This window comes from Candidatus Laterigemmans baculatus (genome assembly GCF_010367455.1).
Classification (GTDB): domain Bacteria; phylum Planctomycetota; class Planctomycetia; order Pirellulales; family Pirellulaceae; genus Laterigemmans; species Laterigemmans baculatus.
The window spans coordinates 1-46,116 of sequence record NZ_WRPR01000083.1; the positions used below are offsets into that span (position 1 = coordinate 1).

Sequence of the window (46,116 nt, forward strand, 5' to 3'; positions counted from 1 at the left end):
TTAAAAAGCAGTCGCCTTCGGCTTGCCGTTAAACGATTTTTCCGCGAGCCGTCCTGCTCCGAACCAATCCAAAGTGGCGCTGTCCAGTTAGGCTGAGGTGCCGGAGGTGGAACAGGCGAGAATCCACAGCTGGCGTTCGAGCCGCTCGAGATTCGCCTGCAAGGGCTCGTAGGCGGCGTCGGCTCGGGCGAAGTTCTGCTCGCGGGCGTGCGACTCGAGGACCGCGATGGCGGCGGCGAGCCGCTGGGCTCCGAGCATTCCCACGGCCCCTTTGAGGGTATGGCTGGCGCGCTGCAGTTTCGTCGCATCGTGGGCTTCGATCGCATCGTGGATCTGGCGCATCAGCCGCGGATATTCTTCGGAAAAAGCTTCGCTCAGCTCCTGGGCGAGCTGATGATTTCCCTCGAACCGCATGACCAGCGACTCGAGGCTCGGCGCTGCGATGCTCGTCCCCTGCTCGGCTGCCTCCTCCGCCGGTTCGCTCTCGCTCTCCGCGGTCATGCGATCGATCATCGCCAGCACCTCTTCGGCCTGCAGCGGTTTGGCGATGTAGTCGTCCATCCCGGCCTCCAAGCAGCGTTCGCGGTCCCCTTTGAGGGCATGGGCGGTCATGGCGATGATGGGCGTGTGCTCTCGGTGCTGTTCCGCCGCGTCCTGGCGGATTTTTGCGGTGGCTTCGAAGCCATCCATCTCGGGCATCTGGACATCCATCAGCACCACGTCGAACCGCTGGCGGTTGCAGGCTTCGACCGCCTCGAGCCCATTCTCGGCGACCTCGACTCGGTGCCCGGCTTTCCTCAGGAAGTAGCCGGCCATCTTCTGGTTGATGTGGTTGTCTTCGACCAGCAGCACGTGGACGCCCCGTTCGCGGACGGCCCCTTCACCACCGACCCGCTCGCTGCCGACCCGCTCGCTGCCGACCCGCTCGCGTTCGCCTTCCGCAGCTTCGCCTTCCGCTGTTTCGCCTTCGGCTGTTTCGCCTTCGGCTGTTTCGCCTCGGGAAGGTCCGACTGCGAGGGGCTCCTCTGGCGTAGGGCGGCGGGCTGGCGGCGTCGGCTCGGGCGTTCCGAGCGCCTCGAGGACGGCTTTGATCAGTTCCTTGCGGCGAACCGGTTTGGTCAGATAAGCCGAGATGCCGAGCTCGCGGCACCGCTTCACGTCTTCGCAGCGTCCGGCCGAGGAGAGCATCATCAAGGTCGCTTGGGCCAACTCGGGATGGCGGTTGAGGTACTCGGTCAGGTGGAAGCCGTCCATGCCCGGCATCATGTTGTCGAGGATCACCAAGCTGAACGGCTCCCCTTCCTTGCTCGCCTCATCGAGCGCCACGATCGCTCGCCCACCGCTGCTGACGGTCGTCGCGCTCAGCCCCCACTGGGTCAGCTGGCCTTGGAGGACGCGGCGATTGGTGGCGTTGTCATCGACCACCAACACCCGCTGCCCATGCAGCGAAGCCAGTTCGGCGGGGATGCGTCGCGGCATCGGTTCGGTCGACAGCCCCAGGCGGGCGGTGAAGTGAAACGTGCTCCCCTCCCCCTCCTCGCTTTCCACCCAGATTTCACCCCCGAGCAACCGCACCAATTGAGCGGAAATGGCCAGCCCCAGCCCGGTCCCGCCGTAGCGGCGGGTGGTCGACGCGTCGAGTTGGACGAAGGCTTGGAACAAGCGGCTGCGAGCTTCCGGCGGAATTCCGATCCCCGTGTCGCGGACCGCAAAGTGGAGGTAAGCGTCGGACATGCTCTGCGACTCGCGATCGACCTTGAGCACGACTTCGCCCTCGGAGGTGAACTTGATCGCGTTGCTGAGCAGGTTCATCAAGATCTGCCGTAGCCGAGCCGGATCGCCGATCAGCGCGTCGGGAACGTCGCAGAGGACTTCCTGCGTCAGCTCCAGGCCTTTGGCGTGAGCCCGCACGGCCAGCCCGGTGAGGGTTTCGTCGAGCAGATCGCGGAGGCTGAACGGAATCTGGTCGACCTCCATCCGCCCCGCTTCGATTTTGGAAAAGTCGAGAATGTCGTTGATGATCACCAGCAAGTAATCCGCGGAGATCTTGACCATCTCCAAAAATTCTCGCTGCTCCTCGTCCAGATCGGTATCGAGCGCCAGTTCGGTCATCCCGATCACGCCGTTCATCGGCGTGCGAATTTCGTGGCTCATGTTCGCCAGGAAGTTGCTCTTGGCGAGGTTCGCCGCTTCGGCGTTCTCCTTGGCTTGCTGCAGTTCGGCGTCGGCCCGGTTCAGCGGTGCCGCGTGCCACAAGATCAGCATGCTGAAGAGCACGATGTTGGCGGTGACCAGCAGCGACAGTCCCATCACGACGTCGATCAAGCCGCGGTCGTGAGCGATCCAGCTGAGGCCGCCGAGCAACGCGGGCAGGAAAATTGCTGCGGGCAACAAGCGGCGAGCCATCATCCCTCCGGTGCCGCGCGTGCAGAGGATCGACATCAGCCCGCGGGTCGGCCGCGAGGCGAGGATCCCGGCCGAGAGGACACCAAAGCCGACCGCCGTGTTGAGGGCCATCGGGATGTACGATTCGAAACCGGTCAGCGACCAGGCGCGGTAGCTGTAACCGAGGATCACCAACAGCGACGTGAGCATCGCCGCGATCCCGCAGAACTCCGCGGGCCACCCGACCCGCGGCACGCGGAGATCGAGGAACCGCAGCGCCAGGCCGACCAGGAGGAAATCGAGCGCCGTGTTCGGAGCCATCCGGTTGGGAATCGGATAGTCCTCGATCTGATTCCAGAACAGCCAGCGGTCGGGACCGAAGTCCCACCCGAAGGCATACCCCAACAACCGCGTCACGGCGATCAGAATCAGTCCGGTGGCGCACCAGTTGGCAATCCGCAGCCGCTGCCGGGGGATGTGCACCCCGTGCTGCATCCAGAGCGCGACGCCGGCCAGCACGAATCCGACCGCCGTTCCTCCCGGGTTCATCGCCACCATCCCGGGGATCACCGCTTTGATCAGCTCGAAGTCGAGCAGCCAGCCGATCAAGACGACCACCCCGAGCAACCCGGCGGCAATCGCCGCGCCCCGGGCAACTCGCCGAAAGCGAGCAATCAGAATGGGATCATACAGAGCATCCATCCGGCACCTCTCGGTCAGCCACCGCCGAACCGAACTCAGACCCTTCACGCCGGACTGAGAACATCAACGTTTATTATACCCAATCTGCGTCGCCCGCGTCGCAATGCCGCTCCCCGATCCGACCGGCTGCGGTTATCGTGAGGCGATGCAAATCCCATCCGAACTCGCCGACCAAATCGTCCGCCTGGTGCACTCGCCGGACTACCGTCCCTCCAAGCCGAAGCAAATTGCGGCACAGCTGAAGGTCCCGCCGGAGGATTACCGGGAAGTTCGGCGGACCGTCAAATGGCTGGTCCACCAAGGGCAATTGGTCTATGGCGGCAACCACCTGGTGATGAGCCCCGCCACGGCCGAGGGTGAATCGCCGGTCGTCCATGGCAATTTCCGCCGAGCCGTGGGCGGATTCGGGTTTGTCCGCCCGAACACCGGCGGGACCGATGCGGAAGCTCCCGAGGACATCTACATTCCGGCTGGCCAAACCCACGGGGCGCTGAACGACGACCTCGTCGAGATCCGGCTGCGGCCCCGCAGCGATGCGCGTCGCAGCGGCGTCGAGGGGACGGTGCAGAAAATTTTGCAGCGGGCTCGCCACAAGTTCACCGGGACCTTCCAAGCCCGCGGCGGCGGGAGCGGCGTCGCCTACCTCGACGGCACCCCGTACGAAAAGCCGGTCAGCCTCGGCGACGTCCGCGGGTTGCCGCTGGAGAACGACGACAAGATCGTGGTCGAGCTGGTCGAGTTTCCCGACGACTCGGGCGAAGGGGGCCACGGCGTCATTCTGGAAGTGCTCGGCAGCAGCAAGAATCCGGCGATCGACACGCTGACGATCATGCGGCAGTTCGGCTTGCCCGAGCATTTTTCCGAAGAGGTGATCGCCTCGGCCCGCGAGCAGGCGGAGAAGTTTGACGCCACGATCACGCCCGACCGCCGCGATCTGACCGACTTGCTGACCGTCTCGATCGACCCGCACGACGCCCGCGACTTCGACGATGCGATCTCGCTCGAGCACCGCCAGGGACGCTGGACGCTGTGGGTCCACATCGCCGACGTCACCCATTTCGTCCCCGCGGGCAGCCCGCTCGACGAAGAGGCCCGCGAGCGGGCCACCAGCGTCTACCTGCCGGACCGCGTGATCCCGATGCTCCCGGAGATCATCAGCAACCACCTGGCGAGCCTGCAGCCCGAGCAGGTGCGGTTCGCCAAGACGGTCGAGATCGAGATGCTCGACGACGGGACCGTCACCTCGACCGAGATCTACAACAGCGCCATCCGCTCCGACAAGCGACTCAACTACACCCAGGTCGATCGCTTCCTGGCCGATCGCGAAGGGCATATCGAGAAATGGGGGCTGGAGATCTGCGGGCTGCTCGGCCGGATGCACCAGTTGGCGATGACGCTGCGGAATCGCCGGATCGAACGTGGCTCGATCACGATGGAGATGCCCGAGGTTAAAGTCGAGCTCGACAAGGCGGGCAAGATCAAAGGGGCGTACCTGGTGATCAACACCGAGAGCCACCAGGTGATCGAAGAGTGCATGCTGGCGGCCAACCAGGCGGTGGCGACCTGGCTGACCGATCTCCAGCTGCGGTTCCTCCGCCGCGTCCACGCCCCGCCGGAACGCCGCAAGCTCCGCCAGCTGAGCCGCTTTGTTCGCGATCTGGGGATTTCGAGCGACGACATCGAAAGCCGCTTTGAGATCCAAGCCGTGCTCGATTCGGTCGCCGGGCAGCCGCTGGAGAACGCCGTCAACTTCGCGGTCCTCAAAGCGATGAACAAGGCGATCTACGCGCCGCACGACGAAGGCCACTACGCCCTGGACATGGTGAACTACTGCCACTTCACCAGCCCGATCCGGCGGTACCCCGACCTAACCGTGCATCGGCTCGTCCAAAAGATCCTCGAGGGAGCCAAGACGCCCGACGACCCGTTCCCGATGCTGATCCGGATGGGGCATCACTGCAGCGACAAAGAGCGGAACGCCGAGCAGGCCGAGCGGGAGCTGATCCTGCTCAAGCTGCTGCACCATCTCAAGAAGCACGTCGGCGAGACGATGGAAGCGGTGATCAGCCGCGTCTACCCCGACGGGCTGCACGCCCGCTGCATCAAGCTGCCCGTTGACGGATTCATCCCGATCGCGAAATTACCGAACGACACGTATCGCTTTGAACGTCGCGGGCAGATGATCATCGGCTTCAAAGCCGGCAATCAGTACCGCCTCGGCGACCACCTCACGGTCCGCGTCGCCAAGGTCGATCTGCAGGAGCGGCAGCTCTTTTTGGAGGTCGTCAAAAACCACTCCTCGCGGAGTCTGGCCGACGTCAAAAAGGCTTCCTCGTTCCGCAAAGAACGCAAGGGTTCGAGTAAGAGACAGAAGAAAAAGAATCGCCGCAAGAAACGGTGAGTGGCGAGCGGCTGGCCACCGTCGTTTAACGGCAAGCCGCAGGCGACTGCTTTTCAAAACACCGTCGCCTGCGGCTTGCCGTTAAACAATTGAACCCCTCGCGCCCCGTTCGCGTCCCTATCCCACTTCACCCTTCCCTCCTCACGCTTCGCCCCGCTGGATCTATGTTAAATCGCACGAGCTGTCATATCACCCAACCGAAAAGCCAAGGCGCCTCGCAAGCCATGCTCTATGGCACGGGGATGAAACCCGAGGACATGGACAAAGCCCAAGTGGGCATCGCCAGCGTTTGGTATGAGGGAAACACCTGCAACATGCACCTGCTGAACCTCGCCAAAGAGGTCAAACGCGGGGTGCATGAGGCCGACTTGGTGGGGATGCGGTTCAACACCATCGGCGTCTCCGACGGGATCTCGATGGGCACCGAGGGAATGAGCTTTTCCCTCCAGAGCCGGGACCTGATCGCCGATTCGATCGAGACGGTGATGGGAGGACAGTGGTACGACGCGCTGGTGGCGATCCCCGGCTGCGACAAAAACATGCCGGGCTGCTTGATCGCGATGGGACGGCTCAATCGCCCGGCGCTGATGGTCTACGGCGGCACGATTCGCGCCGGACACCTCGGTGACAAGAAGCTCGACATCGTCAGCGCCTTTCAGTGCTACGGTCAGTACCTCGCCGGTCAGATCACCGAAGAGGAACGCGAACAGATCGTCCGCCACAGCATCCCCGGCGCGGGAGCCTGCGGCGGGATGTACACGGCCAACACGATGGCCTCGGCGATCGAGGCGCTCGGGATGTCGCTCCCCTACTCGGCCAGCATTCCGGCCGAGTCGCCCGAGAAGATCGACGAGTGCCGGCGAGCCGGGGCGGTCGTCCGCAACTTGCTGGAGCAAAACATTTTGCCCCGCGACATCATGACTCGCGAGGCCTTCGAAAACGCGATGGTCGTCGTGATGGCGCTCGGCGGCAGCACCAACGCGGTGCTGCACCTGCTCGCGATGGCTCGGAGCGTCGACGTGCCGCTCACGATCGATGACTTCCAAGCCGTCTCGGACCGCGTCCCGCTGCTGGCCGACCTCAAGCCGAGCGGACAATTCGTGCAAGAAGACCTGCACTCGATCGGCGGCACTCCGGGGGTGATGAAATACCTCCTGGCCGAAGGCTTCCTGACCGGCGACTGCATGACGGTCACCGGCAAGACGCTGGCCGAAAATCTGGCCGACCTGCCGGGGCTCAAAGAAGGGCAATCGGTCGTCCACTCGGTTGGGAACCCGATCAAAGCGACCGGCCACATCCGGATCCTCCGCGGCACGCTGGCCCCCGAGGGAGCGGTCGCCAAGATCACTGGCAAGGAAGGGCTGCAGTTCAGCGGCCCCGCCAAAGCTTTTGATAGCGAGGAGGAGATGCTGGCCGCGCTCGAGCAGAACCGGATCGCCAAGGGAGACGTGGTGGTGATCCGCTACGAAGGTCCCAAGGGTGGGCCGGGAATGCCCGAGATGCTGACCCCGACCAGCGCGATCATGGGCGCCGGGCTCGGGGCCGACGTGGCCCTCTTGACCGATGGCCGATTCTCCGGCGGCTCGCACGGCTTCATCGTCGGCCACATCACCCCGGAAGCTCAGGAAGGAGGCCCGCTGGCCCTGGTCCGCGACGGCGACACGATCACGATCAACGCCGAAACCAACCGGCTCGATCTGGAAGTCGACGCCGAGGAACTCGAGCGCCGCCGCGCCGCCTGGACCGCGCCGCCGCTCAAGGCGACGCGAGGAACGCTCTACAAGTACATCAAGAACGTCAAAAGCGCCACCGAAGGCTGCGTCACCGACGAGTGACGCCCTCGCTCCTACTCAGCGCAGCGGTACTCGTACTCAGCGCAGCGGTACTCGTACTCGTACTCGATCGCTGGCGTCGGGCTGACGCGGCGCGCGGGTGTGCTGTTTACGCACGAGTACGAGTACGAACTCGGGCAGGCCGCGCCGGCCGCAAGTGTCCGGTGGCGCTTCCTGCCCGCGGCAAATGGGCCGCCAACGGCCGAATCGCTACGGATTCGCCGCCTCTTTTCGGCCTGCCGGAACCGCTCCCAGGGCTCGCCTTAACCGGCCGAGCCCTACAATTCACCGCGCCATTCTCTGCGCCCGCCACGACCGCTCTCGCGGCTCGGATCCCCTCTCCAACCCTGCCTCGCAGTCACGACGACATTCACCGCTATGAATCATCTCGCGACCGACGACCGACCGACGACCCTCAAGGAACTTCGCGAGAGTGGTTGGAAGTCCAAAACCGTCAAACACGAGATCCGCGATAACTTTCTGCGGATGCTGGCCGCTGGCGACGAGCTGTTTCCAGGGATTGTCGGCTACGACGATACGGTCATTCCGGAGATCAATCTGGCTTTGCTGGCCGGCCACGACATGCTGTTCCTGGGGGAAAAGGGGCAAGCGAAAAGCCGGATCATGCGGATGCTGACCCGCTTCCTCGATCCCTGGCTGCCGTACATCGATCATCCCGAGCTGGCGGTGCACGAAGACCCGGAGCGGCCGATCACCTCGCTCGGCCGGCGATTGGTCGCTCACCACGACCCCGAAGACCTCCGCATCGCCTGGTGGCACCGCAACGATCGCTACACCGAGCGGCTCAGCCCGGGGACGAAGTTTGCCGACATCATCGGCGAGATCGATCCGGCGAAGCTGACGGGCGGCGTCAGCATGAGTGCCGAGGAAGCGCTCTCGCTGGGGCTGATCCCGCGGATGCACCGAGGGATTTTTGCGATGAACGAGCTCCCCGAGCTGGACGACTTGGTCCAGGTCGGGTTGTTCAACATCCTCGAGGAACGCGACGTCCAGATCCGCGGCTATCCGATCCGCTTCGATGTCGACGTGATGATCCTGTTCTCAGCCAACCCCAGCACCTACAACCGCTCGGGCAAGGTCATTCCGCAGCTCAAAGACCGGATCGGCTCGATCATCCAGACGCACTATCCGACCGAGCGAGATGCGGGCATCGAGATCCTGCAGCAGGAAACCGCCGAGCATCTCGATGGCCCCTACCCGGTGACGGTCCCGTACTTCATGTACGAGATCATCGAAGAGATCACGATCCAGGCCCGCCGCAGCCGGTACGTCGACCAAGCCTCGGGCGTCTCCGCGCGGTTCTCGCTGGCGAACTTCCGCACGATGGTCGCCGCGGCCCGGCAGCGGGCGGTGGTCCAGGACGAGAAGCCGGCGGTGCCGCGGATCAGCGACCTCGGCCACCTCTACAGCAGCTCGCTCGGCAAACTCGAGCTGGACATGATGGGCACCCATCAGATGTCCGAACGGCAAGTGCTCGACGCGGTGATCGCCGATGCGATCAAGACAGTCTTCGGCAAATACGTCGAAGAACACGGGCTGGGCGAAATCGCCGAGATCTTCCGCCGCGGGGTCCGCGTCGAAGTCGGCGATATGCTCCCCAGCCGGGCTTACGCCGAACGCCTGCAGAACGTCCCGCCGGTGTGGGACAAGGCTTTCGAAGTCAACGCCAGCGAGAACGAAGCGGTCCGCGCCTCGTGCGTTGAATTCGTCCTCGCTGGACTCTACAGCATGGACAAGATCAGCCGCGCCACTCAGCACGGCAAGATCCATTACGAAGTCTGAGAAGAGTACCGAGTATGCCCTATCGCCCCGGCGGGATCATCCACTCGTACCAGAAGTACGATCCGACCCAATTTCCGAGCCCCACCGAGCCGCCGCCGGACATGGTTGGCCCCGCCTTCGAGCATGCGATGATGTACGGCTCGTACCGCGAGCTGACCGAGGAGGAGCTGGCCCGAGCAATCCGGCTCGACCCGAGCCAAATCGCCGGGCTGGGCCCGAGTCTGGACATGCTGCGGGCGATGCTCGAAGAGCGGAAACGCAAAATCCTCGAGACCTACGAAACGCAGACGGTCCAAAAGAAAGCCCGCAAGGCGTTTCACAAGACGGCCAAAAACACCTCGGTCCCGCGAGACTACGAAAAGCAGTTTCGCCACGCGGTCAATTCCGAGCAGCCGTACGAGCTGGAGCGGTTGTGGTATCGGATCGGCGATGACAATAGCTCCACCGCCCGCGGGCTGCTGGCGATGATGGAGCGAATGGCCGAGAAGCACCAGATCGAGGAGCTGGCCAGCAAGTATGCTTTCACCGGCAATCAGTCGATGACGGTCCCCGAAGCGCTCGAGATCCGCGCCGAACTGGAGAAGATCGACGAGCTGCTGAAACAACTCGAAGAAGCTGCCAAGTCAGCCCAGATCGGGTTGATCGACATGGAGATGCTCAGCGAGTTTGCCGAACCGGGCGACATGGAACAACTCGAAGAGCTGCGGCGAGCGGTCGAGAATTACGTTCGCGAACAGGCCGAGCGACAGGGACTCGAGCGGGACCCGAACGATCCGCGAGGCGGTTTTCGGCTGACTCCCAAGGCTTATAAAATTTTCCAGGGCAAGCTGCTCGAGAGAATCTTTAGCAGCCTGCAACCCTCGCGAACCGGACGCCACCAGGGAGACGTGGTCGGCGAAGGGGCAGTCGAATTGCAACAGACCAAGCCGTACGAGTTCGGCGACTCGGTGGCCAATCTCGACCTGCCGCAGACGGTGATCAACGCCCTGCTCCGCCAGGGAGGCGAGGCGACCGGTGCGGCGGGACCCTTGCGGCTGCGGACCGACGATATTGTCGTCCACAAAACGCGGAACCATCCTAAGTGCGCCACTGCGGTGCTGATGGATATGAGTGGTTCGATGCGCTATGACGGCCAGTACATTAACGTCAAACGCATGGCGCTGGCGTTGCAGGGATTGATCCAGTCGGAATACCCAGGTGACTTTCTGCGGTTCTTTGAGATGGCGACGTTTGCTCGCCCGAAAGCACCCGGCGAAATTGTCGAGATGATGCCCAAGCCGGTGACGCTCCACGATCCTTGGGTGCGACTCAAAGCCGATCTCTCCGATAGCCAGATCAGCGAACACCAGATTCCGCCGCACTTCACCAATATCCAGCACGCCCTCCAGTTGGCGCGACAAAATCTGGCGCTGACCGATACGCCGAACCGCCAAATCATCCTCATTACCGACGGACTGCCGACGGCGCACCTGGAGGATTCGTGGCTGTATATGCTCTACCCGCCCGATCCGAGAACCGAGGAAGCCACGCTCCGCGAGGGGCTGCGGTGTGCTCGTGAAGGGATCACGATCAATATTTTCTTGATTCCCAGTTGGTCGCAAAGCGAGGAGGATATTCGCTTCGCCTACCGCTTGGCCGAGAGCACCAAGGGACGCGTCTTCTTCACCAGCGGCAAAGATTTAGATCGGTTCGTGGTCTGGGATTATTACCAGAACCGGCGGGATATTATTGGGTAACTTTTCCTCTCTCCACCACACCCTCCCGCTTGCGGGAGGGTCGGGCTCTCAGGCCCGGGGAGGGTCTTCCTGCGGCGCATTCCCGCTGAATCAACGCTTCTTGACTCCGCAGCACAATGCCCTCCCCGCTCGTTCCTCGCGACCCTCCCGGGAGGAGGGTGACGCCTCTAATAGGGACGTGACGTTTACATCCTTCCGCTGGTGCCTTGCGTCAGCGCCATGAAGGCCGACTCGAGATCCAATTGCTCTTCGCGGAATTGCTTCAGCCGCACACCTTGCTCTAGGAGCATCGCGGGCAGATCGGTGTAATCCTGGACTTCGGGCCGCAGCAGGACTTTGAGAGCCGCGTCCCCTCGCTCGACATCGGTTACCAGGGGCGACGCTTTGAGCAGGGCGATCGCTTGGTCGGTCTGTTGGATGTCGGCGAGCTGGACGATCAGCACCGTGTGCTCGCGGACTTGCCGCATGACTTCACTGATCGTCGCGTTGACTTTCAAAACGCCTCGGCTGATGATCCCGATCTTATTACAGATATCGGACAGCTCGGGCAGAATGTGGCTGCTGACGATGATCGTCTTACCCATCTGCCCCAGCCGCCGCAACAGGTTCCGCATCTCGATTCGAGCCCGCGGATCGAGACCGCTGAGCGGCTCGTCGAGCAGTAAGACTTGGGGATCGTGGAGCAGCGTGCGAGCCAGCCCCAACCGCTGCGTCTGACCTCGAGAGAGTGTGTTGGCGTAGGCGTCGCGTTTGAAGTCGAGGTCGACGATCTCCAGCATCTCTTCGCAGCGACGGCGACGCGCCGGACCATTGATGCGATAAGCCGCGGCAAAAAACTCCAGATACTCCATGACGGTCATGTCGTCATAGACACCGAAGAAGTCGGGCATGTAGCCGACCAAGCGGCGGATTTCTTTGGGCTTGGTGTAGATCGAATTTCCACACACGTAGGCTTCGCCCCAGCTCGGTTCGAGCAGCGTGGCGATGATCCGCATGGTGGTGGTTTTGCCCGCACCGTTGGGACCGATAAAGCCAAACAAGTCCCCTTCGGCCAAATCCAATTCGATCCCATGGATGGCGAACATGTCGCCATATTTTTTCGTCAGGTTCGTCGTCTTGATCATGCTCGAGATTGCATCAGGGATTGGATTTGAGCGGGCATGTTAGATTGAGTGGGCATTATTGATCGGGTTGCGAGGTTTCGACCTGCAGCACCACGCGGACGTAGGTCTCGGCCTCGACCTGCTCGGATTCGAGCGGTTGGCCATCGACCCACACCGTGGCTTGAGGAGCGGCGACACGGCCCATCAGGACCGCACGATCGCTGGTCAGCAGATGGCTCAGGTCGAGGTCCGCGAGCGTCCGGTTGCTCAGTTCGGTGTACTGCTCGCCGCCGGCGGTCTGATAGAACAGGACGATCTCCATCAAGCGCGCCAAATCGCGGTCGTCCGCTCGGTTCCAGGGCTCGCTCTGCGTGGAGTTCTCCGCGGCCTGGCGACGGTTCAGCCGCCAGCGAAAGTTCTTCGCCTGCACCGCTTCGATCGCTGCGATGCGTCCTCCCGAGGGAATCCGCGTCGGCAGTAGAAAGATCGTGTTGCGGTAGATCAGCACGCCTTCGAGCAAATCCTCCGGCAGCGGATTGACGAACGAACCGGTCAGCAGGTCGCTGCCTGGCTGTCGTCGCAAATCGACGGCCGCCTCGCGGGTGAAGGGGAAACGCCACCGCGCGGCGATCCCTTTGCTCGAGAGCGGCGCCAGCGGGACCTGTTCGAGCCGCGCACCGCTCGCCGCTGCGCGGTCGGTCTCCGCTCCGGAAGCCTCATTGCCACGACGCATGTCGATCGCGTAGGCCGGAAGCCGCACGTCCTCACCGGCCACTTGGATCCCGCCAAAGATTTCGCCGGCATATCCCCAGGGGCTGGTCAGAGTGGCTGCCACGCTGCGCCCCTGAGCCGTGCCCGCGCCCTCAGTCACGCCCTCTGTCACAACTGCACCGTTGGCCACGATCTCCAAGTCGACGCGGTCGGCTTGGCCGCTGTAGACCTGGGCCCAGGAAAACCCGCGTCCCAATCCGCTGGCCGGCTCCACATCGATCACCGAAATTTGGCGGACGCGGTGATCGACCGCGGTTCCTCGCCACAGCAGAATTGCCGCCGAGACCAGGACGATCGTCAGCGGAAACGAGATCCATCCGAACCACGGGCGGCCCAGCCAGCGATTGACCAGAAAGTAGTCCAAGGGGCCGATCACACCGATGACGATCAGCAGCAGCGCGGCGACCAAGGAGAAGCGGGCGCGGTCGGCTCCGGCGAAGCGATCGAGCGTCGACCGCAATTGACCTGCCAGTTCGCTGTACCGCACATCGGCTCCGCTCCGCTGCTCGTTCCGGGGGCTGCGTCCGGGAACGAACCCCGGCAGGATCCGCTCGACGAAGTCGTCCCGCTGCTTCCAGTCGACGAACGGCGGCGCATCGAGATCAGCGGCCACGATCGTGACCACACCCAGACCCACGCTGCGGCGGACCACCAGAGGCAACGATCGCCGATCATTGCTCCGGCCGGCCAGCAGCACCGTTCCGAGATCGGCCGGCAAACGCGTCGTATTGAACGACCGGATCGCGTCGCGGGCGACGACAAAACTCTCGATCGCCGCCGGGTCCGCCGGCACCACCGGCGGGCGCTCCTCGATCCCCGTCAGCTCAGCGAGCCAGCCCGCGGCGGCCAATGTTTCGGGTCCCGATTCGCCGAGCGTGAGGAGCAGGTTTCCGCCGCCGCGAACCCAGTCGACCACGGCCCTCCCCTGCGCGTCGCTCATCGCCGCTAGAACTGGCTGGCCCGACCGACTGACCACGACCAGATCGACGCCATCGTAGCCATACCAGGCATCGGGCAGCGCGGCCGCTTCGCCAACTTTGGAAACCTCGATGCTGCCCGCTGTCCCGAGCAACTCATTCCTGCCAATCGCGTCCAAACCCAATGGGTTGCCGACGGCCACGGTCCAGGGACGGCTGATCGGAACTCCGCCACGGATCAGCCGTGTCCGCCACGAGGCCACCGCAGCGTCGCTCGCCGAACTCGGAGTGGACACCGAGTCAGGGGCGAACAGGCGGACCTCCAGCGGTGCCCCGAGCGGCCCGGCCGGGAGATAGCGGGTGATGGCTTGCGAGTCCGCTCCCGCGGCGACTTCGCTCGATTGCACCAGCCGCACACCGTCGCCATCGAGCGTCTCGATCTCGAGCCTTGCCCCAGCGGCCTCGATGTCCGCGGCTCCTGCTGACTCCGCCGTCGGCCGAAGGTGGATTGGCATCCACCGACCGATGCGGTAGCGGCCGTCGATCCCGTAGCGGACCTCCAGATCCCCGTGGCGGACTTTTAGGTCATCGCTGGGCCGGCCCGCGGTGGGCGAATACTCGGCGAGCGCCCCGGCGGAAAATCCTCCCCAGGCGAGGCTCAGGACCAACAGGAGGCGAATCAGTGGCGCGGTCACGGCTTCTCTTCGTTGGGACACGTGCAGATCAAGCGACCGCACCCGGGGCAGCCGCCGCCGTATTTTGCCGCGACCGCTGCCGAGAGATCGATGCCCGCAACGTTGGCAATCGTCGCCAACCAGGCCAGCACGTCGGCGAACTCTTCGGCTAAATTCTCGCGATCATTGCCGCGGAGCGCCGAGGCTAACTCGCCGATCTCCTCCATCAGCCACATAAACGTCCCGTCGACGCCTCGCGCCACGTCTTTGTCAAAGTACATCACACGGATCTTTTCCTGCAGATCGGTAAGCGAGACGTCAGCGTTCGGTTCAGGCATAATCAACGACGAGCAGGCGGAAAGGGAAGATAGTCGCCTTTCGCTCCGCGAAAGTAGCGTTATTGCTCGCAACTTTCGCGGAGCGAAAGGCGACGAATCGGTAGCGTTTTTGCGCGCAACTTTCGCGGAGCGAAAGGCGACTATTGGGTAGCGTTTCTGGACGCAACTTTCGCGGAGCGAAAGGCGATTATTGTAGGTGCGAGCCGGTTTCCTTTCACGGCCCCACGATTAATTCGCCGTGAGGACCGGGTCGATCCAAACCGCTCGGTCCCCTGCCCCTTTCGACTCCACCCGATCCACCGCCAAGACGACCGCCGCGGTCGGTGGAACGAGGACGAAGACTTCGATCAAGCCGTCGCCCCCACGGACCGGCTCCGATTTCCAGATCTCGCGGAGCTGCCCCTCGCGACCGACGACCAGCACGCGAAAACGGGCGGTGCCGGCCGCCGCATCGGGAACTTGCGAGTCCGCGATCGCTACCTCAGCGCGAAAAATGCCCCCGTCGGCCAGCCCGCGATAGACCGCTTGGGAGGCCGAGGGCATTGCGATCGTGTTCCCATACCAGTGACCAGCGACAGTCGACCGGGATTCTCCCCCAGGGGCCGCCTCCGAAGGTGGTGCGTCGTAGGCCGGACCGAACAGCGGCTGCACGCGAAGCCTCAGCGGCGGCTCGTCGCTTAGCCGCCGGAAGAGCTGGGTTTGCTCGCCTCCGCCAATTTCGCTCGGACTGAGGTACGTGATCGCCGCGGCCGCCTCCGCTGGTGGCGGCAACACGAGCTCGGCTCCACAGACCAAGGTGACGGTCGTTGCCGATTCACCCTCGCCATAGCGGCGGACCTGCAACCGGCTGCCGCCGGCCAAGCCCACGACCATTTTGGGTGAATCGGCCGGGACTCGCGGAGTGAGCAAAGGACTGAAAACGACCGCCCGGATGCCGCTGACCGCGATCCGGAGCGGACGGGCGTCGCTCCGCAGCCTCAGCTCGTCCTCACCGCGCTGCCAAATCACGTCCGACTCTTCCGCTGCTTGCAATGCACCGCTCCGGCGATCGCCGTCGACGCCAATCACGATGTCGTCACTCCCCTCAGCGGCGAATGCCTCGCGGATGATCTCCTCCTGCAGACCATCGATTGCCGGAGCGGAGAACAGCGCGGCGCGGACCAAGGGCCGCGGGATCGAGGTGTTGAAGTAGCGTCCCACGACCCGACACGCATCCTCGCCGATCTCGGTCACGCGACCGGCCAACCACGACCCGTCGACCAGCAGCAACCCTTCGCCGCGGCGATCGTACGCGCCTCGCCCATAGCGCACGATCTCCGTCAACTGCCGGCGAAACGGTTCCCCTTCGCGGCCGCGAAAGCTCAACCCGCCCCCCGATTCCCACCGCTCCAAACGAACATTCGCATGCCGCTCGGTCGGCTCGACCAGGGGCATCCCCGCCGTTGGCTCGGCTGCAGTGCTCGCTCCCGGCCCATGGAGCACGGCGAACGCGGCCCACGTCGCGGAGCCGAGGACTAGCCACCATCGGCGGGGACTCGGGGGTCGCGGCCGGGACAGCGGAGCTTGAGAGGGAGTTTGAGTCATCGTTGAAAAATCGGCAGCAGACTGCGAGGAGCCGAGAGCACCAGGCACGCCATCGCGGTTCCATAGTGCCGGCCGACGATATCCGCCCAACTCCCATCATCGGACTGCATTTCTAACAACACGTCGCGAATGCTCTGATAGTATTTGGCAAACGCCGCTCCGCCCCGCTGCCACATCGCCTGCACGGCGTAGTAGTGCGCGTAATAAAAATAGTTGTGGGTGACGGGTGAAAGGTTTTGAGGCAACCGTCGCATCAAAAATTGATAAGCCAACTCCAACTCTTCGCCCTCATAACGTCCCGCGTTCTGCAAGGCGACGATGGCACCGCCGGTTAAGGGGAAGCGACTTTCGCCTCCTTCGAGCTGATACATGAATCCGCCGTCGGTGTTCTGCGACCGCCGAACGTAATCGACTGCCGCTCGAATCACCTCCGCCGGGACATAGATTCCGGCGTTGCGAGCAGCCCTGAGCGCCATCATCTGACAGATCGTGACCGACAGATCCGCATCGAGCGGTTCGGGCGTGTACCGCCACCCTCCCTGATAGTTCTGCGCTCGAAGGATGAGCCCGACGGCCGAGCGAACCTTTTCTCCTAAATCTTCGCGCGGCGACATTCCCAGAACTTCAGCCAAGAACAGCGTCGCGAAACCCTGCCCATACATCGGACCTCGCTGGATCGCATCGGAGTTGGCGATGAAGCCATTTTCGCCGCAAGCCCTTGCGACCAGATCGACCGCGCGGCTCACCGCCTCTCCATACGGTCCGCGTCCTGGCAAGCTCCCCGCGGCGATCCAGGACAAGCCGGCGAGGCTGACCACCGCCACATTGCCTCCCATCTGGCCGGCGAACTGGCCATTGGGCGCTTGATTGCGGGCCAAGTAGGCATGGCCGCGCGCCAATGCCTCGGCAGCTTCGGGCGTCAGCAGGCCCGCCACCACATCCTCCTGAGCGAGCACTCGCGGCGACCGGGTGGTCACTCCCGCGAGACAACTCGCCCCAGCCAGGGCGGCCGAGATCCACCGACGACGGGAGCGGATCGCATCATTCATCCGGCTGCATCTCCGCGAGTCGACGGAAGTATTCGCTGATCTCGGTGGCGTAGGCGGGCAGGTATTCGGTGGGCATTTCCGAACGCAACATCCCGCGCGTCCGCTCGGGGAGGTGTCCCCAAACGGCTGACTCGGCGCGGGGAGAACCCAGTTCCGGGCGAACTCCCGCGCCGGCCGCGGCGACTGCCTGTGGTCCGCTGGGCTGGCCGGGACCTCCCGCGGCACTCCCCGGCTCTCCCGCTTCGTCCCCTTCGGATTCTTCTCCACTTTCACCGCCAGCAGCCTGTTCCGCGTTGCTCCCCTGCCCCGCTTCCCCCGGCACTTGCTGCGGCGATTGCGGCGTTTGTTGTGGTGACGTTTCGGGGGGAGCCCCCGAACCGCTCGACTGCGACTGCTGCTCGGCGGCTTCGATCATTTGGTCGAGCAACTCGACCGCGCGTCGCTGGGCGGTGCGGGTCGCTTGGCCCGTCTCGCCGCGAGCCAGCAACGCGTTGGCCGCTTGCATCGAGCGGTAGGCCTCGAGCAGCGGTGCGGCGGCCGACGCCGGATCCTCCCCGGCGGCCGGCTCAGGCGGCGACGGGGAGGGAGTGGTTGGGGCGGGAGTAGCGGGCTCGGGGGTCGCTGGTTGGGGCGGGCGAGGCCCCGCGGGTGGCTCGGCAGGTGTCTGCAGATCGAGCCCTTCGAGCAGTCCGCCGAGCCCGTCGCCGAGTGAGTCTTGATCTCGGGTCGCGTCTTGAGCCTTGGCAGGCACACTCGCAGCGGCTCCCCAGAGCAAGCAAGCCGCCACCAGAGCGCCCACGGCGCGGAAGCGCGATTCGTGGGCGAGACGCTCAGTTTTCAGCGGGTGCATCCGATTCCTCCGTCTCATTCGTTTCGGCTTGGGTGGCGGCCATCGCCTGAGCATAGCGTTCGATCCGCTCGATCAGTCGCTGTTGTTCTTCGGCCAAAGCACGTTTGGCCGCTGCGAACCGCGCCCGCCGGAGCGCTTCGGCGGCGGGCTCGCGGACCGCGGGTTCGTCTGCGGCCTGTTCGTCTGCGGCCTGTTCGGTTGCGGCTTGTTCTGCGGCGGCCAGTTGTTCGGTGCGGGCGCGGAGGAATTCCTGGGTCGCGCGGACCAGCCGGAGCGTTGAGAGCGGTACCGGCGGGTTCTGCTCCTCCCGCGATTCTGCGTCAGTCTGCTCGGCCGCCTCGCTTGCTGGCGATGCGTCGCTCGGGGGAGTGGGCGAGCCGCGGAGGCTCTCGGCGATGAACTCGAGGCGAGTCAAAGCCGATTCCGCTCGCTCGACCGCCGCCGCTTCGGAGCCGCGGCGACGAAGCAGCGCGGCGGCGACTCGCATTTCGCTGGCGACATCGGTCACCGCTTCGGGATAGCCGGGAGGCGCCGCTGGCGTCGCGGCCAGCGTTTCGCTCTCGTCAGCCAACGCATCCTGAGCCGCAGCGAGCGTCGGGTCGAGTTCTTCCCGCAAGGCGGCAACGAGCGAGGCCTGTTCGCTCCGAAGCGTTTCCAAGCCCGCAGCGAAGTTCTGCAGCGGATCCTCGCTTTCGGTCTCGGCCGACTGCGGGCTCCCGCTCTCGCCCCGCAGTTCCCGCTCGGCGGCGGCGAGCTGGTCAGCGATCTGTTGCTGCAATTGGCTGGCCCGCCCTTCCCGGCCCCGCTCCAGTTCCGCGGCGGCGGCTCGCATTGCGTCGGCGACCGAGGAGGATGGCGGTTGCTGATCGCCCGCTTCCGGCTGGAGTCTTTCGGCCGCCTGTTCGGCCGCTGCTGCGGCTTGCGGATTTTGTTCGCCCAGCTCTTCGGCTAACTGCTGCAGTCGCTCTCGCATCGCTTCGGCTTCGCGGGCTAATCGCCGTTGCTGCTGGGCCAACCGCGACGCTTCGCGACGAGCATCGACGGCATCGGCGACTTGCTGCGACGCTTCCCGCAACCGCTCCTGGTCTGCCTGCAGCTCTGCGAGCGTCTCGCTCGCCGCGCGGCGCGCGTCGTCGCGGCGCATCGTGGCGACGACCTCGTCGAGCGTTTCGGCTGCTTGCCGCTGGTTCGCAATCGCGTCCTCCATCGACTGGGCCGCCGCTTGATCTTCCTCCGCAGCCAATTGCTCGCGAGCGGTCTCCAGCTGCGCTCCGGCCGGTTGCATGCGGTCTTCCGCGGCGGACTCGAGCGCAGAGAGAAGCTCGCGGAGTCCTGCGGCCTCGATGTCGTTGTCCTCCGCCTTGCGGACCGCCTCCCGCAGCCGCTCGAGTGCCGATTCGGGACCTGCAGCGACCCGCCGCTCGGCCGCCGCTTGGGCCGCCTCCGCCGCTCGCAGACGGTCCTCGGCCGCCGCACGCTGATCGTCGTCGCCGAGCAAACGCCCGCGGGCCGCCTCGGTCTGCTCGGCCGCGACTTTCTGTTCGCGAGCCGCTTCCCGCAACGGTTCCAGCGCCGCTCGCTGGTCCGCGGCAAGTGATTGCCGCAGCGTCTCGGTGCTGACGATCCGCAACCTCCGCGTCGTCGACTCGCCCCGCTGACCGGCCGTGTCGAGGGCGACCCCCGTCAGCTCGATCGTCTGCCCCACCTCGAGCCCCGCCGCGGGGGCTTCGGTTGGCTCGAGCAGCGCGGCGACGTGAACGCGGGTCCGCCGGGTGTGCTCCCGAGGAGTCCCCTCAAGCCGCTCGGGCTGAAAGCGGAGGGACGTCCCGCCGGTTTGCACCTGGAACCACGACTCCGCCAATCCCAAGTCATCCTCAGCGAGCATTTCCAGCTCGATCGAGCCCTCGGCGGTGAGCTCCCGGTCCTCGGCCGGCTGAACCAGGGCGACGCGGGGAACGGCGTCTTCCTCGACTTCGATTCGCCACCGTTTGCGGCTCTCGCCGCTCAAGCCTTCGCGGTCGGTCCAGCGGAACACGAATTGGCCTCCGCGGTCGAGCACGATCGGGCCCACGGCGAGTCGGTTGCCAGCTTCACCGAGCTCGGCTGTCCAGACACCAGGTTCCTCGGAGGCCGCGCCGGCGGTCGTCCCCCTTTCGCTGGGCGCCCCGTCGGCCGGCGCTCGACTTCCGCCGACCCTTTCGAACCGCGCTTCGACCACCGGGGGCTCGACCTCCGCCTCGATCGAGAGCCGAGTTCCCGCCAGGATGCGAAACCGTTCGCCGACCAGCGTCCGCGGCGGGCGCCCCGAATACTCTGGCGGCACCAAGCGGAGTTCGTAGCTCGTGATTTGCGGCGCGGCGACCACGCGGACCGACCGCCATGGCATGGTGTCGTCGTCGCCGCCGGTGGCGCGGATCGCAAAATCTTCGCCGAGGCCATCGATTTTTGCCGCCCCCGCGGTTCCCGACATTCGCAGCGGAGGGGACAGTCGTTCGCCGCTGGAGGTGCGAACGGTGATCGCGGTGTCGGCTGGGAGAGAGCCGCCGCGGTCTTGGACAAACACTTCGAATTCCGCGCCGGCATGCACCCGCTCCGGAACGTTTGCCAGCTCCAGGTAATTGCGTCGTGGCCAGGCGGCAGCACTGGCCGGAGCGAACAACCGCCGGGCGGCGAGCTCCGCCAGCTCGGGACGCCAGAGCGCGGCGGCGACTGCGGTGCCCACGAGCAGGCCGGCCAGGATCGCCATCCGCACCGCCGGGGCAGCATCGATCGTCTGCTCCGGCCTCGCCACGCTCAGTTCTTCCGCGGCTTGCCGCACCACTTGGCCGCGAAGTTCACTTTCGCGCGCGTCGGACGAGTCGAGCATCGCCACTGCGCTGCTCAGGCGATCGCCGAGCGCCGGCAGCCGCCGCTCGAGCTGTCGGGCGACGAGCGTCGTGCTGATCCGTCGCTGCGGGATCCCGCGGAGGAACCATCCGGCTACCGCCACGAGCCAACCGCTCAGCACCACGGTGGTCGTCCAGCGGCCGAGCGGAGCGGAGGGACGCAACCACCAATCGAGCCCGACCGCCACAGCCGCACCAAGCACCACCAGAGCGAGCAGCACGGCGACCGCGCGAATCCACAACAGACGCACCACGCGAGCCCGCAAGGCGGCCATCCGCGCTAGCAACGACTCTCGCCAAGGGCTGGCCAGTGGGAAACCGCCGCTTTGAGGCTCGTCCGTATCGGGGGGAGAAATCACGCTCATGCCGATTTTAGTATACCGCCGCGTGGAGTTGGCCGGAGCGTCCCGCTTGGGCCTCGCCGTCGGGGCGAGTTGCTTTAAAATGCTCCGCTTTGTTCCCTTTACCGCCCGGCAGCCCTTCATGATTGAACCGACACCTCGGCGGCACGGACCGTGGACAATTCGGGAAACCCGCCAGGTTTATCGGGATCCCTGGGTCGCGGTGCATCGCGACGAGGTGACCCGCCCCGACGGTCTTCCCGGCAGTTACTGCGTGGTCAATTTGAAGCATGGTGTGTGCGTCGTGGCGGTCGACGAGCAGCGGCGGATTCATTTGACCGAGGAGTTCCACTACGGCGTCGGTCGGGTGACGCTCGAAGCGGTCAGCGGGGGAATCGAGGAGGGAGACGATTCCGACGCGACCGCCCGCCGCGAGTTGGCCGAGGAATTGGGAATCACTGCCGCGACCTGGACCTCGCTCGGCAACGTCGACCCGTTCACTTCGAACGTCGTCTCGCCGACCCGCTTGTATCTGGCGACTGGGCTGAGCTTTGGTGAAGCATCGACCGAGGGGACCGAAGTGATCCGCCACGTCGTGATGCCGCTCGCGGAAGCGGTCGAAGCGGTCTTGGAGAGCCGCATCACCCACGCGCCCACCTGCGTCGCAATCCTCAAAGCCGAACGCCTGCTATAGTCGCCTTTCGCTCCGCGAAAGTATCGCATCCCGAAAATAGTCGCCTTTCGCTCCGCGAAAGTTGCGCAGGATCGCTACTTTCGCGGAGCGAAAGGCGACTATGGCCCGCTACGCCCGGGGGTGAAACGTCTGGTGGACTTTCTTCAGCCGGGAGTGTTCGACGTGGGTGTAGATCTGCGTCGTTTGGATGCTGGCGTGACCGAGCATCTCTTGGACGAGCCGGAGGTCCGCGCCGCCGGCGAGCAGGTGCGTGGCGAAGCTGTGCCGCAGCGTGTGGGGGCTGATGTTCGGGTCGATCCCCGCGCGGAGCGCACAGCGCTTGACCAGTCGCCACAGGTGAACCCGCTCGAGGCAGCGGCCAGTGCGGCTTAGAAAGAGGGCTTCGGGCGAGGGGTTGTGGGAGCTGATCATCGTCGGGCGAAGTTCTTCCAAGTAGCGTTGGATGGCTTCGATCGCGCGACGGCCAAGCGGAACGATCCGCTGCTTGCCTCCCTTTCCTTCGGCGCGGATCTGCCGCTCGGCAAAGTTCACGTCGCGGACCCGCAGGTTGCAGACTTCCGAAGCCCGGCAACCGGTCGCGTACAGGACTTCCAGCATCGCTCGGTCGCGGAGCCAGTAGCGATCGCTTCGCCGGGGAGCCAGCAGGAAGGCTTCGACGTGCCGGGCCGAGAGCACCTTGGGGACTCGTTGCCACATCTTTTGCGTGGCGAGCAGCTCGGCCTGGTTGTCCTCGAGGACCCCTTCGAGCTGTAGGTATTTGAAGAACGTCCGCAGAGCGACGATATTCCTCGCGATGCTAGCCGGAGCGAGCTCCTGACGGCTGAGCCAACCGACATACTCCGAGAGTTCGGCGATCTTCAGGTCCGCAAATCGCCGCCCGCCGGACCACTCCATGAACCGTCGCAGATCGTTCCCATAGGCGGCGATCGTATTCTCCGCCAAGTGGCACTCTCCTCGCAGGTAGTTGAGGAAATCCTCGCAGTACGACCGCGTCCGCTCGGGCGACGCCGGAGGAGCTTCCTGACCGCGTAGCTTTTGCAGTTTCGTCAGTCGCACGCTTAACATTCCTGGCGGGTGAGCTAGGCTTGGGAACCCTCGACGATCAGCCGCCACGCGGCAGCGTCCGGTTCTTTCCGCTGTTGAGCCGACGGCCCTAGCCGCGGGTTTTTACCGCTGCTGAGCCGACGGCGCTAGCCGCGGGTTCCGCCGCGCAGCCGAACGGACCGGCCTCGTGGCGAAACGTCGCCGCAGCGCGACGTTTTTTCGCGCTGCGAACCGTTTTGGGCCCGAGGCTAGCGCCTACGGCTCAGCGAATAGGTAAAAGTAGACGGCATTGGCCAGCAGTGCCGGGCGGCTGACGGAGTTTTGGAGAGTATCGTCCTCGCGTGCCTCGCGCGATCGCTCGGCGGTCGGTCGCACCGGTGGTTTCAGTTGTTGGGTTTCTGTGGACGCTTGGCATGAACATTTTGGTTGTCGGTGGTGCCGGTTACGTCGGTTCGCATGCGGTCCGGCTGCTCGCTGCCGCGGGACATGAAGTCTGGGTTTACGACAATCTTTCGCGAGGCCATCGAGCCGCGGTGCCCAGCGGACGACTGATCGAAGGGGATGTGCTCGATGGAGCGCGAACCCGGCAAGTGCTCCGCGAGAAGCGGATCGACGCGGTCATGCACTTCGCCGCCTTTGCCTTGGTCGGCGAGTCGGTGGCCGAGCCGGCGATGTATTACCGCAACAACGTCGTCGCCGCGCTCGAACTGCTCGATGCAATGCGCGATGCCGACGTCCGCCGGCTGGTATTCAGCAGCACCACGGCGACCTACGGCGAGCCCGATGCGATCCCGATCGCCGAGTCGACGCGGCAGGATCCGATCAATCCCTACGGGTTCACCAAGCTGGTGATCGAGCGGGCGATGGCCGACTACGCCCACGCCTATGGACTCGGTTACGCCGCGCTCCGCTACTTCAACGCCGCCGGGGCGTCGCCCTCGGGCGAGATCGGCGAGGATCACGATCCGGAGAGCCACATCATTCCGATCGTGCTGCAGGTCGCTCTCGGGCAACGCGAGCGGATCACGATCTTTGGTGACGATTACCCCACCCCCGACGGAACCTGCATCCGCGACTATATCCACGTCGACGACCTCGGGGCGGCGCACCTCAAGGCGCTCGACCGCTTGGAAGAAGGCCGCGGAATCTGCGTCAATCTGGGGACCGGCCAGGGCACCAGCGTGCGGCAGATCATCGACGCCTGCCGCAGCGTGACTGGCCACGCGATTCCCGAAGCGATCGGCGAGCGACGGCCGGGCGACCCGCCGGAGCTGGTTGCCGATGCTTCGCTGGCCCGCCAGATCCTCGACTGGGAACCGCGGTACACCGACATCCACGAAATCGTCGCCACCGCCTGGAAGTGGCATCAAAGCCATCCGCAAGGGTACGGGACGAAGTAAGAAGAAAAAGTACTCAGTACCTTCACCGGCGCTGGTTGGCGGCGTACCAGTTGAACCAGGCGGCGACAAATTCTTTGGGCGGGGCACCGAAGGCTTGGGTGAAGGCTTCGGGGAACGGACTCCCTTGGTCGAGGTTGCGGAGCAGACCGTCGAATTGCCGCCGCGCCCCGCGGTCGATCATCATTTTGCCGATCCCGTAGCCGACCAGATCGGTCTGTTCCGGCGGTAGGTTGCCGTCGAGCAATTGGTCGGGAGATTTGACCGCTGCGACCGCTTCGGGCAGCGCCGCGTCCCATGCTTTCGGGGCGTCGAAATCGCGAGCGGCAAACCGCGTCGCGGCGGCCCGGCCGACCCCTTCGGTGAGCCACCGTGGCAGATCGCCTCGCGAGGCCAGTGCGAGGCTGGTCAGCGGCGCGATCAGTCGCGCCTGCAGCGTCTTGGGATCGTCCGCATCGGCGACCAGCGAGATGTAAGCGTCGACGCCATCGTACTGCCAGTGGGCGCTCCACTCGCTGGGCACTTCACGCTGCTCGACCATCTTGGAGAATTCGCTGTAGTCGTAGCGACGCGGAAACACGAACAGCGTGACGCGGCCTTTGAACGTCCCTTTCGCTCCGGCTCCCGAAGACGCTCCGGCTCCCGAAGAGTTGGAGGGCGGGACCAGCGTGCGGACTTTCTTAAGCGCCGCGGTGGCCGCTGTCGCGACTCGCTCGGCCGTCTCCTGCGGCACGTTTCCGAGCACGAGGACCTCGTCGTTCTCCACTTCCACCGCCGAGCTGCGGGCCTCTTCGGGAGCGGCCAGTTGCCAATTCTTGTGGGCCAGCTCGCGCCTTCGCGCGACGAGTTCCTCGTGGGTTGCATTTTTCGCCCACGCCTCGGTCATCATCACCCGCAGGGGCTGGTCCGCGGAGGCTGCGTCGAGTTTGGCTCCTTCGTCGATCCAGGTGCGGATCAAGGCGATCTCGTCTTCGGCTAGCGGCGGACGACCGCCGGCGGGCATCCGGTCTCCCTCCATCCCGCGGAGCTTGCGGACCAGCAAACTCGATTCGCCACTGCCCGGCTCAAACAGCGGTCCGCTGGTGCCGCCGCGGAGCAATTGCGCGAACGAGTCCATCCGCAATCCGCCCCGGGTCTGCATCGCATCGATGTGGCACCCGTTGCAGTTGCCGACCAGCAAGGGTGCGATCTGCCGCGAGAAGCTGACCGTCTCCGAGCCGTCGGCAGCCGTGGCCATGGGAGTCGTGGGCGAGGGAGTCGCGGCGGGCGCGTTGGTCGGCGAGTTCATCGGGGCCAGCGAGCGAGCGGCGTAAGCCACCAGCGGCGCGGCCGGAGCGGGACCATCGAAGGCGGCTCCCGCGGCCACCCATTTCTTCAGCAGTTCGAGTTCCGCTTGTGGCACCGTGCCTCCGCCGCGGGGCATGTCTCCAGTCTCGATCGTCTCGATCAAGCGGCTGCCGACCGGGTCGCCCGGGAATACCACCACGCCTTCGGCCGGGCCTTTCATCAAGGCCGCGAACGACTCGACCGTGAACCCGCCTTTCCGCTGTTCGATGTGGCAGCCGCCGCAGCGGGAGATCAGGATCGGGGCGACTTGCCGGGTGAAGCTGACGCGGCTCGGATCCTCGGGCTGCATTTCCGGCTCGCTCGACTTCGGCGGGCCGCTCGGTTTGCCGCGACGATCTGGACGATTGGCGGGCTCGGGAGTGCTTGCCGCCATGGGCTCGGAAGCCGCAGCCGGTTCGGCGAGCGCCGCGGCAATCTCGGCCGGGTCGAGGTAGCTCGGCCGCTGGACCCCGAGCTCGGGCCGCTCGAACGGCGGCAGGACGATGCCCTCGAGCTGCAGCATCGCGTGGGCGCGCTCGATGCGAACGATCAGGGGCTGGGCCGTCTTGAAGGTTTCCGCGTCGGCGTCGCGGAGCGCCGCTTCGAGCCGCAGCATGGCGCGGACGAGCGATTGTCCGGCGGCGGGGAATTTGCCGGCTTGAAAAGCCTCGCCCGTCTCCCGAATCAGCTCATACGTCTCTTGCAGCTGCGTCCGTTGTTCGGCGGTCAGTTCGGCTCGGGCTTGCGGGGCGGCCGCGGCGCCGAGCAGGCCGGTGAGTGCCAAGACGCCGAGGAAGCGAATCGCGTGCATCATGGGTCGAGTGCTTGCCGGAGGTGAGCCAATTGCAGAGAAGGAGCCGAAGACTGAACGGCCGGAGGCGGCAATTGTCACCGCGCAAACCGCCGAGGAAGAGGTCAGACGTGATTCTAATCGATCGAAGCGGGGGGAGCGTCGTCGAACTCGTACTCGTACTCAGCGAAGCGGTACTCGTACTCGTACTCGAATCCGGCAAACCGCCACCGCATGCGTCGGAACCCACCGCGTGATTCGAGTACGAGTACCGCTTCGCTGAGTACGAGTCCCCCCGCTTCACAAATCGCTGCGGCGGCTCTTGCAATCGGCCTTGGAGGGGAAATACACTTAGGGGCATGAGCCGCAACCTGTCGTTCCGTTATTGGTTTACCAACCCCCGGATTTCCGTGGGTCGGTGACGAACGGCTGCAGCTCAAGAGTCACACGATACAAAACCCCGGAGATCCTTGTGGTCTCCGGGGTTTTTTTGTTTTTTCCCGGGAGAGAATGCCGTGATTGTGGTGATGGAAAGTGGTGCGACGGCCGAGCAAATCGAGCACATGGCCGAGGCGGTGCGGCGGTTGGGATTGCGCGCCAGCGTGATCGAGGGGACCGAGCGGACGGTGATCGCCGCGATCGGCGAGAAGCGGGCCGACATGATGGAATCGCTTGCCAGCGGACCGGGCGTCGCGGCGGTGATGCCGATCGCCGCGCCGTACAAGCTGGCCAGCCGCGAGGTGCGTCCCGACCCGAGCTGCGTCCGCGTCGGCGAGTTCGCCGCGGGGGCCGGGGCCGTCGGCGTGATCGCTGGGCCGTGCAGCGTCGAGAGCGAAGAGCAGATCATGTCGGCGGCCCGAGCGGTCAAAGCGGCTGGGGCGACGGCCCTCCGCGGCGGCGCTTTCAAGCCGCGGACCAGCCCCTACAGCTTCCAGGGGATGAAGGAAGAGGGGCTCAAGTTGATGGCGGCCGCCCGCGAGGAAACGGGGCTGGCGGTGGTCACCGAAGTCATGGGGACCGACGACGTGGAGCTGGTCGCGCGGTACGCCGACGTGCTGCAGGTCGGAGCCCGCAACATGCAGAACTACCGCTTGCTCGAGGCGGTGGGTGGGGCCGGGCGGCCGGTCCTGCTCAAGCGGGGGCCGAGCGCGACGATGGACGAATTCCTGCTGGCGGCCGAGTACATCTTGAACGAAGGCAACGATCAGCTGATGTTGTGCGAGCGGGGGATCCGGACCTTCGAGGGACACACCCGCTTCACGCTGCCGCTCGCTTCGATCAGCTACCTGCACCGCAAAACGCACCTCCCGGTCGTCATCGACCCGAGCCATGGCACCGGGCATACTTACATGGTGCCCGACTTGGCTTACGCAGCGATCGCTGCCGGAGCGGACGGTTTGATGGTCGAAGTCCATCCGAGCCCCGAGACGGCGCTGAGCGACGGCTACCAGTCGCTCGACTTCGCTGGCTTCGAAGCGATGATGGCCCGTTGCCGCCGCGTCGCCGAAGCGGTCGATCAGGAATTGGTCGGTTCGACCGTGCCGGCCAGCTGACCTTCGTGAGCCGTAGGCGCTAGCCTCGGGCCTCGCGGCTTTCATTGGAACGTACTGGACTAGGACATGAGTGCCCAGGATTTGACGCTCGATCGCTACCACGCCTTGATGCAGACCAACGCCGAAGCGCAGTTGGTCCGCCAGGCGCGGGAGATCGGCGTGTTTGACGCTTTGCAGCAGGGACAGCTGACGCAGGAAGCGATCGTCGAGCGGCTCGGAACCGACCCGCGGCTGACCGGTTTGCTGCTCGATTCGCTCGTCGCCCTGCACGTGCTCGAGCGGTACGGCGACGACTATGCGCTTTCGGCGGTGATGCGGCTGCTGTGCCTGCACGACCGGACGCTCGGCGACGAGGCCTGGGGCTCGCTCGGCTCGCGGCTGCGGGGCGAGGAGACGTTGGAGACCGAGGCGTTCCTCGATGCTGCGACGGCGACCCAGTGGGTCCACACCGGGGCAGCCAAGCAGGCCGCCGAGATCCTCGACATCACCGGCGAACGGGCCGGGCGGCGGATTCTCGACCTCGGTTGCGGATCGGCTGTGTGGAGCTGCGCGATGGCGTTTGCCGACCCAACGGCGACGGTCACGGCGGTCGATACCCCGCCCCGCTTGGCCGCGGCTCGGCGGACGATCAGCTCGATCGGTCTCGACGACCGCTATGAAGTGCTCGAGGGAGATCCGCTCGAAATCCCGCTCGAAGAGGAAGCCTACGACTTGGTCGTGATGGCCGGGCGGTTGTCGGCCGAGTCGCCGGAGCGGGATCCGGAGATCTTTCGCCGCGTCGAAGGTGTCCTGCGGGGAGGCGGCGAGCTGGCGGTGATCGATCTTTTCCGCGGCCCCACTGGCCCTAATCTGACCGAAGCGGTCGAGGCCTTGCGGTTGGCGGTGAGCACGCCGCAGGGTCACATTCGCGACGCCGAGGCGATGCGGAAATCGCTTCTGGAGCTCGGCTTCGGGGCCTGCCAATTCGCGTTCCTGGCCGCCAGCCGCCAGGGTTACGGGCTGCTGCTCGCGGCGAAAAAGGATTGAGCGGACGCGTTGACAGGAATTCCACTCCTTTCCTACCATACCGGGCTTGGCCAAAGGCGCTCCCTTTGCGCCGTGCCCAGACAGTTAAGACACTCGAGCTCGCTTCGAACCGGATACTAGATCGATGGCCGTCCCCAAACGCAAACATTCCAACAGCCGCTCTGGCAAACGCCGCTCGCATGACCACGTCAAGCCGCGGCAGCTCGGCTACTGCCCGCAGTGCAGCTCCTCGGTGCCGACGCACACGATCTGCCCGAAATGCGGTTACTACCAAGGCCGCACCCTGATCGAGACCGAAGCCCAGTAGGGTCCGCCGGGAATTCAGTAGCATCCAATGGAATCGCAGTTGCTTGCGGAATCGCAGCGGGTCGGCGTTCTCTTTCCTGGTCAGGGAGCCCAAGTCGTGGGCATGGGCCAGGCTTTGTATTCGCAGCATGCGCTAGTCCGCGAGCGATTCGCCGAGGCTAGCGATCTGCTGGGTTACGATTTGGGGAAGATCTGCTTTGAAGGTCCCGCGGAAAAACTGAACGCGACCGAGTTCAGCCAGCCCGCACTGTTCGTCACCAGCATCGTCGCCAGCGAGGTGTTGCGGGCGGAGCAGCCCGAATTGTTCGAGCGGGTGGTCGCGACGGCCGGTTTGAGTCTGGGTGAGTACACCGCGGTCTGTTTCGCCGGAGGGCTCGAGTTCGCCGATGCGCTGCGGCTCGTCCAGCGTCGCGGCAAGGCGATGCAGGCGGCAGCCGACGAGGTCGAGAGCGGGATGTGCAGCCTGCTCGGGTTGTCGCTCGAGCAAGTCGAAACGCTCTGCCGCGAAGTCCGCCAAGAAGGCGAAGTGCTCGCTCCGGCGAATCTTCTTTGCCCCGGCAATATCGCCGTCTCGGGACACAAATCGGCACTGGCTCGCTTGGAGCCGGCGGCCGTGGAGCAAGGAGCGATGAAAGTCGTTCCGCTGGCGGTGGCCGGCGCGTTCCATACACCTCTGATGCAGCCGGCCGTCGAAGCGCTGCGGGAAGCCCTGCTGGCCTCTTCGCCTCGCGACACGCGGTTGCCCGTGTACTCCAATGTCGATGCCCGGCCCCATCAGGCGGCTGGCGAAATCCGCGATCTGCTGGCTCGCCAAGTGGTCAGCCCCGTGTTGTGGGAAAGCTCGCTGCGGCAGATGATGGCCGACGGCGTCGACGGCTTTCTCGAACTCGGCACCGGGCGCGTCCTCCGCGGCACGCTCAAGCGGATCGATCGCAAGCTGCCGAGCGAAGGATTCGGCGAGTAGGAACATCAGCCGCCACGCGCTAGCGTCCGGTTGTCCGGGCACTGCAGGAACCGGACGCTAGCGCGTGGCGGCTGATCTGGATACGGAAACCGCTGCGGTCGGGGATCGCATCTCCTTTCATTCACGCTCAACGCACCTCAGAAGCATGCAACTTTCTATCACCGCGGATTTGAAGGACCAGGTCGCGATCGTCACTGGCGCGTCGCAGGGTCTGGGAAAAGCGATTGCCCTCGCCTTGGGCAGCAATGGGGCGAAAGTTGTCTGCCTGGCTCGCAACGCAGCCAAGCTGGCCGACACGGTCTCGGAGATCGAAGCGGGAGGTGGAACGGCCGAAGCGCTCGCCTGCGACGTGACCGACCGGGCCGCCGCGGCCGCGGCGATCGAGGATACCGCCAAACGCTACGGCCGGCTCGATATCCTCGTCAACAACGCGGGGATCACGCGCGACAAGCTGCTCCGCGGGATGACCGACGAGCAGTGGGACGAAGTGATCGCGACCAACTTGACCAGCTGCTTCGTCTGCTGCCGAGCCGCGGCGACGATCATGCGGCGGGCCAAGTCGGGACGGATCATCAACATGTCGAGCATTTCCGGGATCATGGGCAACCCGGGCCAGACCAATTACTCCGCTTCCAAAGCGGGGATGATCGGCTTCACCCGTTCGCTCTCGCGGGAGCTCGTCAGCCGCGGCGTGACGGTCAACGCCGTGGCCCCGGGATTCATCGAGAGTGAAATGACCGCTGAGCTCGGCGAAGTCGTGATGGCCGAGGTCCGCAAACGGATCCCCGCGGGCCGTGCCGGCAAGCCCGAGGATGTCGCCGCGGCGGTGCTGTACCTCGCCAGCCCGGCGGCGAGCTATGTCAGCGGCCAGGTGCTGGTCGTTGATGGCGGCATGACCGGCTGATTCGGCCGGCGGGTGCGCGTGGTTCTACCGCGGAAAACCCGCAGGCCGCGAGCCTCAAGGCCGAACGCCTAGGGCTCCACAAGACTGCGTCGATTTGGCCCCGAACCGTGTATTGACGCGTTTTACGCCCATCCCCTATCTTTTCGGGCTACTCAGTTGAACCGAGCCGCGCTGTGTCGGCCGGCGGCGGGGCTCTAGCAGATTTACTGACTCACGAATCACACCTCCGAACACTACTACCACCCGGTTTTTGGGAGACGGATCGATGGCATCGGTCGAAGAACGCGTTGTGGACATCGTCGCCGAACAGTTGGGCGTCGACAAAGACAAGATCACCCGTGAGACCTCGTTCGTGAACGATCTCGGTGCGGACTCGCTCGACACGGTCGAGCTGGTGATGGAGCTGGAAGAAGAGTTCGACATCAGCATTCCCGACGATGCGGCAGAGAAAATTCAGAAGGTCGGCGAAGCGATCGACTACATCGAAAAGGAAAAAGGCGAAGAAGGCTGAGCTGGCCTTCGGTTGCTGATTTTTAGGTCGATTCTGAAAGATTCTCAGCCACCACAGCCGCCGAGCTGCTCGCGCCGCTCTCGATTGCGAGGGGCCGCGTTTGACCGGCGGCTGTAGGTTTGTTGGGGCCGAGTGGTTCGCTGTGTGCCGCTCGGATTGCGAAGCACCGTTCAGGGATACGGAAGCGAGTCTTGGCGATGAAGCGAAGGGTGGTCATCACGGGTACCGGCGTCGTCACGCCCTTGGCCTGTGATGTGGACAAGCTTTGGACGGCGCTGGTCGAAGGCCAGAGCGGGATCCATCCGTTGACGGTGCTCGACACCGAGCCGTTCAAGGTTCGCTTCGGTGGCGATATCCCTGATTTCGACCTCGGCGACTTGGTCGATTCCAAAGAGGGCAAACGGCTCGACCGGTTCGCCCAATTCGCCCTCCACGCCGCGGCCCAAGCGGTTCGCCAAGCCGGCATCGAGTTCGACAAACTCGATACCCGCCGGGCCGGAGTGGTCGTCGGTTCCGGAGTCGGCGGGTTGAGCGAGATCGAGCTGCAGACCGAACGGATGGTGCTCAAGGGACCGGACCGCGTCAGCCCCTTCACCGTTCCCAAAATGATGATCAACGCCGCCGGCGGAAACCTCTCGATCCACTACGGATTGCGAGGCCCTAACTACAGCGTCAGTACCGCCTGTGCCAGCGCCGCCAACGCCATCGGCAACGCGGTCGACGCGATCCGCTACGGAATCGCCGACGTGATGCTCACCGGCGGATCCGAAGCAGCGATCTGCCGGGTCGGGTTGGCCAGCTTCCAGAACATGAAAGCCCTCTCCTCGCGAGGCGACTGCCCCGAAAAGGCCAGCCGACCGTTCGACGCCGATCGCGACGGCTTCGTGCTCAGCGAAGGGGCGGGAATGTTGGTCCTCGAAGAGCTCGAACACGCCCGCCGCCGCGGAGCGACGATCCTCGGCGAAATGCTCGGATTCGGCAGCACCTGCGACGCTGGCCACATCACTCAGCCCGACGCACAAGGCGCCGGGGCCGCAGCCGCGATGGCCGAAGCGCTCCGCGACGCCGAACTGAATCCCGAGCAGGTCGACTACATCAACGCTCACGGAACCAGCACGCCGCTCGGCGATAAGGCCGAGACCCGAGCCGTCAAGAATGTCTTCGGAGATGCCGCCCGTCAGCTCGCGATCAGCAGCACCAAGAGCGCCCTCGGCCATTCGCTCGGAGCCAGTGGCGGCGTGGAATTGGTGATCGCCGCACGAGCGATCCAAGAAGGGGTGGTCCCGCCAACGATCAACCTCGAGACAGCCGACCCCGAGTGCGATCTCGACTACACCCCCAACACCGCCCGCCAGCGCTCCTTGCAAGTCGCGATGAGCAACAGTTTCGGCTTCGGCGGCCACAATGCCAGCGTCATCGTCGGACGTCTGCGGGACTGAGTACTGAGGAATCGTGCTCAGCGCGGCGGTGGCGGGACGAAGTGATACGTCCCGCCGTTGACTCTCGCGATCGTTTGCATTTGCTCGGCCCCTTCGCGGCTGTAGAAACCGATCGTGTGAATCGTCGACCGCGGGTGGGGACCGTCGAACAGGTTCTCGACCAGATTGTGCTCGCGGATCAATGGCTCGGCCCGCTGCGACATCTCGCCGTCGGTTAGCAGGAAGATCACGTCGGGCCGGAGCTCAAACGCGAACTCGAGCGCTTTCTCGGGCCAGCGTCCTGGCTGCATCGAGGTCCCCATCACCCAGCGGCGAAGGGCCGCTTTGTTCGCGGCGGTCGCATAGACCGAACGCGGTTCGGGCGTCGCCGGATCGGCCAGCCGCATGCGGAGCACCTCTTCGCCGAAGAAGATCACATAGAACCGCTGCTCTTCGCCGAGTGCGTCGATCGACTTCAGCAGCTCGCGGCGAGCGACTTCGAATCCATCGGGGGCCACCGTCGTCATGCTGTGCGAGTTATCGACGAGATAGACGAAATGGTTGCCCCCTCCCTTGGCACCAAAGAACTCCGATGCCGTGCTGGCGGCGGATTGGGCCGCGAGCGAACTCTTTCCCGCAAGCGGCGGACGCAGCGAGGTGAAACTCGAGGGAGCGGGCAGCTCCGGCGGCTCGATCGCAATCTCGCCACCGAGCAGCGCGGCCGCGGGTAGCAGCTCGGCGGCTGGAGCGGTGGGTGCTGGCTCCGATGCCTCCTCGGGGGCTTCGGACTGCTCCAACACCACCGTCTCGAGCGGCTCCTCAGACGCACTCGGCGGAGCGGCATCAAGCGTGATCAGCTCGACCGGATCGGCGACCGAGATACTGGTTGCGGCCAGCACCAACAGCACCGCACCGTGCGCGATGCTGCTCACGACCCAAGCCGAGGAGCGTTTCCGCCGCCGGACCTCCACGGCCTTTTCCGACTTCTCCGCGACCAGCCGCTGCGGGGCTCGTCGCCGCTGTCCTTTGCTTGTTTGCTTCTCGGTATCCGATTCCCGCCCCGCCCTGCCCCGAGCCGTCTTGGCGGCGGTTGAGCTCGAGGTCACGCCCGAGCCACACGACTTCGAGCTCACAGCCGCCTTGGCCGAACCCGGCTTGGCCGAACCCGCTTTGGCTGAGCGTGCTCGGGCCGTGGGTGTTCTGGCCGCAGGTGTTTTGGCCGCAGGTGCTCTGGCCGCAGGTGTTCGAGGCCTGGACGCGTGGCTCGCAGGGGCTTGGGCGGTGGTTGTCGTGGGCGGGGTTGTTGTGGGCGGGGTTGTTGTGGGCAGGGTTGTTGGGGGCGGGGCAGTTGTGGTCTGGGCAGTTTTGGCGGCGGCGGCGAGGAGCTGCTGCCAATCGCTGACCGCGAGCTGCTCGAGCGTCGGGTCACGAGCCGGGTCGGGCGAGAGCGGGTCGGGCGAGAGCGGGTGGGGGGGCCGCGCCGACTGCCGCAGCAGCAGCTCGATTTCGGCCGCGCGAGCTTCGAGTCGCGCGGCCTCGGCGCGGCTGCGGACCTGCCGCAGTTCCAGTTTCAACTCGTCGGAGTGCGAAGGCTCGTGCGCAGGCATGTCCCCCCTCACCGTGCTCGTAGTGTACGGGTGATATCTGGCCTGGGCCATTGTGAGGGGGTGTCAACCCCATCCGTACGTACGTCAGGCTTTCCAGCCTGACCCCGACCGTACGTCAGCCTTTCCAGGCTGACTCCCTCGCTCGGCTCTTTCAGAAAACCCTGAGCCGACGGCGCTAGCCGCGGGTTCTGCAGCGGAAATCCGGGGGTTCGTGAAGGCCCGAGGCTAGCGCCTACGGCTCACATGGTCGAGATCACCCGGTTTCTGACAGAGCCGGGTCACGTTGGAAAGCCGGACGTACGGGGGTTTTTCGTCTTGGCTTGTGCCGGGGGGCTTTCTATGCTCGCCGCACTCTTATCGCTCGCACCGACTGCGGCCCAAGGAACAACGGCTGTGGGTCAGGACAAAGGATGGAACCGATGTCAGTTCGACGTGTCGCTGTCTTCGTAGGGGTCGCCCTGTTCGCCGGGGGGATCCTCCCGGCGTTCTTCGCCTCTCCTGGCCACGCCCAATTCGACACTCCGACAGGGCTCCAGGCGGTTCCGACCAGCAGTGGTGCCGGCGGTGCGGCCGCGGTCTCCACTTCGCAAGACCCGCCCAGCCTGCAGGCCGGCAACGCGTCGCGGCCGAGCGGCGCGGCTGCGGCAAGCGGCTCCCCGAGCCCGCAGCCGCAGAGCCTTTCCTCGCAGAGCCTTCCCTCGCAGCGTGCTCGGCCGCAAGCCGGTGGAGTTCAGAGCAGCGGCGGTGGGGGCGGCGAGTTGCCCAGCGGTGCGGGACAGATTTACGACACGCTCGACCTCCGGCCCTACACCGGCTACCTCACCAAGCACGATCGGCCGCACCAAGCGATCGTCGACTGGATTTTGCGGGATACGGGGACCGACATGTGGTTCACCGAGCCGTTCGGTTTTCTCAACGCCAACCGCGATTCGCTGACCGTCTACCACACCCCCGAAATCCACTCGGTCGTGCGGGGAGTCGTGGACAAATTTGTCGCTGGCAGCAAGGACCCGCAGACGATCGGGCTGCGCGTGATGACCGTGGGGAGTCCGAATTGGCGGGCTCGGGCGGTTCCCCTGATGGAGCACGTCAACGTCGGCTCGCCCGGCGTCCAGGCATGGTTGGTGACGAAAGAAAACACGGCGGTGTTGCTCTCGCTGCTGCGGCAGCGGAGCGATGCCAAGGAAGTCCAAGCGATCGACATCGCGCTCTACAACGGCCAGAGCGAGAATTTGACGAGCACCCGCCGCCGCAACTACGTCCGCAACATCCGCTCGGCCCCGACCGGCTGGCCTCCCTACGAACCCGAGCTCGGCGAAGTCGAGGAGGGATACAAGCTGGAGATCAGTCCCTTGCTGAATACCGACGGGACGACGCTCGACTGCGTCATTCAGGCGGAGATCGATCAGGTCGAGCAGCTTGTTCCCGTGGAGCTCGATCTGCCGTTGCCCAACGGTCAGATGCACCGCACGCGGATCGAGGTTCCGCAGGTCATCTCGTGGCGGCTGCACGAGCGGTTTCGCTGGCCGATGGACCGCGTGCTGGTCCTCTCCTGCGGCGTGGTTGCCAGCCCCGACCGAGCCCAAGCCGCCGTGCCGTTTTTGAACCTCGAACCGCTCACCGGCCAGACTGCTGGCCGAGCCGACGCCTTGCTGTTCGTTGAATTCAAAGGTCCCGCCGCGGCCAATTTGCCGCTGGGACCGCGGACCGCCAGCCCCAACGTCGGCTTCAGTCGCGGACGTTATTAAAGGCTGCCAGACAACCCGAGGCCCCCGATCGACTGGACTTCAAAAAATTTGGGTTGTGCGGGTAGAATGCACCGCCCTAAAACGCACTCCCCTTCATCTTTGCCCCTTTCGCCCAAGCGACGCCCTCGCCACCAATTACGTTCACTGATGAGTATTCCTGAGCCGCGTCGCGTCGTGATTACCGGGGTCGGAGTGATCTGCCCCCTCGGAAACAACCCGGTCGAACTGCAGTCGGCACTGCAAGCGGGCAAGAGCGGCGTCGGGCCGATCGAGAGCCTGCCCGCAGGTGCCCTGCCGATCCGCAACGGCGCCGAAGCCCAAGCCTTCACAGGTTCGATCGACGATTACGGCCCGCTCGAGAAAGGGCTGCAGCGGGCGATCCGCAAAGGCCAGAAGGTGATGTGCCGCGAGATCGAGATGGGGGTGGCCGCTGCCCAGCTGGCGCTTTCCGACGCGGCGCTCGACGAGAACAGCCGCGACCGCGACCGCACCGGCGTGGTTTATGGCTCGGACTACATCATGACGCTCCCCGAGGAGTTCGCTGCGGGGATCCAGCGGTGCATCGACGCCGAGGGCCGGTTCGACTTTAGCCGCTGGGCCGAGTTGGGGCTGCCGCAGGTCAACCCGCTGTGGCTGCTCAAGTACTTGCCGAACATGCCCGCCAGCCACATCGCGATCTACAACGATCTGCGAGGTCCCAACAACTCGCTGACCCTCCGCGAGGCCTCTCCCTGTGCGGCGTTGGCCGAAGCCTATTCGACGATTTCCCGCGGCCATGCCGATGTGCTGGTGGTCGGTTCCACCGGCTCACGCGTCCATCCCTTCCGCGCCTTGCACGCTTCGATGCAGGAACCGCTGGCTCCGGACCGCGACGACCCGACTGCGATGAGCCGTCCGTTCGACGCCGACCGCGAGGGTGCGGTGCTCGGCGAGGGCGCCGCGGCGATGATCCTCGAGACGCGCGAACATGCCACCGCTCGGGGAGCCAAGATCTTGGGCGAAGTCGTAGGCTACGGAAGCAGCACCGTCGCGTCCCAGGCCGATCCGCGGCATCTGCAGCGGGCGCTGGCGAACGTGATGCGGTCGGCGATCGCCGGCACGAGCCCTCAGGAAATCGGTCACATCAACGCCCACGGCGTCGGCACCCGCGAGGGAGACGCTCAAGAGGCGGCTGCGATCGGAGAAGTCTTTGGCGATCCGCAAGCGGCACCCCCGGTCGTGGCCCCCAAGAGCTATTTTGGGAACCTCGGCGCCGGAGGCGGAATGGTCGAAGTCGTCGCTAGCCTGCTCAGCCTCGAGTCGGGCCAGCTCTTCGACCCCCTCAACTATGACGCGCCCGATCCCGAGTGCCCGGTCCGGATGGCCGACGCCAAAACCCCTGCCGGCGACCAGTTCGTCAGCACCAACGTGACGCCGCAAGGCCAAGCGACTGCCATCCGCATCGCCCGCTACCGCTGAGCCGTCGGCACAAGGTCACCGCAGAAAGGTGTCCGAATCGAGCAGCCCTGTCTCGAGCATGCCCGCGTCGAGCGACTGAATCGTCACTGGCCCCATCGCCGCCGGAGCCAGTTCCGCCGGGCTGTTTTCCCTCGGTCCCGCTTCCTTGGGCCCAGCGTCTTTGGGCCCAGCTTCCACGGGTGCCGACAACGGCGGGGCCATCGGGGCCGGTAACGTCGGCGTGGGTGCCGGTACCGCTTCCGCGGGGGCGGAGAACCATTCGGGTGAGATGTAGCTTGGCGGCAGTGGGCCATTGCGTTGCAGGTCGATCGCCGCGTGCGGTGGGAGCGCTTTTTGCAACTCGCACAGCTCATGCTGGCGGATCGCATCGATCGTGGGGACGACCCGGGTCACCATCGCGATGATGATCTCAGTGCGGCGATTGGAGACCGCTTTGCGGCGGAACAGGTGGCCGAGGTAGGGGATTTTGGAGAACCAGGGGACCTCGCTGAGGTTGTCGGTATCCTCCTCCTTGATCAAGCCGCCGATCACGACTCCGCCGCCGTCGGGCAGGAGGATCGTGGTCGTCAGCTCGGTCGTGTCCTCTTCGGGGAGATCATCGACCACGCGCCCGTTGGAGACTTTGGGGGTGATCGTCATCAGGATTTGCCCATCGACGCTGATCACTGGGACGACGTGCAGGACGACGCCCGTCTCGAGGAAATTGATCGTCTCGAGGCTGCTCGTCTGCGTCGTGGTGGTCGTCTTGTAGCCGAGCTTCTGACCGATCTGGATGTTCGCTTCTTGGCGGTTGGCGACCAGCACTTTGGGCGACGCGAGGGTGCGGGACATGGTGTGGTTCTGGATCAGCTCGACCATCCCCGAGATATCGGTCCCGTCGAGCGTGATCAGCATCCCGTCGCTCGGAGCGAGGATGTCGCCTCCGTCGCCCGTTTCGCCGGTGTGCCGAAGGCTTTGGAATTTGAGCGAGCCGTGGCCGAGCCGCAGCAACTGCGACAAGTTCACCCCGTGGCGGTTTTCGTCCCCCAGACTGACCTGCAGGACGTGGGCTTCGATCAGCACTTGCCGCGGAGGCTGATCGACCTCGGCCAAGTAGGCTTCGACCCGGGCCACCGCGTCGGGAACATCTTCGACGACCAGCAGTTCGCGGGTCCGCGTTTTGTCGGTCGCGTCGGACTCGCTGATGAAGACTTGTCCGATCGGCGAGAGCAGCCCGGCGGCGACCGCTTGGGCATCGGTCGCCGAGATGTAGTTGAGCGGGAAGATCCGCAGCAGACGCCCCTGGACGCTCGCCTCGAGCCGCTGCCCGGTCGTCAGCTGGGTGACGTACAGCAAATTCCCTCGCCGGTGCCACGCGAAGCCGGCCACTCCGAGGATTGCATCGAGCACTTCGTCGAGCCGGGCGTTTTCCACTTCCAGCGTCACCTGGCCACCCACGCCGGGGCCGATCACCAAGTTCAACCGGTGGTTCTGGGCGATCATCCGCAGCACGTCCTGCAGCTCCGCGCCGTCGGCGTGCAGCGAGACGAGTTCGGGATCGGCCGCCGGGAGCACCTCGAGCTCGGCCGGTCGCCCACCGCGCGGGCTTTGCTGCATGAGCGGCTGGGCCCCGAGCGGCTGGGCCCCGAGCCGCTGGGCCCCGAGCGGTTGGGGGGCGAGCGGTTGAAAGAATCCGCCCGGCGGCGGCCCGGGGGGCGAGACCTGCTCGGCGATTCCTTGGACGCGTTCCACCGGGGCGCTCTGGGCGGCGGCGGGACCTGCGGCAAGCAGAAGCAGTGCGATCGTTGCCACCCGCCGCATTCAGGGAATCCTCTGGAGTCGAAATCGCATTCGGGAACCGGGGCTCGCGTCCGGCGGCTGATGACCGGTTCCGCCTGGGATCGAGCCGGTGGTTTCAATCGGTCGCGCGAAGCGTTTCGATCCAGTGTTTGGCATCTTTGACCGGAATAATCTGGTCGTCGACGATCGCCGCCGATCCATGGGAAGTCCGATAGACCGCGCGGACCGAGGTTCGAGCGGCGGCCGCGGCGAGGGCTTCGGAGCGAACCGCTTCCGGTTCTGACGATTCGGCGGAAGGCTGGGTGGGCGGGGCAAAAGGATCGGCTGCGGCAATCCGCTCGCGATCGAGTCGTGGCAGCTCGACCCCCGCGATCGGCAGCCCCGCATCGGTCGCGGTGGGTGGATCTGCAGGGGTTGCCGATTGTGCCGACTGCGGGTCCTGAGAGGCCGCTGCCGGGCGGGTTGCAAAGCGGCGGCGAGAGCTGTTCGACTCCTTCTGCGGGGGAGCCTCTCCGGCTTCGTCGGGCCACAACAAGACCGCTCCCAGGCAGATTCCCAGGATCCCCACGAGCACCAACTTGTGGCGTTCCTTGCGGGCTCCTTTCGCACGTTTGACGGCCATCGCAGTTAAGCTTCCGGTGGATTGAGGAGGGTACGTTTGAGTTGTCCGGCGAACGTCTTTTCGGCGGCGTGGGGGATGCGGAGAGTCAGTTCCGCTTGTCGCAATCCGCCGCCGCGGCCGAGCACGTCGACCGGTTCGGCGCGGAGTTCGACACCCGCCACCCAGACCGCGACCGTGCCGCGGTCGAGCTCGGCGAGAAAGCGACAGAGGCTGGCGTGGTCACATCGCAGCCGCAATCGCAGTTGCTGCGTAGCGGCATCGTCGGCGCCGCGGTTCTGCAGCGGTTGAAGCGCGAGGATTTCGGCGCCCGCGGCTCGCGCCGCAGCCGAGATCGTCGCGATCAAGGGATCCATCGCGGGACGGTCGGGGAGGTGACGCAGCAGCGCTCGCATCTCCTCGGTCGTCGCCGCGATCGCTTCGCGGACCGCGATGACCTCGGCGTCGACCGCATCGGCCGAAGCGATCAGCCGCGTCAACCGCTCCTGCTCCTGCTGCGACTCGGCCAGACGTTTCTCGAGCGGGCGCGTCGCCAGCAGGTAGCCGGCCGCGGGAATCGCCACGACCATCGCCGCTCCGCAAGCGTGCAGCGCAAGCCGCTTGGCGGCTGGAAATGGCGAGAGGTGGGAGGCTCGTCTCATTGGGGCAGCTCCTTTTCGACCCGCACCGCGGCTTCGATCTCGGCTCGTCGCCCGCCGACCGCATTGTCTTCCGAGGTGCTTCGCAGTCGCACGTCCTGAAATCGGGCGTTCTCGCGGAGGCGTGAAATCAAATCGCGGAGGCTCAGTTCATCTCGGGCGATCGCTGTGAAGGCGACGTGGGTGGTCGAGGAAGCGGCGGGAGTCGTCCCGCGCGGCGTGGCGCCGCTGAGATCGATCCGCAGCGATTGCAGTCGGGTCGCCGGCGACTCCGAGGCGACCGTTGCCGTGGCGATGGCTCCAAATGTCTGGAGCAGGTCGTCCGAGGGGATCAGGGCATCGAGCCGGCTGCGGAGCGTGAGCAGTTCCTGGTGGCGGGCTTGGAGTGCCGCCTGCTTTTCCAAGTTGGTCCGCACCGGTTGGCTGGCTTCCTCGAGCACCGCGACGCGATGCTCGGCGAGCCGCTGGCGGTTGTAGACCAAGGAGACCTGGACGCCGCAGACGACCACCATGGCGGCGGCCACACGAGCCCAGGCGGTGAGGGTCCGGCGGGCGGCGGTGCGCTGCCGAAACCGCAACGGGAGCAGATTGATTTCTCGTTCCGCGGGTGTCGCGCGATCGAACATCACTCTTCCACGCCTCCACGTTTCTCGGCATGCTGCCCCCGCGCGGCGTCTCGCCGACCGCGAGCCGACGCGGAGCTGGTTCTTCGGTCGTGGGCGGCGAGCTCTCCGCAGGCCAGCCCCAAGGAGACGGCGAACAGGCCATCCGGCGGAGCGTACTCGTGATCGGCCGGCCGACCGCGACCGCCCCACTGCCAACGACGGACCGGGCGACCGAGGGCCGCGGCGAGCAGGTCGGGAAGTTCCGCGGCAGCCGCTGCCGCACCGCAGATGACGACAGGGCCCGAGGGATCGACCCCGGGGAGCGACTCGGCCAGCCGGAAGGAGCGGAGCAGTTCCGAGGCGGCCGCTTGAACCAGCGGCCGGAGCAGCTCGGGATCGACGCTGGCTTCGCGACGCTCGACTCCGCGACGCTCGGCCGCGCGACGATTCGCGCTTCGCGGACCGTCGCCACGCGGATCGCTCGAGCTCCGCGGCGAGGCGTCCGCCCCGCCCCGCCCCGCGAGGCGGGCGGCCGAGCTGAGTCCGTAGCCTCGCAACGAGCGGCACAGCGAGGGTTCGAAAAAGGGGCCGCCGGAAGCATTGTCGGCGATCACCAACACGCAGTCGTTCCAGCCCCACTCGATCATCACCCGAGCTCCGCCGGTCGCGTCGAGGTTCAGGCTGCGGGCCAGGGCGTGTGGACGCGAATCGATCCGGCGGCAGCTGTAGCCGGCCTGCTCGATCGCTTCGCCGACGGCCGCGCTCGCACTGCCGCTGACCGCGTAGAGCATCTGCCGCGAGCTGCGTCCGACCTGCCAACGGCACGACTGGATCGAACTGCCGGCGGCGAGCGAGGCTCCGAGATCGGCGCGAAGCGACGACCCAAAGGCTTCGGCCGACGCTTCGCTGGGGGTTCGCAGGACCGCGACCGAGGCGGGCAGCACCGCTGCCGCGACTCGCCGCCGCCCGTCGCTCGGTCGCGGCAAGGAGCGAGCCACCGCACGACCGACCGATTCGGACGTGGGGGCTCGATTCTCACCTCCCCGCCCTTCGGAGTCCATCCGCTCCGCGTCGAGCGGCAGGGGATGGTCGACCGATCCGCGGCTGGTCCAGTACAGGCCGTCGCGGCGGGCGGCGACATGAGCGACGTGCAGGCTGGCGGTCGTGACGTCGATCCCGACCGCTTCCCGCAACCCGCTTCGCCAGCGAGGAGCCAAGGCGCCGGTCCCACCAGGAGATGCCGCGGGAGCAGCTCGGCGAGCGGCGGAGGTGAGGGCGAGGATCGGCATGGCAGGGATCCGGCAATTCGCAAAAGGGAGGGGTGCCACGAGCAGACGTCGGTTGCGTTACGCAATCCTAGGTCGCGTTATGCGACCGAGCTGATGTCGAGCAGCGGGAGCATGATCGAGAGCACCACGCCAGCGACCAATACGCCCATCCCGAGAATGATGACCGGCTCGAGCGAGACGACCAGCTTGCGGAGCACTCGGGCCCCCTCCTCTTCATAGAACTCGCCGCAGTCGCTGAGCACCTCCGGGAGCCGACCGGTTCGCTCGGCGGTCGCCACCATCTGGGCCGCTTCGGGAGGCAAGAACTCCGACGCGGCGAGGGCCCGGCTGGCCAAGTCGCCCGAAAGGATGTCCTCTTCGACCTCCTCGAGCAGAGCCACGAAGTAGCTGTTCGAAGTCGCCTCGCGGGTCAACCGGATCGCTTGCAGCAGCGGCACGCCACCGTGGGTCAGCGTTCCGAGGAAGCGGAACATCCGGCCGGTCGCCAAAGGACGATAGGCTGAGCGGATCGGGGGAGCGAACAGCAAGAAGCGGTCGAGCCCCTGCCGTAGAAGCGGATGCCGGCGGAAGTACCAGAGCACCGCGACGCTGCCGAAGAGACCCCCGACGACCGGCATCCAGTGGGTCCGAGCCCACAGGCCGAAGTCGAGCAGGATTGCGGTCGAGGCGGGGACCGGACGGCCGAGCGTCGAGAAGACTTCGCCAAACCTCGGCAGCACGCCGAACAGCATCGCGACCGAGACCGCGGAGGCCACCAAAATCAAAATCACCGGGTAGATCAGCGCACCGACGATCGTGCTTCGCAGTTGCATTTCGCTCCGCAGCATCTCCGACAACCGCCGCAGCGCCTGGGGGACTTCGCCAGTCGATTCGCCCGCAGCGACCAAGGCTGGCAGCGTGGCGGGCAAGCCGTCGCCGTGGGCGGTGAGGGCCGAGGAGAGGGAGCTGCCGCCGTTGATCGCTTCGAAGATCCGGCGGAGTCGGTCGGCCAGCACTGGATGCCGCGAGTGTTTGGCAGCGGTCTCCATCGCCTCCGCCAAATCGATCCCGTTCTGGCACATCACCGCCAGCTGGGTGATCACCAGCAGCAGACTGCCGGTCGGAATCCGGCCCCGCAGCGGCGCGTCGCCCTCCTCGAGCGACCCGTCGGAGGCGTCGTGGTAGCCGAAGTCGTCCCTTGGGGAGTGGAAGTCGTCGGAGGGGCCCTGCGGTTCGTCGCGAGCGGCGCGTCGCGGGGCCGCTGAGAGGAGAGGCATCGTGTTCTCGCTTCGGTTACTCGACTTTTCCCTACTCGACCATTCCCTACTCGACCATCGCCACGCGGCTGACTTCTTCGAGGCTGGTCACCCCCGACTCGGCCAACCGCAACCCTTCGCGGAGCAGCGAGCTGCCTCCCTGTTTGCGGTGCACCTGGCGAATCGCCTCGGCGCTCTTGGCGTCGAGGATCGCCGATTTGACCGCCGGGGTCGCTTGCAGCACTTCGTAGATCCCGGTCCGCCCCTGGTGCCCCGAATCGAAGCATTTGGCGCACCCGGTTCCTCGCGAGAAGGCGTGGCGGTGGTCCCCTTGGTACTGCAGTTCGGCGAGCAGCGAGTCGGGCGGGTAGTAGGAGGTTTTGCAGCTCGGGCAGATCTTCCGCATCAACCGCTGAGCGACGACGCCGACCAGGGCGGACGCGAGCTTGAAGGGAGCGACCCCCATGTCGTGCAGTCGCGTGATCGTGCTCGCCGCGTCGCCGGTGTGCAGGGTGCTGAGCACGAGGTGCCCGGTCAGCGCGGCCTGGATCGCCACTTCGGCGGTCTCGGTATCGCGGATTTCCCCGACCAGGATCACGTCCGGGTCTTGGCGGAGGATGCTCCGCAGCGCCGTGGCGAACGTCATCCCCGAGTCGCGACCGACCGGCACCTGGTTGATCATCGACAGCTGGTATTCGACCGGATCTTCGACGGTCACGATGTTTTGGTGAACGCCCTTGATCAGCTCGATCGCCGAGTAGAGCGTGGTCGTTTTGCCGCTCCCGGTGGGGCCGGTGACCAGCACCAGGCCGTTGGGCCGGCCGAGCATCCGGCGGAGTGTGGTCAGCGAGTCGCTGGGGATCCCCAGGCAATTCAGGTCGAACGTGAGGTTCTGGCGGTCGAGGACGCGGAGCACGACCTTCTGACCGAGCACCGTCGGCAGCGTGCTGACCCGCAAGTCGATCTCGCGCTGTTCGATCCGGACGTGGATTCGCCCGTCCTGCGGGATCCGGTGTTCGGAGATGTCGAGCTTCGCCATCACCTTCACGCGGGAAACGATCGCCGCGTGCAGATCGCGGCGGGGGCGAAGGACTTCGCGGAGCACGCCGTCGACGCGGAACCGAACCGAGGTGTGCTTTTGCCCCGGCTCGATGTGAATGTCGCTCGCCCCTTGGCGGATCGCTTGGATGATGGCGTAGTTGACCAGGTTGATGACCGGGCTTCCCTCGGCCATCGCTTCGATGCCGCGGGCATCGATCTCGATCGTTTCGGTGTCGATCTCCATCGCGTCGACGTCGACCGCCGCGGTGACTTCATCGACCGAAAAATTTTCCTCGTAGCAGCGAGTGATCATCCGCTCGAGGTTCGTCCGCAGGGCCAGCAGCGGACGGACGCGGCAGCCGGTCGTCCGCGAGATTCGGTCGGCGGCATCCAGGTCGCCCGGGTCGGCCATCGCCACGGTGACTTCGTCGCCGACGCGGAACAGCACCAGCGCGGCGAGCTCGCTCGCCATGCTCCGCGGCAGCAGTTGAACCACGTCGGGATCGACCAGGCCTTCGCGAACGCGGACCGATTCGACCCCCAGTTGCTCGGCCAGCAGCGGCAGCAACTGCTCCTCGTCGACGAGGCCGAGCTCGTGCAGCGCTTCGCCCAGCCGCACGCCGCGGCGGTCCTGTTCGGCCAGCGCGGTCTGGAGTTCCGATTCGGTGACGATCCCCGCGCTGACCAGGCGTTCGCCGAGCCGCGGCGGACGATGGGGAGCGGCGGCCGGGTTTTCCAGCGAGGGGGCGGGGGCGATGGCGGGGGCGGGGGCGATGGCGATGGCGGGGGCGGG

General features: G+C 65.6%; 33 protein-coding genes. 15 read left to right on the plus strand and 18 right to left on the minus strand.

Annotation, left to right across the window (positions count from 1 at the left end):
- Nucleotides 1-87 precede the first annotated feature (87 nt).
- Nucleotides 88-3,087: a hybrid sensor histidine kinase/response regulator gene (locus GNK13_RS16310; RefSeq protein WP_164103624.1), complete on the minus strand. Its 3,000-nt coding sequence runs from the start codon at nt 3,085-3,087 to the stop codon at nt 88-90.
- A gap of 145 nt (nt 3,088-3,232) precedes the next feature.
- Here GNK13_RS16310 and rnr point away from each other — a divergent pair, with 145 nt between their 5' ends.
- The 4 genes from rnr to GNK13_RS16330 all read left to right on the plus strand — a co-directional run bounded on the left by rnr (nt 3,233) and on the right by GNK13_RS16330 (nt 10,859).
- On the plus strand, nt 3,233-5,488 hold the full coding sequence (rnr, locus tag GNK13_RS16315) for a ribonuclease R (protein ID WP_164103625.1): 2,256 nt from the start codon (nt 3,233-3,235) through the stop codon (nt 5,486-5,488).
- Between the two features lie 164 nt (nt 5,489-5,652).
- The gene (gene ilvD / locus GNK13_RS16320; RefSeq protein WP_164103626.1) at nt 5,653-7,323 is read left to right on the plus strand and encodes a dihydroxy-acid dehydratase; all 1,671 of its coding nucleotides are present in this window, start codon (nt 5,653-5,655) and stop codon (nt 7,321-7,323) included.
- Between the two features lie 375 nt (nt 7,324-7,698).
- Nucleotides 7,699-9,123, plus strand: coding sequence for a magnesium chelatase (locus GNK13_RS16325; RefSeq protein ID WP_164103627.1), 1,425 nt, complete (start codon nt 7,699-7,701; stop codon nt 9,121-9,123).
- 14 nt (nt 9,124-9,137) lie between these two features.
- Nucleotides 9,138-10,859, plus strand: a complete 1,722-nt coding sequence (locus tag GNK13_RS16330) for a VWA domain-containing protein (protein ID WP_164103628.1) — start codon at nt 9,138-9,140, stop codon at nt 10,857-10,859.
- Nucleotides 10,860-11,044: 185 nt separating this feature from the next.
- On the opposite strand, the gene GNK13_RS16335 is transcribed toward GNK13_RS16330, so the two are convergent.
- The 7 genes from GNK13_RS16335 to GNK13_RS16365 all read right to left on the minus strand — a co-directional run bounded on the left by GNK13_RS16335 (nt 11,045) and on the right by GNK13_RS16365 (nt 21,395).
- Nucleotides 11,045-11,983 carry an ABC transporter ATP-binding protein gene (locus GNK13_RS16335; protein ID WP_164103629.1) on the minus strand — a complete coding sequence of 313 codons (939 nt, stop codon included), beginning with the start codon at nt 11,981-11,983 and terminating at the stop codon, nt 11,045-11,047.
- Between the two features lie 55 nt (nt 11,984-12,038).
- Nucleotides 12,039-14,345, minus strand: a complete 2,307-nt coding sequence (locus GNK13_RS16340; RefSeq protein WP_164103630.1) for a hypothetical protein — start codon at nt 14,343-14,345, stop codon at nt 12,039-12,041.
- The gene (locus tag GNK13_RS16345; RefSeq protein ID WP_164103631.1) at nt 14,342-14,662 is read right to left on the minus strand and encodes a MazG nucleotide pyrophosphohydrolase domain-containing protein; all 321 of its coding nucleotides are present in this window, start codon (nt 14,660-14,662) and stop codon (nt 14,342-14,344) included. The genes GNK13_RS16340 and GNK13_RS16345 overlap by 4 nt, the downstream gene beginning before the upstream one ends.
- Before the next feature lie 228 nt (nt 14,663-14,890).
- Nucleotides 14,891-16,246, minus strand: a complete 1,356-nt coding sequence (locus GNK13_RS16350; RefSeq protein ID WP_164103632.1) for an NPCBM/NEW2 domain-containing protein — start codon at nt 16,244-16,246, stop codon at nt 14,891-14,893.
- On the minus strand, nt 16,243-17,295 hold the full coding sequence (locus tag GNK13_RS16355) for a prenyltransferase/squalene oxidase repeat-containing protein (protein WP_203329102.1): 1,053 nt from the start codon (nt 17,293-17,295) through the stop codon (nt 16,243-16,245). The genes GNK13_RS16350 and GNK13_RS16355 overlap by 4 nt, the downstream gene beginning before the upstream one ends.
- On the minus strand, nt 17,288-18,145 hold the full coding sequence (locus GNK13_RS16360; protein ID WP_164103633.1) for a hypothetical protein: 858 nt from the start codon (nt 18,143-18,145) through the stop codon (nt 17,288-17,290). Before GNK13_RS16360 ends, GNK13_RS16355 begins: the two co-directional genes overlap by 8 nt.
- Nucleotides 18,126-21,395 (minus strand): DUF4175 domain-containing protein, encoded by a 3,270-nt coding sequence (locus GNK13_RS16365; protein ID WP_164103634.1) that lies wholly within the window; start codon nt 21,393-21,395, stop codon nt 18,126-18,128. The genes GNK13_RS16360 and GNK13_RS16365 overlap by 20 nt, the downstream gene beginning before the upstream one ends.
- Between GNK13_RS16365 and GNK13_RS16370 the strand changes: the two genes are divergently transcribed.
- A complete protein-coding gene (locus GNK13_RS16370; RefSeq protein ID WP_164103635.1) occupies nt 21,394-22,065 on the plus strand; it encodes an NUDIX domain-containing protein in 672 nt (223 codons plus the stop codon). The genes GNK13_RS16365 and GNK13_RS16370 overlap by 2 nt on opposite strands.
- Before the next feature lie 108 nt (nt 22,066-22,173).
- On the opposite strand, the gene xerD is transcribed toward GNK13_RS16370, so the two are convergent.
- Nucleotides 22,174-23,130: a site-specific tyrosine recombinase XerD gene (gene xerD / locus GNK13_RS16375; protein WP_164103636.1), complete on the minus strand. Its 957-nt coding sequence runs from the start codon at nt 23,128-23,130 to the stop codon at nt 22,174-22,176.
- 392 nt (nt 23,131-23,522) lie between these two features.
- Here xerD and galE point away from each other — a divergent pair, with 392 nt between their 5' ends.
- Entirely contained in the window at nt 23,523-24,509 is a 987-nt protein-coding gene (gene galE, locus GNK13_RS16380) for a UDP-glucose 4-epimerase GalE (RefSeq protein ID WP_164103637.1), read from the plus strand.
- A gap of 22 nt (nt 24,510-24,531) precedes the next feature.
- On the opposite strand, the gene GNK13_RS16385 is transcribed toward galE, so the two are convergent.
- Nucleotides 24,532-26,646: a c-type cytochrome domain-containing protein gene (locus GNK13_RS16385; RefSeq protein WP_164103638.1), complete on the minus strand. Its 2,115-nt coding sequence runs from the start codon at nt 26,644-26,646 to the stop codon at nt 24,532-24,534.
- 491 nt (nt 26,647-27,137) lie between these two features.
- Here GNK13_RS16385 and aroF point away from each other — a divergent pair, with 491 nt between their 5' ends.
- The 7 genes from aroF to fabF all read left to right on the plus strand — a co-directional run bounded on the left by aroF (nt 27,138) and on the right by fabF (nt 33,325).
- Nucleotides 27,138-28,175, plus strand: coding sequence for a 3-deoxy-7-phosphoheptulonate synthase (aroF, locus tag GNK13_RS16390; RefSeq protein ID WP_164103639.1), 1,038 nt, complete (start codon nt 27,138-27,140; stop codon nt 28,173-28,175).
- A gap of 66 nt (nt 28,176-28,241) precedes the next feature.
- Nucleotides 28,242-29,201, plus strand: a complete 960-nt coding sequence (locus GNK13_RS16395) for a class I SAM-dependent methyltransferase (protein WP_164103640.1) — start codon at nt 28,242-28,244, stop codon at nt 29,199-29,201.
- 124 nt (nt 29,202-29,325) lie between these two features.
- Nucleotides 29,326-29,508: a 50S ribosomal protein L32 gene (gene rpmF, locus GNK13_RS16400; protein ID WP_164103641.1), complete on the plus strand. Its 183-nt coding sequence runs from the start codon at nt 29,326-29,328 to the stop codon at nt 29,506-29,508.
- Nucleotides 29,509-29,535: 27 nt separating this feature from the next.
- On the plus strand, nt 29,536-30,471 hold the full coding sequence (fabD, locus tag GNK13_RS16405; RefSeq protein ID WP_164103642.1) for an ACP S-malonyltransferase: 936 nt from the start codon (nt 29,536-29,538) through the stop codon (nt 30,469-30,471).
- 145 nt (nt 30,472-30,616) lie between these two features.
- On the plus strand, nt 30,617-31,375 hold the full coding sequence (fabG, locus tag GNK13_RS16410; RefSeq protein ID WP_164103643.1) for a 3-oxoacyl-[acyl-carrier-protein] reductase: 759 nt from the start codon (nt 30,617-30,619) through the stop codon (nt 31,373-31,375).
- 265 nt (nt 31,376-31,640) lie between these two features.
- Nucleotides 31,641-31,886 carry an acyl carrier protein gene (locus GNK13_RS16415; protein WP_164103644.1) on the plus strand — a complete coding sequence of 82 codons (246 nt, stop codon included), beginning with the start codon at nt 31,641-31,643 and terminating at the stop codon, nt 31,884-31,886.
- 197 nt (nt 31,887-32,083) lie between these two features.
- Complete coding sequence (fabF, locus tag GNK13_RS16420; protein WP_164103645.1) at nt 32,084-33,325, plus strand: beta-ketoacyl-ACP synthase II; 1,242 nt, start codon at nt 32,084-32,086, stop codon at nt 33,323-33,325.
- A 17-nt stretch (nt 33,326-33,342) separates the two neighbouring features.
- Here fabF and GNK13_RS16425 read toward each other — a convergent pair whose 3' ends face one another.
- Nucleotides 33,343-34,911, minus strand: coding sequence for a hypothetical protein (locus GNK13_RS16425; RefSeq protein ID WP_164103646.1), 1,569 nt, complete (start codon nt 34,909-34,911; stop codon nt 33,343-33,345).
- 419 nt (nt 34,912-35,330) lie between these two features.
- On the opposite strand from GNK13_RS16425, the gene GNK13_RS16430 reads away from it, so the two are divergent.
- The gene (locus GNK13_RS16430) at nt 35,331-36,659 is read left to right on the plus strand and encodes a hypothetical protein (protein ID WP_164103647.1); all 1,329 of its coding nucleotides are present in this window, start codon (nt 35,331-35,333) and stop codon (nt 36,657-36,659) included.
- A 147-nt stretch (nt 36,660-36,806) separates the two neighbouring features.
- Nucleotides 36,807-38,117 (plus strand): beta-ketoacyl-[acyl-carrier-protein] synthase family protein, encoded by a 1,311-nt coding sequence (locus GNK13_RS16435; RefSeq protein ID WP_164103648.1) that lies wholly within the window; start codon nt 36,807-36,809, stop codon nt 38,115-38,117.
- A 15-nt stretch (nt 38,118-38,132) separates the two neighbouring features.
- On the opposite strand, the gene GNK13_RS16440 is transcribed toward GNK13_RS16435, so the two are convergent.
- The 7 genes from GNK13_RS16440 to GNK13_RS16470 all read right to left on the minus strand — a co-directional run.
- Entirely contained in the window at nt 38,133-39,917 is a 1,785-nt protein-coding gene (locus tag GNK13_RS16440) for a type II secretion system protein GspD (protein WP_164103649.1), read from the minus strand.
- Between the two features lie 94 nt (nt 39,918-40,011).
- Nucleotides 40,012-40,518, minus strand: coding sequence for a hypothetical protein (locus GNK13_RS16445; RefSeq protein WP_164103650.1), 507 nt, complete (start codon nt 40,516-40,518; stop codon nt 40,012-40,014).
- A 5-nt stretch (nt 40,519-40,523) separates the two neighbouring features.
- On the minus strand, nt 40,524-41,156 hold the full coding sequence (gene pilO, locus GNK13_RS16450) for a type 4a pilus biogenesis protein PilO (protein WP_164103651.1): 633 nt from the start codon (nt 41,154-41,156) through the stop codon (nt 40,524-40,526).
- A complete protein-coding gene (locus GNK13_RS16455) occupies nt 41,153-41,779 on the minus strand; it encodes a hypothetical protein (RefSeq protein ID WP_164103652.1) in 627 nt (208 codons plus the stop codon). Before GNK13_RS16455 ends, pilO begins: the two co-directional genes overlap by 4 nt.
- The gene (locus tag GNK13_RS16460) at nt 41,779-43,047 is read right to left on the minus strand and encodes a hypothetical protein (protein ID WP_164103653.1); all 1,269 of its coding nucleotides are present in this window, start codon (nt 43,045-43,047) and stop codon (nt 41,779-41,781) included. The genes GNK13_RS16455 and GNK13_RS16460 overlap by 1 nt, the downstream gene beginning before the upstream one ends.
- A 77-nt stretch (nt 43,048-43,124) precedes the next feature.
- The gene (locus tag GNK13_RS16465; RefSeq protein WP_164103654.1) at nt 43,125-44,303 is read right to left on the minus strand and encodes a type II secretion system F family protein; all 1,179 of its coding nucleotides are present in this window, start codon (nt 44,301-44,303) and stop codon (nt 43,125-43,127) included.
- A 46-nt stretch (nt 44,304-44,349) separates the two neighbouring features.
- Nucleotides 44,350-46,116 (minus strand): GspE/PulE family protein (locus tag GNK13_RS16470; protein ID WP_164103655.1); only part of this gene is annotated, 1,767 nt, incomplete at its 5' end.

Excerpts from the sequence above, each read along its gene's own strand:
- GNK13_RS16430 (WP_164103647.1), top strand. The coding sequence starts at position 35,331 with ATGTCAGTTCGACGTGTCGCTGTCTTCGTAGGGGTCGCCCTGTTCGCC.
- rnr (WP_164103625.1), top strand. The coding sequence starts at position 3,233 with ATGCAAATCCCATCCGAACTCGCCGACCAAATCGTCCGCCTGGTGCAC.
- GNK13_RS16445 (WP_164103650.1), bottom strand. The coding sequence starts at position 40,518 with ATGGCCGTCAAACGTGCGAAAGGAGCCCGCAAGGAACGCCACAAGTTG.
- GNK13_RS16440 (WP_164103649.1), bottom strand. The coding sequence starts at position 39,917 with ATGCGGCGGGTGGCAACGATCGCACTGCTTCTGCTTGCCGCAGGTCCC.
- GNK13_RS16435 (WP_164103648.1), top strand. The coding sequence starts at position 36,807 with ATGAGTATTCCTGAGCCGCGTCGCGTCGTGATTACCGGGGTCGGAGTG.
- GNK13_RS16345 (WP_164103631.1), bottom strand. The coding sequence starts at position 14,662 with ATGCCTGAACCGAACGCTGACGTCTCGCTTACCGATCTGCAGGAAAAG.
- pilO (WP_164103651.1), bottom strand. The coding sequence starts at position 41,156 with ATGAGACGAGCCTCCCACCTCTCGCCATTTCCAGCCGCCAAGCGGCTT.
- GNK13_RS16335 (WP_164103629.1), bottom strand. The coding sequence starts at position 11,983 with ATGATCAAGACGACGAACCTGACGAAAAAATATGGCGACATGTTCGCC.
- GNK13_RS16370 (WP_164103635.1), top strand. The coding sequence starts at position 21,394 with ATGCCGATTTTAGTATACCGCCGCGTGGAGTTGGCCGGAGCGTCCCGC.
- GNK13_RS16310 (WP_164103624.1), bottom strand. The coding sequence starts at position 3,087 with ATGGATGCTCTGTATGATCCCATTCTGATTGCTCGCTTTCGGCGAGTT.
- ilvD (WP_164103626.1), top strand. The coding sequence starts at position 5,653 with ATGTTAAATCGCACGAGCTGTCATATCACCCAACCGAAAAGCCAAGGC.
- fabF (WP_164103645.1), top strand. The coding sequence starts at position 32,084 with ATGAAGCGAAGGGTGGTCATCACGGGTACCGGCGTCGTCACGCCCTTG.
- GNK13_RS16325 (WP_164103627.1), top strand. The coding sequence starts at position 7,699 with ATGAATCATCTCGCGACCGACGACCGACCGACGACCCTCAAGGAACTT.
- fabG (WP_164103643.1), top strand. The coding sequence starts at position 30,617 with ATGCAACTTTCTATCACCGCGGATTTGAAGGACCAGGTCGCGATCGTC.
- GNK13_RS16425 (WP_164103646.1), bottom strand. The coding sequence starts at position 34,911 with ATGCCTGCGCACGAGCCTTCGCACTCCGACGAGTTGAAACTGGAACTG.
- GNK13_RS16330 (WP_164103628.1), top strand. The coding sequence starts at position 9,138 with ATGCCCTATCGCCCCGGCGGGATCATCCACTCGTACCAGAAGTACGAT.
- fabD (WP_164103642.1), top strand. The coding sequence starts at position 29,536 with ATGGAATCGCAGTTGCTTGCGGAATCGCAGCGGGTCGGCGTTCTCTTT.
- rpmF (WP_164103641.1), top strand. The coding sequence starts at position 29,326 with ATGGCCGTCCCCAAACGCAAACATTCCAACAGCCGCTCTGGCAAACGC.
- GNK13_RS16395 (WP_164103640.1), top strand. The coding sequence starts at position 28,242 with ATGAGTGCCCAGGATTTGACGCTCGATCGCTACCACGCCTTGATGCAG.
- xerD (WP_164103636.1), bottom strand. The coding sequence starts at position 23,130 with ATGTTAAGCGTGCGACTGACGAAACTGCAAAAGCTACGCGGTCAGGAA.
- GNK13_RS16350 (WP_164103632.1), bottom strand. The coding sequence starts at position 16,246 with ATGACTCAAACTCCCTCTCAAGCTCCGCTGTCCCGGCCGCGACCCCCG.
- GNK13_RS16455 (WP_164103652.1), bottom strand. The coding sequence starts at position 41,779 with ATGTTCGATCGCGCGACACCCGCGGAACGAGAAATCAATCTGCTCCCG.
- GNK13_RS16365 (WP_164103634.1), bottom strand. The coding sequence starts at position 21,395 with ATGAGCGTGATTTCTCCCCCCGATACGGACGAGCCTCAAAGCGGCGGT.
- GNK13_RS16460 (WP_164103653.1), bottom strand. The coding sequence starts at position 43,047 with ATGCCGATCCTCGCCCTCACCTCCGCCGCTCGCCGAGCTGCTCCCGCG.
- galE (WP_164103637.1), top strand. The coding sequence starts at position 23,523 with ATGAACATTTTGGTTGTCGGTGGTGCCGGTTACGTCGGTTCGCATGCG.
- GNK13_RS16360 (WP_164103633.1), bottom strand. The coding sequence starts at position 18,145 with ATGCACCCGCTGAAAACTGAGCGTCTCGCCCACGAATCGCGCTTCCGC.
- GNK13_RS16385 (WP_164103638.1), bottom strand. The coding sequence starts at position 26,646 with ATGATGCACGCGATTCGCTTCCTCGGCGTCTTGGCACTCACCGGCCTG.
- GNK13_RS16355 (WP_203329102.1), bottom strand. The coding sequence starts at position 17,295 with ATGAATGATGCGATCCGCTCCCGTCGTCGGTGGATCTCGGCCGCCCTG.
- GNK13_RS16415 (WP_164103644.1), top strand. The coding sequence starts at position 31,641 with ATGGCATCGGTCGAAGAACGCGTTGTGGACATCGTCGCCGAACAGTTG.
- GNK13_RS16465 (WP_164103654.1), bottom strand. The coding sequence starts at position 44,303 with ATGCCTCTCCTCTCAGCGGCCCCGCGACGCGCCGCTCGCGACGAACCG.